General features: G+C 73.3%; 46 protein-coding genes. 23 read left to right on the top strand and 23 right to left on the bottom strand.

Features of this window, described 5'->3' with window-relative positions; translation table 11 throughout:
• Positions 1 to 401 precede the first annotated feature (401 nt).
• Positions 402 to 1,325, top strand: a complete 924-nt coding sequence (locus tag ACZ4WZ_RS25475; protein ID WP_467893719.1) for an ion transporter — start codon at positions 402 to 404, stop codon at positions 1,323 to 1,325.
• A gap of 27 nt (positions 1,326 to 1,352) precedes the next feature.
• Here ACZ4WZ_RS25475 and ACZ4WZ_RS25470 read toward each other — a convergent pair whose 3' ends face one another.
• From ACZ4WZ_RS25470 to ACZ4WZ_RS25445, 6 genes are all read right to left on the bottom strand, one after another.
• Entirely contained in the window at positions 1,353 to 2,924 is a 1,572-nt protein-coding gene (locus ACZ4WZ_RS25470) for a hypothetical protein (protein ID WP_467893717.1), read from the bottom strand.
• 140 nt (positions 2,925 to 3,064) lie between these two features.
• On the bottom strand, positions 3,065 to 3,724 hold the full coding sequence (locus tag ACZ4WZ_RS25465) for an ABC transporter ATP-binding protein (protein WP_467893716.1): 660 nt from the start codon (positions 3,722 to 3,724) through the stop codon (positions 3,065 to 3,067).
• Positions 3,717 to 4,601 (bottom strand): ABC transporter ATP-binding protein, encoded by an 885-nt coding sequence (locus ACZ4WZ_RS25460; RefSeq protein ID WP_467893739.1) that lies wholly within the window; start codon positions 4,599 to 4,601, stop codon positions 3,717 to 3,719. Before ACZ4WZ_RS25460 ends, ACZ4WZ_RS25465 begins: the two co-directional genes overlap by 8 nt.
• Positions 4,602 to 4,696: 95 nt before the next feature.
• Complete coding sequence (locus ACZ4WZ_RS25455; RefSeq protein ID WP_467893714.1) at positions 4,697 to 5,563, bottom strand: ABC transporter permease; 867 nt, start codon at positions 5,561 to 5,563, stop codon at positions 4,697 to 4,699.
• The gene (locus ACZ4WZ_RS25450; RefSeq protein WP_467893712.1) at positions 5,556 to 6,521 is read right to left on the bottom strand and encodes an ABC transporter permease; all 966 of its coding nucleotides are present in this window, start codon (positions 6,519 to 6,521) and stop codon (positions 5,556 to 5,558) included. The genes ACZ4WZ_RS25455 and ACZ4WZ_RS25450 overlap by 8 nt, the downstream gene beginning before the upstream one ends.
• Positions 6,522 to 6,553: 32 nt before the next feature.
• Complete coding sequence (locus ACZ4WZ_RS25445) at positions 6,554 to 8,143, bottom strand: ABC transporter substrate-binding protein (protein ID WP_467893710.1); 1,590 nt, start codon at positions 8,141 to 8,143, stop codon at positions 6,554 to 6,556.
• 183 nt (positions 8,144 to 8,326) lie between these two features.
• On the opposite strand from ACZ4WZ_RS25445, the gene ACZ4WZ_RS25440 reads away from it, so the two are divergent.
• A complete protein-coding gene (locus ACZ4WZ_RS25440) occupies positions 8,327 to 9,292 on the top strand; it encodes a fibronectin type III domain-containing protein (protein ID WP_467893709.1) in 966 nt (321 codons plus the stop codon).
• A gap of 75 nt (positions 9,293 to 9,367) precedes the next feature.
• A complete protein-coding gene (locus tag ACZ4WZ_RS25435; RefSeq protein WP_467893707.1) occupies positions 9,368 to 11,509 on the top strand; it encodes an ATP-binding protein in 2,142 nt (713 codons plus the stop codon).
• Between the two features lie 160 nt (positions 11,510 to 11,669).
• On the opposite strand, the gene ACZ4WZ_RS25430 is transcribed toward ACZ4WZ_RS25435, so the two are convergent.
• Positions 11,670 to 11,855 (bottom strand): DUF5999 family protein, encoded by a 186-nt coding sequence (locus ACZ4WZ_RS25430; RefSeq protein ID WP_388937077.1) that lies wholly within the window; start codon positions 11,853 to 11,855, stop codon positions 11,670 to 11,672.
• A gap of 155 nt (positions 11,856 to 12,010) precedes the next feature.
• On the opposite strand from ACZ4WZ_RS25430, the gene ACZ4WZ_RS25425 reads away from it, so the two are divergent.
• Both ACZ4WZ_RS25425 and ACZ4WZ_RS25420 read left to right on the top strand, forming a co-directional pair.
• Positions 12,011 to 12,433 (top strand): SRPBCC family protein, encoded by a 423-nt coding sequence (locus ACZ4WZ_RS25425; RefSeq protein ID WP_467893705.1) that lies wholly within the window; start codon positions 12,011 to 12,013, stop codon positions 12,431 to 12,433.
• A gap of 79 nt (positions 12,434 to 12,512) precedes the next feature.
• On the top strand, positions 12,513 to 13,256 hold the full coding sequence (locus ACZ4WZ_RS25420; protein ID WP_467893703.1) for an LppU/SCO3897 family protein: 744 nt from the start codon (positions 12,513 to 12,515) through the stop codon (positions 13,254 to 13,256).
• 272 nt (positions 13,257 to 13,528) lie between these two features.
• Here the strand turns inward: ACZ4WZ_RS25420 and ACZ4WZ_RS25415 are convergent, their stop codons facing one another.
• Positions 13,529 to 14,758: an acyl-CoA dehydrogenase family protein gene (locus ACZ4WZ_RS25415; protein WP_467893701.1), complete on the bottom strand. Its 1,230-nt coding sequence runs from the start codon at positions 14,756 to 14,758 to the stop codon at positions 13,529 to 13,531.
• Between the two features lie 176 nt (positions 14,759 to 14,934).
• On the opposite strand from ACZ4WZ_RS25415, the gene ACZ4WZ_RS25410 reads away from it, so the two are divergent.
• The gene (locus ACZ4WZ_RS25410) at positions 14,935 to 15,579 is read left to right on the top strand and encodes a TetR/AcrR family transcriptional regulator (protein ID WP_467893699.1); all 645 of its coding nucleotides are present in this window, start codon (positions 14,935 to 14,937) and stop codon (positions 15,577 to 15,579) included.
• 15 nt (positions 15,580 to 15,594) lie between these two features.
• Here the strand turns inward: ACZ4WZ_RS25410 and def are convergent, their stop codons facing one another.
• Positions 15,595 to 16,143 (bottom strand): peptide deformylase, encoded by a 549-nt coding sequence (gene def / locus ACZ4WZ_RS25405; RefSeq protein ID WP_467893697.1) that lies wholly within the window; start codon positions 16,141 to 16,143, stop codon positions 15,595 to 15,597.
• 121 nt (positions 16,144 to 16,264) lie between these two features.
• On the opposite strand from def, the gene ACZ4WZ_RS25400 reads away from it, so the two are divergent.
• The 6 genes from ACZ4WZ_RS25400 to ACZ4WZ_RS25375 all read left to right on the top strand — a co-directional run bounded on the left by ACZ4WZ_RS25400 (position 16,265) and on the right by ACZ4WZ_RS25375 (position 21,510).
• On the top strand, positions 16,265 to 17,503 hold the full coding sequence (locus ACZ4WZ_RS25400; protein ID WP_467893695.1) for a MurT ligase domain-containing protein: 1,239 nt from the start codon (positions 16,265 to 16,267) through the stop codon (positions 17,501 to 17,503).
• Positions 17,504 to 17,529: 26 nt separating this feature from the next.
• On the top strand, positions 17,530 to 18,258 hold the full coding sequence (locus tag ACZ4WZ_RS25395) for a type 1 glutamine amidotransferase (RefSeq protein ID WP_467893692.1): 729 nt from the start codon (positions 17,530 to 17,532) through the stop codon (positions 18,256 to 18,258).
• A 208-nt stretch (positions 18,259 to 18,466) separates the two neighbouring features.
• A complete protein-coding gene (locus ACZ4WZ_RS25390; RefSeq protein ID WP_467893690.1) occupies positions 18,467 to 19,492 on the top strand; it encodes a 6-phosphofructokinase in 1,026 nt (341 codons plus the stop codon).
• 91 nt (positions 19,493 to 19,583) lie between these two features.
• The gene (locus ACZ4WZ_RS25385; protein ID WP_467893688.1) at positions 19,584 to 20,540 is read left to right on the top strand and encodes a cytochrome c oxidase assembly protein; all 957 of its coding nucleotides are present in this window, start codon (positions 19,584 to 19,586) and stop codon (positions 20,538 to 20,540) included.
• Between the two features lie 32 nt (positions 20,541 to 20,572).
• Positions 20,573 to 20,731 (top strand): hypothetical protein, encoded by a 159-nt coding sequence (locus tag ACZ4WZ_RS25380; RefSeq protein ID WP_467893686.1) that lies wholly within the window; start codon positions 20,573 to 20,575, stop codon positions 20,729 to 20,731.
• Between the two features lie 68 nt (positions 20,732 to 20,799).
• Complete coding sequence (locus ACZ4WZ_RS25375) at positions 20,800 to 21,510, top strand: lysophospholipid acyltransferase family protein (RefSeq protein ID WP_467893684.1); 711 nt, start codon at positions 20,800 to 20,802, stop codon at positions 21,508 to 21,510.
• 54 nt (positions 21,511 to 21,564) lie between these two features.
• Here the strand turns inward: ACZ4WZ_RS25375 and ACZ4WZ_RS25370 are convergent, their stop codons facing one another.
• The 8 genes from ACZ4WZ_RS25370 to ACZ4WZ_RS25335 all read right to left on the bottom strand — a co-directional run bounded on the left by ACZ4WZ_RS25370 (position 21,565) and on the right by ACZ4WZ_RS25335 (position 28,734).
• The gene (locus ACZ4WZ_RS25370) at positions 21,565 to 23,229 is read right to left on the bottom strand and encodes an alpha/beta hydrolase (protein WP_467893682.1); all 1,665 of its coding nucleotides are present in this window, start codon (positions 23,227 to 23,229) and stop codon (positions 21,565 to 21,567) included.
• 184 nt (positions 23,230 to 23,413) lie between these two features.
• Complete coding sequence (locus tag ACZ4WZ_RS25365) at positions 23,414 to 24,199, bottom strand: urease accessory protein UreD (RefSeq protein ID WP_467893681.1); 786 nt, start codon at positions 24,197 to 24,199, stop codon at positions 23,414 to 23,416.
• Positions 24,196 to 24,891, bottom strand: a complete 696-nt coding sequence (gene ureG, locus ACZ4WZ_RS25360; RefSeq protein ID WP_467893679.1) for an urease accessory protein UreG — start codon at positions 24,889 to 24,891, stop codon at positions 24,196 to 24,198. Before ureG ends, ACZ4WZ_RS25365 begins: the two co-directional genes overlap by 4 nt.
• 33 nt (positions 24,892 to 24,924) lie before the next feature.
• On the bottom strand, positions 24,925 to 25,599 hold the full coding sequence (locus ACZ4WZ_RS25355; protein ID WP_467893678.1) for an urease accessory protein UreF: 675 nt from the start codon (positions 25,597 to 25,599) through the stop codon (positions 24,925 to 24,927).
• Positions 25,600 to 25,630: 31 nt separating this feature from the next.
• Positions 25,631 to 27,352: an urease subunit alpha gene (locus ACZ4WZ_RS25350; RefSeq protein ID WP_467893676.1), complete on the bottom strand. Its 1,722-nt coding sequence runs from the start codon at positions 27,350 to 27,352 to the stop codon at positions 25,631 to 25,633.
• Positions 27,345 to 27,656, bottom strand: coding sequence for an urease subunit beta (locus tag ACZ4WZ_RS25345; protein ID WP_467893674.1), 312 nt, complete (start codon positions 27,654 to 27,656; stop codon positions 27,345 to 27,347). Before ACZ4WZ_RS25345 ends, ACZ4WZ_RS25350 begins: the two co-directional genes overlap by 8 nt.
• 14 nt (positions 27,657 to 27,670) lie before the next feature.
• Positions 27,671 to 27,973, bottom strand: a complete 303-nt coding sequence (locus tag ACZ4WZ_RS25340; protein ID WP_467893672.1) for an urease subunit gamma — start codon at positions 27,971 to 27,973, stop codon at positions 27,671 to 27,673.
• A 311-nt stretch (positions 27,974 to 28,284) separates the two neighbouring features.
• On the bottom strand, positions 28,285 to 28,734 hold the full coding sequence (locus ACZ4WZ_RS25335; RefSeq protein WP_467893670.1) for an ATP-binding protein: 450 nt from the start codon (positions 28,732 to 28,734) through the stop codon (positions 28,285 to 28,287).
• Positions 28,735 to 28,931: 197 nt separating this feature from the next.
• Here ACZ4WZ_RS25335 and ACZ4WZ_RS25330 point away from each other — a divergent pair, with 197 nt between their 5' ends.
• Both ACZ4WZ_RS25330 and ACZ4WZ_RS25325 read left to right on the top strand, forming a co-directional pair.
• On the top strand, positions 28,932 to 29,816 hold the full coding sequence (locus tag ACZ4WZ_RS25330) for a helix-turn-helix domain-containing protein (RefSeq protein ID WP_467893669.1): 885 nt from the start codon (positions 28,932 to 28,934) through the stop codon (positions 29,814 to 29,816).
• 12 nt (positions 29,817 to 29,828) lie between these two features.
• A complete protein-coding gene (locus ACZ4WZ_RS25325; protein ID WP_467893667.1) occupies positions 29,829 to 30,050 on the top strand; it encodes a DUF397 domain-containing protein in 222 nt (73 codons plus the stop codon).
• A 9-nt stretch (positions 30,051 to 30,059) separates the two neighbouring features.
• On the opposite strand, the gene ACZ4WZ_RS25320 is transcribed toward ACZ4WZ_RS25325, so the two are convergent.
• On the bottom strand, positions 30,060 to 31,232 hold the full coding sequence (locus ACZ4WZ_RS25320; RefSeq protein WP_467893665.1) for an 8-amino-7-oxononanoate synthase: 1,173 nt from the start codon (positions 31,230 to 31,232) through the stop codon (positions 30,060 to 30,062).
• Between the two features lie 179 nt (positions 31,233 to 31,411).
• On the opposite strand from ACZ4WZ_RS25320, the gene bioB reads away from it, so the two are divergent.
• Genes bioB through bioD form a run of 3 tightly spaced genes read left to right on the top strand, consistent with a single transcriptional unit; the run spans position 31,412 to position 34,695 of the window.
• A complete protein-coding gene (gene bioB, locus ACZ4WZ_RS25315; RefSeq protein WP_467893664.1) occupies positions 31,412 to 32,650 on the top strand; it encodes a biotin synthase BioB in 1,239 nt (412 codons plus the stop codon).
• Positions 32,643 to 33,977 (top strand): adenosylmethionine--8-amino-7-oxononanoate transaminase, encoded by a 1,335-nt coding sequence (locus ACZ4WZ_RS25310; RefSeq protein ID WP_467893662.1) that lies wholly within the window; start codon positions 32,643 to 32,645, stop codon positions 33,975 to 33,977. The genes bioB and ACZ4WZ_RS25310 overlap by 8 nt, the downstream gene beginning before the upstream one ends.
• Position 33,978: 1 nt before the next feature.
• Positions 33,979 to 34,695: a dethiobiotin synthase gene (gene bioD, locus ACZ4WZ_RS25305; protein ID WP_467893660.1), complete on the top strand. Its 717-nt coding sequence runs from the start codon at positions 33,979 to 33,981 to the stop codon at positions 34,693 to 34,695.
• Between the two features lie 21 nt (positions 34,696 to 34,716).
• Here the strand turns inward: bioD and ACZ4WZ_RS25300 are convergent, their stop codons facing one another.
• On the bottom strand, positions 34,717 to 35,295 hold the full coding sequence (locus ACZ4WZ_RS25300; protein ID WP_467893658.1) for a hypothetical protein: 579 nt from the start codon (positions 35,293 to 35,295) through the stop codon (positions 34,717 to 34,719).
• A gap of 172 nt (positions 35,296 to 35,467) precedes the next feature.
• Here ACZ4WZ_RS25300 and ACZ4WZ_RS25295 point away from each other — a divergent pair, with 172 nt between their 5' ends.
• The gene (locus tag ACZ4WZ_RS25295; RefSeq protein WP_388937149.1) at positions 35,468 to 36,127 is read left to right on the top strand and encodes a class I SAM-dependent methyltransferase; all 660 of its coding nucleotides are present in this window, start codon (positions 35,468 to 35,470) and stop codon (positions 36,125 to 36,127) included.
• 25 nt (positions 36,128 to 36,152) lie between these two features.
• Here ACZ4WZ_RS25295 and ACZ4WZ_RS25290 read toward each other — a convergent pair whose 3' ends face one another.
• Positions 36,153 to 36,578, bottom strand: a complete 426-nt coding sequence (locus ACZ4WZ_RS25290; protein WP_467893657.1) for a GNAT family N-acetyltransferase — start codon at positions 36,576 to 36,578, stop codon at positions 36,153 to 36,155.
• A gap of 211 nt (positions 36,579 to 36,789) precedes the next feature.
• Here ACZ4WZ_RS25290 and ACZ4WZ_RS25285 point away from each other — a divergent pair, with 211 nt between their 5' ends.
• The 5 genes from ACZ4WZ_RS25285 (at position 36,790) to mug (ending at position 42,015) form a co-directional block, all read left to right on the top strand.
• Entirely contained in the window at positions 36,790 to 38,130 is a 1,341-nt protein-coding gene (locus ACZ4WZ_RS25285) for a hemolysin family protein (RefSeq protein WP_467893655.1), read from the top strand.
• Positions 38,127 to 39,146, top strand: a complete 1,020-nt coding sequence (locus ACZ4WZ_RS25280; protein ID WP_467893653.1) for a hemolysin family protein — start codon at positions 38,127 to 38,129, stop codon at positions 39,144 to 39,146. The genes ACZ4WZ_RS25285 and ACZ4WZ_RS25280 overlap by 4 nt, the downstream gene beginning before the upstream one ends.
• A 36-nt stretch (positions 39,147 to 39,182) precedes the next feature.
• Positions 39,183 to 39,965 (top strand): SGNH/GDSL hydrolase family protein, encoded by a 783-nt coding sequence (locus ACZ4WZ_RS25275; protein ID WP_467893651.1) that lies wholly within the window; start codon positions 39,183 to 39,185, stop codon positions 39,963 to 39,965.
• Positions 39,966 to 40,036: 71 nt separating this feature from the next.
• Positions 40,037 to 41,470 carry an adenylosuccinate lyase gene (gene purB, locus ACZ4WZ_RS25270; RefSeq protein WP_467893649.1) on the top strand — a complete coding sequence of 478 codons (1,434 nt, stop codon included), beginning with the start codon at positions 40,037 to 40,039 and terminating at the stop codon, positions 41,468 to 41,470.
• Complete coding sequence (gene mug, locus ACZ4WZ_RS25265; protein WP_467893737.1) at positions 41,467 to 42,015, top strand: G/U mismatch-specific DNA glycosylase; 549 nt, start codon at positions 41,467 to 41,469, stop codon at positions 42,013 to 42,015. Before purB ends, mug begins: the two co-directional genes overlap by 4 nt.
• A gap of 13 nt (positions 42,016 to 42,028) precedes the next feature.
• On the opposite strand, the gene ACZ4WZ_RS25260 is transcribed toward mug, so the two are convergent.
• The 3 genes from ACZ4WZ_RS25260 to ACZ4WZ_RS25250 are packed head-to-tail and all read right to left on the bottom strand — an operon-like array spanning position 42,029 to position 44,191.
• The gene (locus ACZ4WZ_RS25260; RefSeq protein ID WP_467893647.1) at positions 42,029 to 42,466 is read right to left on the bottom strand and encodes a hypothetical protein; all 438 of its coding nucleotides are present in this window, start codon (positions 42,464 to 42,466) and stop codon (positions 42,029 to 42,031) included.
• 40 nt (positions 42,467 to 42,506) lie between these two features.
• Complete coding sequence (locus ACZ4WZ_RS25255) at positions 42,507 to 43,271, bottom strand: ABC transporter permease (RefSeq protein ID WP_467893645.1); 765 nt, start codon at positions 43,269 to 43,271, stop codon at positions 42,507 to 42,509.
• A gap of 5 nt (positions 43,272 to 43,276) precedes the next feature.
• Positions 43,277 to 44,191 carry an ATP-binding cassette domain-containing protein gene (locus tag ACZ4WZ_RS25250; protein ID WP_467893644.1) on the bottom strand — a complete coding sequence of 305 codons (915 nt, stop codon included), beginning with the start codon at positions 44,189 to 44,191 and terminating at the stop codon, positions 43,277 to 43,279.
• Positions 44,192 to 44,359: the final 168 nt, after the last annotated feature.

Raw genomic sequence — 44,359 nt, 5'->3', positions numbered from 1 at the left:
CCCCCCCCTCCCCCCCCCCCCCCCCCCCCCCCCCCCCCCCCCCCCCCCCCCCCCCCCCCCCCCCCCCCCCCCCCCCCCCCCCCCCCCCCCCCCCCGGTCCCGGGCTCGGCCCCGGTCGGGCTCGGCCCCGCTCGCCTGGCCCCGCCGCCACGCGTCGCTTCGTACATGCGTCCGGCGCCGCCTCCGGCACCCTTCCCGCCTCGTCCCGTCCGTGCCGCGGCGGTGGCCGGCCCGTTCAGACGGGGCACCGGCCCTGCGGCCCGGGTGCACCGCTCCGCACGACCGCCTGAAACCCGATCGCCCGTACGGCGTTAGAAGGACGTACGGACCGGCGCGTGCGCCCCGGCCCGCGCCGGTCCGCGCGACCGCCGACCACGAGCGACACGAGTACGAGGAGCGAGATGACGGACCCCAGGCCGGCCGGTTTCGGCCGAAGGAGACTGGCCGCCCGCTGCCGCAGCATCACGGAGGCGCCGTCGTTCGGGATGGGCGTCTTCGCCGTGATCATGCTCAACGCGGCGCTGATGGGCGTGGAGACGTACAGCGGGCTGGCCGCCGCGAACCGTCACGTGCTCCAGATCGCGGAGGAGTCCTGCCTCACCCTCTTCACGTTGGAGATGCTGCTGCGGGTGGGCGCCCACGCCGACCGGCCGAAAGCATTCTTCCGGGACCCCTGGAACCTCTTCGACCTGCTGATCCTGATCTCCGCCTTCCTGCCGTTCCTGCGCGACAACACCACCGTGCTGCGGCTGCTGCGCCTCGCCCGCGTGCTGCGCACCGCCCGTTTCCTGCCCCACCTGCGGATCCTGCTGCTCGCGGTCGGGCGCAGCCTGCCGGGCACGGCCAGCTTCCTGTTCATCGGCGCGCTGGTCGTGTACGTGTACGCCATGGTCGGCTGGGTCTGCTTCGCCTCCTCCGACCCGCAGCACTACGGCTCGATCGGGCGGGCCGCGCTCACCCTGTTCCTGCTGACCACCCTGGACGGGCTGACGGACGCGGTCCGGGCCGGGCTGGAGATCTCCCGGTTCAGCATCCTCTACTACGCCTCGTACGCGCTCCTCGCCTCCTTCGTCCTGGTCAACGTCCTGATCGGGGTCGTGCTCAATTCGCTGGACGAGGCCCGGGAGATGGAGGAGGCCGACGCGCGGGCCCGGGAGCGCGCGGCGAACGCCATGGACCCCGTCGACGAGGTCCGGGACCGGATCGCCGCCGCCCGCCTCGCACTGGACGACCTGGAGGCGAGCCTCGAACTGGCCAAGCCCGTGCCGCCCTCCGCGCTGGAACGGGAGCGCCCGGCGGACCGGCAGCTGGAGACCGCCGTGTAGCGGACCGCGCCGCGGTCCGCTCGGGGGTCAGCCTCCGTCGCGGACCGCGACGATGCCGTTGAACACGCCGACGTACGCGGTGCCGTCGGGGCCGAGGGTGATCGGCGCCCAGTTGTTGTCGTACAGGGGGCCGGTGCCCGTCAGCCGCCGCCAGCGGCGTTCGCCGGTGCGGAAGTCGACGGCGGTGAGGTACCAGGCGTCGATGCCCCAGGAGTTGGGCTCCTTCTCGTAGAAGTACAGCAGCCCGTTCCCGGTGGAGAGCTTCGGGACCACGGAGGGAGCGCGGATCGCGCTCTCCCACACCGTGTCGCAGCCGCTCCCGTCGGCGCGGACGTCGATGCGGCTGACACCGCCGACGACCGACTTGCCCAGGAGCAGCGAGGCCGGGTTCTCGTAGCCGTGGTTGTTCTCGACGACGATGCTGTTGCCCCAGGTGATCAGCGAGTTGTCGGTGGTCGAGGCGCCTGATCCGAAGACGGGCACCTTGCACACCAGCCGCCGGGCGTCGGGGACGTCCGCGCCGCGTCGGTAGACCAGGACGTTCATCCGGTCGTCGGCGTTGTCGGTGATGGCGACGTAGCCGTCGCCGAAGAGGTCCGGGGTGGTGCCCGACCCCTGGTTCACCGAGCCGGGCTTGGTCCCGGTGCCTCGGTCGTACGTCTGGCGCCATTGCACCTCGGGGGTACCGTCCGCGCGGGTGCGGAAGCCGTAGAGGGCGTGGTCGGTGACGATGGAGACGCCGTCCTCGGCGACCGAGAAGGAGTTCTGGATCTCCTCGCCCGCCAGTCGGATGGAACGGATCCGCGAGGTGGCCGGGTCGACGGTGCCGACGCGGCCCTGGCGGGTGACCCACCAGATGAGGCCGTTCCAGTCGGGCATGACCGAGGTGACGGGGTCGCAGGTGCCGCGGGGCCGCGGGTTGGTCCAGCCGGCGCAGTCGTGGGGTACCGGGCCGGTGAGGTCCCAGTCGTCTTCGACGGTGAACTTCCAGCTCCCGTCGGGGTTCATGGAGTGGGCGAGACGCAGGATGTGCTGGCGGGAGTCGGCGAGCACCGCGCGGTCCTGGTCGTCCAGGTAGAAGTAGGCGCCGCCCGAGGTGTCCTTGAAGATCTTCGTGAAGTCGAGGGAGGTGATCGCCTCGACCGTGGAGGAGCGCTGCGGGAGCCGGTACTCCGCGAGCGTGGCGAGCGTACGGGGCTCCAGGAGCTTGACCTGGAAGCCGGAGAAGGTGCCGCAGACGGTGACGAGGCGGCCGCCCGCGTCGAAGGTGGCGGTGGCGCATTCGCCGCCGAGGGCGGCGATCCTCTCGCTGGTGACCCGCGGGTTCTTCCCCAGCGGGCCGGACCACGGCGAGGTGGCGCTGCCGGCCGCGTCCGCGTGCATGCCGCTGCGGCCGTTGGGCGCGAGGAAGGGGTGCTGGGGCGGGGCCGCGCCCGGCAGCGGGGCGGGGGTGGCGGGTGCGCCTTCGTACTGGCTGACCAGGCGGTGGCCGGGGGTCTTGGGGATCTCGTCGGCCCCCGCGGCGGGGGCGGTCCCGCCGAGGGCCGTCAGCACGGCGAGGGCTGGGACCACGGCGCAGTTCAGCGCTCTTCGGAACATCCGGTCGCCCTCCTTGCTCCACGGTGCTGGCGGCGTCGCGCCGGCATCGGGTCGGCATCGCGCCGCCGCGGAGACGCTAGATCGCACCGTCCGAGGAGTCCATGGACGGGCCGGATGATTCACGAAGGCGCAACAGCCGGTCAACCGCCGGTGATGTCGCTCCAGTGCGCGGTGCGGTCGCACCAGCGGCCGAGCAGCACCGGATCGTGTCCGACGGCCAGCAGGCCGGCTCCGGTCTGCCTCCGGTACGCCTCGACCACCCCGACGAGGGCCGCCGTGGTCGAGGCGTCGAGCATCGCGGTCATCTCGTCGCAGACCAGCCAGCGGGGCCGCAGGACCAGGGCGCGGGCCACGCAGGCGCGTTGCAGCTGGCCGTCGCTGACCTCGTGGGGGCGCCGGGCGAGGAGGTCGGCGCCGAGGCCGACCAGGTCGGCCAGCTCCCCCACGGCGGATTCCGCTTCCTTACGCCGGCCCGTGGCCCGGAGCGGTTCCGCGACCAGGTCGTACAGACTGAGGCGGGGGTCCGCGGAGAGGCGGGGCTGCTGGAAGACCACGCCGACTTCGATGCGCAGGGAGCGCGGGGCCCGGTGCCTGAAGCCCGTCACCGCGCGGCCGTCGAGGGCCACCGTCCCCCGGTCGGGCCGGTGCAGCAGGGCGGCGACCCGGGCCAGGGTGGACTTGCCGCAGCCGCTGGGGCCGAGCAGCCCGACGGCCTCGCCGAGGGGGATGGCGAGGTGCGCGTCCCGCACGACCGGGCTGCGGGGGTCGTAACCGGCGGTGATGCCCTTGAGCTCAAGCATGGTGGCAGGCCACCCCTTCGGTCAGCGGGGGCCGCCCGGACCGGCAGGCGCTGTCGGCGAGGGCGCAGCGGGCGGCGAAGGCGCAGCCGGGCGGCAGGTCGCCCAGCTCGGGAGGGGCGCCGGGGATGGGGGTGAAGGCGCGCTCGGGCAGGGCGTCGAGCAGGCCGCGGGCGTAGGGGTGGCGGGGTCCCGGTTGGCCGAAGAAGGCTTCGGCGGGGGCGAGTTCCACGATCCGGCCCGCGTACATGACGGCGACGGTGTCGGCGATGCGCCGGGCCGCCGCCAGGTCGTGGGTGATCATCAGCAGGGCGCGGCCGGCGTCCCGGGTGTGGTCGCGCAGTTCGTCGGCGGTGCGGTCGACGAGCTCCCGGTCGAGGCCGGTGGTGGGCTCGTCGGCGATGAGCAGGGGCGCGTCCCCGATGAGGGCGAGGGCGGTGGCGGCGCGCTGGGCGAGGCCGCCGGAGAGCTGGTGGGGGTAGCGGTCGAGGTGGCTCGCGGGGAAGGCGGCCCGTGCGGCCGCGGCTTCGGCGGCCGCGCGCGGGCCACCGGGGCCGGTGAGCTCGCGGACGGTCTCCTCCAGGTGGGAGCGGACGGTGCGGACGGGGGTGAGGTGCGCGGCCGGGCTCTGCGGGACCAGGCCGACGCGGCGTCCGCGTACGGTGCGGGCCAGGGTCCGCTCGTCGGCGGCGAGCAGGTCCAGGCCGTCGGCGAGGCGGGCGGATCCGGCGGTCTCGGCGTTGGCGGGGAGCAGGCCGAGCAGGGCGGAGGCGAGGACGGATTTGCCGCAGCCACTCTCGCCGACGAGGGCGAGGCACTCGCCGGGCCCGAGGCGGAACGCGGCGTCGGAGACGGCCTCGACGTACCGTCCGCCACGCATCCGGAAGCGGACGGACAGCCCCTCGACGCGCAGGACCTCCCCGGCGGGCGGGGCGACGGAAGAGGCGGCGGCGGACGGGTGCGCGGGGTGCGGGCTCACAGGGTCAGCTCCGAGCGGCGGCGGGGGTTGAGGCGCTCGCGCCAGGCACCCGCGAGGCCGGCGATGGCCAGCGTGGGGGCGATCAGGAGCAGGCCGGGGAAGAGGGTGGGCCACCAGTCCCCCGCGAGCAGCGAGCCGCGGCCGGCCTGGACGAGGGTGCCGAGGCTGGCCTGGTGCGCGGGCAGGCCCAGGCCGAGGAAGGACAGGGCGGACTCGTGCCACATGGCGTGCGGGACCATCAGCACCGCCGCCAGCCCGGCCTGCGGCAGCACCCCGGGCAGCAGGTGCCGGACGAGGACCCGCCGGCGGGAGGCGCCGCCGGAGACGGCCGCGTCCACGTACGGCCGGCCGCGCAGCGACAGCACCTCGGCGCGCACGATGCGGGCGGTGGACAGCCAGTGGGTCAGCGCCACCGACACCACCACGGGCCAGACGCCGGGGCGGAACAGGGCCACGACGAAGATCCCGAGCAGCAGGTGCGGGATGGCGGACAGGGTGTCGACGGCCCGCATCACGAGGCGGTCGGTGCGGCCGCCGAGCGCACCGGCGGCCGCGCCCACGGCGGTGCCGAGCACGGTGGCGGCGAGCGCCGCGACCACGCCGACGAGCAGGGAGACGCGCAGCCCGTAGACGCAGCGCAGCAGCAGGTCGCGGCCCACGTCGTCGGTGCCGAAGGGGTGTTCCCAGGCGGGTGGCAGCAGCTTCGCGGAGAGGTCGACGGCCTGCTGGTCCAGCTGGACGAGCGGGGGCACCAGCAGGACGGCGAGGGTGAGGAGGGCGGTGACGGCGGCCGAGGCGCGCACGCGCAGGGCGCGGGTGGAGCGCCGGTCCCGGCCGTGGCGGCGCCAGGCGGTGTCAGCCATCGAAGCCCACCCTCGGGTCGGCCAGCCCGTACATCAGGTCGGAGAGCAGGTTGCCGGCCAGCACGGCGGCGGTGGCCAGGACGGTCAGCGCGGCCAGCAGCGGGAAGTCCACCGAGGTGGCGGCGGTGACGGTGGCGGCGGCGAGGCCGGGCCAGCTGAAGACGGTTTCGACCAGCAGGGCGCCGGTGATCAGCTCCGGCACCCGGGAGCCGATGAGGGTGAGCATCGGCAGCATCCCGGAGCGCAGCCCGTGCCCGAGCAGGACCCGCCGCTCGGACAGGCCCCGCGCGCGGGCCCCTCGTACGGGGTCCTCGCCGAGCGCGTCGGCCACTCCTTGGCGTGCGTAGAGGAAGAACCAGGGCAGTTGCGAGATGCCGAGGACCAGTGCGGGCAGCACCAGGTGGGAGGCGACCCCGCCGAAGGTGACGGTGTCGTCGGCGGCGTCGGTGAGCCCGCCGGAGGGCAGTACGCCCAGCCGTACGGAGAAGAACCAGACGGCGAGCAGCCCGAGCCAGAAGGCGGGGGCCGCCTCCAGGGTGTACGCGAGGCCGGACGCGGTCCGGTCCAGTGCCCCGCCCGGGCGGCGGGCGGCGAGCACCCCGAGCGCCGTGCCCAGCAGCACGGCGACGGCGAAGGCGCAGCCGGCGAGCAGCGCGGACCAGCCGACGCGCCCGGCGATGACGTCGGCGACGGGCTGGCGCAGCACGGCGGAGTCGCCGAGGTCGCCGGTGAGCGCGGAGGTCAGCCAGTCCCACCACCGGGCGGGGAAGGGCCGGTCCACGCCGAGGTTGGCGCGCAGCTGGTCGAGTTCAGCCTGGGAGGCGGTGAGCCCGGCGGTGCCGGCGTACGCCTTGACGGGGTCGAAGGGGGACAGCGCGGCGACGGCGAAGACCCCGAAGGTGACGACGAGCAGGACGGGGGCGGCGGAGAGGGTCCGCCGTCCCGCCATGCGCGCCATCGGTCCCCAGGGCGGGCCCGGACGGCGGGACGTCACTTCCGCTTCGGCTTCCAGCTCTCGATGTTCCACCAGGGGCCGGTGCCGAGGCCGTGGTCGTGCGGTTCGACCTGGGTGGAGGGGCCGTCCCACTTGTCGTTCACCACGTAGAGGTGGTCGATGTGGGTGAGGAAGACGTAGCCCGGGTTCTGGACGAGTTCGCGCTGCACGGTGTCGTACGCGGCCTTGCGGGCGGCCGGGTCGCCGCTGGTGCGGCCGTCGGCGACCGCCCGGTCGACGACGGGGTTGGCGTACTGGGCCATGTTGTTGAAGCCGTCGCCCGCGAGGGAGGAGGTCAGCAGCTGGTACTGGTCGAAGTCGGGGTCGGCGGGGGAGCCGCCGCCCGCGAGCACGGCGTCGGTCTTCATCCGGGGTTCGATGACCTCCCAGGTCCCGGCCTCGGTCCTGACCTCGATGCCGGCCTTCTTCGCGTCGGAGGCGAAGGCCAGCGCGTGGTCCTGGCGGATCTTGTCGCCGGAGGTGTACCAGAGGGGGAAGGAGGCGCGGACCCCGTCCTTGACGCGGATGCCGTCCCCGCCGGCCTTCCATCCGGCTTCGTCGAGGATCTGCTTGGCCCGTTCGAGGTCGTACGGGCGCTCGGTGCCCGCGGTGAACCAGCGGCTGTCGGTCGGGACGGGACCGTAGGCGGCCTTGCCCGCGTCCTCCAGGAGCTTGTCGACCATGGCCTGGCGGTCCACGGCGATGTCGAGCGCGCGGCGGACCGCCACGTCACCGGTGACGGGGTGGTGCGTCGGCAGGGTCACGTTGCGGTAGTCGAAGGTCTTGGCGGCGAAGGTCCTGCGCGCCTTGTCCTTCGCGAATCCCCGGGCGAGGTTCGGGGGCAGGACGGCCGCGTCGAGCTCCCCGGCGCGCAGCCGGGTGGCGCGGACGTCGTCGTCCTTGACGACGGCCATGGTGAACTTCTTCACGGCGGGCTCGCCGCCCCAGTAGCCGGGGTTGGCCCTGAAGCTGAGCTTCTCGCCCTTGGACCAGCCGGTCAGCAGGTACGGCCCGGTGCCGACGGGCTTGGTGGCGAAGTCTCCGCTGTTGACGTCCTGCCGGCCCGCGATGTGCTCGGGGGCGATGGGCAGTACGGTCCGCTCGGCGAACGGGGCGTAGGGGTACTTGAGGGTGAAGACGACCCGGTCGGAGCCGTGGGCGGTGACGCTCTCGATGGCGTCCAGCTCGGTCCTGGAGGGGTTGTTCGTCCTCGGGTCGAGGATGGTCCGGTAGGTGAACTCCACGTCCTTGGCGGAGAAGGGCGCTCCGTCGCTGAACTTCACGCCCTGGCGCAGCTTGTACGTGTACGTGCGGCCGTCCGCGGAGACCTCCGGCAGGGCCTCGGCCAGCGCGGGCTTGAGCTTCATGTCCGCGTCGTGGGTGAGCAGGCCGTCGAAGATCTTGGAGTTGCCGTCCTTGCCGTAGCCGAGCAGCGGGCTGAGGCTCTCGGGCTCGGTCGCGATGCCGACCACCGCGGAGTCCGCCGGCGATGCGGTCGCCGAGGGGTTCGAGCAGGCCGCCAGGCCCGTGATGAGTGCGGTGGCGAGCATCGCGCCGACCGCTCCCCGTGCTGTCCGGGCCGTCATGTCGTGCACATCCCTGTTCAAAATCATCCGTTATTGCAAACGGATCGCAATATTGCCAGACGAGAGCAGACGAAGACGAATCAGCCCAGACCGGCGGCCCTTCGGGCGCGGGCGGGACCCGGGGTCTTGTGGGTCCGGCCCCTCCGTGCCATATATGTCTAGACCAAAGAGGAGGGCGGCCCGTTGCGAGGCACCACTTCCCCGCGCCGCGCACCGGCGGTGCTCGCCCTCGGCCTCGCCGCCGCCCTGACCGCGTGCGGCGGGGACGGCGACGCCCGGCCCCCGCACGCCCCCGCCGGCCTCACCGCGCAGGCCGGCAGCGCCACCTCGGTCCACGTGATGTGGCGGGCCGCGGACACGGCCGACGGGGTCAGCGGCTACCAGGTGTTCCAGGGCGGACGGCTGGTGCGGGAACTCCCCGCCGACAAGACCATGACCGACATCACCGGCCTCGCCCCGCGGACCGCCTACACCTTCTCCGTCCGCGCCAAGGACGCCGCCGGGAACCGCTCGCCGCTCAGCGCCCCGGCCGAGGTGACCACCCCGGACGCCCGGGCCGAGGACCGCCTGGCCCCCACGGCACCGGCCGCCGCGGACGGGCGCGCCGAGGGGCCGCACGCGGTCCGGCTGAGCTGGGACGCGGCCGCCGACGACACGGGCGTGACCGCGTACGACGTCTACCAGGCCGGGGTCCGCGTCCACACCGCCCCCGGCACGGACCGGGCCACCACCGTCACCGGGCTCCAGCCCGGCACCGCCTACGTGTTCACCGTCCGCGCCCGCGACGGCTCCGACAACTCCTCACCGGACGGCCCGCCGGTGGCGGTCACCACCCCCGCCGACCCCGGCCGGGCCCCGCACACCGCCCCCGGTTCGTTCACCGCCACCGCCTCGCCCGGCACGGTGGAACTGACCTGGACCGCCCCGGACACCGGCCGCGCGACGGGCGAGTACCAGCTCTACGTCAACGACCTGCCCGTCACCGTCATCCAGTTCGGCGCCGGAGCCGTACCGCGCGGCCGGGCCTCCTACCTGCTCACCACGGCCGAACCGGCGGGGACGGCCTGGACCCTGAAACTGCGCGCCCGGCTGCCCGACGGCAACTGGGGGGCCTTCTCGGAGGAACGGCGGATCCTGCTGCCCGGCTGACCCCGGGCGCCCGCCCGGCGGCGGAACCGAAGCGAACGGCAGGTCCCGCGAAAGAAGATCGCGCACAATACATCCGTGTTCGGTGAGTACTCGGTCAACCACAATCAGGCAGACTCCGCGTGCGGAGACCCTGCGCCAGGCACCGGCGCCGAGCCGGCCGACCTGCCGGGGAACCTGCCTCCGGAAACCGCCGGCTTCGTCGGCCGCGAGGAGGAACTCGACCGTCTCGACACCCTGTTGCGCGGACGGAGACTGGTCACCCTGACCGGAGTGGGCGGCGTCGGCAAGTCCCGGCTCGCCCTGCGCGCCGCCACCCGCCGCAGCCGCAGCGCCCGTCCCGGCGGACCGTGGCCGGGCTCCCTCTGGCCCGACGGGATCTGGTGGGTGGACCTCTCGGCCCTGCGCGACCCCGCGCTCCTCACCACGACCGTCGCGCACGCCATCGGACCCGCCGGCCACTCCGTGCACCCCCTCGACGAGGAACTGTGCGCGTGGATGGCCGACAAGGCCCTCCTCCTCGTCCTCGACACCTGCGAGCACCTGGTCGCCCAAGTCCGCCACCTCACGGGCGAACTGCTCCAGTCCGCACCCGGCCTGACGGTCCTGACCACCTCCCGGGAACGGCTCGACTCCCCCGGCGAGACGGTGCTCGAAGTCCGCCCGCTCCCCTGCGAGGGCCCCGACAGCGAGGCGCTGGCCCTCTTCCGCGCCCGCGCGCTCGCCGCGAGCCCGCGGGCCTCCGCCGACTTCGCCGACCCCGACCGGTCCCGCACCGCCGCCGAGGTGTGCCGCCGGCTGGACGGCATCCCGCTCGCCCTGGAGCTGGCCGGCGCCCGGATGCGGCTGTGGAGCCTGGAGGAGATGGCGCAGCGCCTCGGCGCGCGCCTCGAGGTGCTCTCGGGCACCCCCGCCGCGCTCCCTCCCCGGCACCAGACCATGCGGACCACGATCGGCTGGAGCCACGAGCTGTGCGAGCCGGTGGAACGGCTGCTGTGGGCCCGGCTGTCGGTGTTCAGCGGGGAGTTCGACGTCGCCGCCGCCCGGGCGGTGTGCGCCGGCGGGCCGCTGCCGGCCGCCCGGGTGGAGCGGGTGCTGGAGGGTCTGGTCGCGAAGTCCGTCGTACGGCGCTCCCACGAGCGCGGAGCCGGGACCCGCTACCGGATGCTCGACACGATCCGGGAGTTCGGCCACGACTGGCTCACCGAACTGGGCGAGGTACGCACCGTCGCGGACCGGCACGCCCACTGGTACGCCGCGCTCTGCGCCGCCGGCGACCACGGCTGGCTGGGGCCGGGCCAGCTGGACTGGTACCGCAGGATGACCGCCGAGCACCCGCAGCTGCGCACCGCCCTGGAGCACCTGCTCGGCACCGATCCAGCGGCGGCCCTGGAGATGGCCGGGGCCCTGTGGTTCTTCTGGTTCTCGTGCGGGCACGTCCACGAGGGCCGGGCCTTCCTGGAGCGGGCCCTGCGCGCGGCCCCGCGGCCGGGGGCCGCCCGGATCCAGGCGCAATGGGCGCTCGGGCTGACGCTCCTGCTCCAGGGCGACATGGACGCGGCCCGGGCCATGGGTGTCGAGTGCACCCGGGCGGCGGCCCTGGTCGCCGACCCGGAGCTGCGGCTGCGCGCCGCCCACCTGCACGCCGTGTCGGTCCTGATGCGGGGCGACCCGGCGGAGGCGCTCGTACTGGCCGGGCCCCGGGCGCGGGCGGCCCACGGGGGGCGGGGCGACGGGGCGGGCCGGCTGCTGTGCCAGCTGGCCACGGCGTACGCCCTGTGCGACCTCGGGCGCTTCGAGGAGGCCGCCGAGGAGGCGCACGGGCTGCGCGAGGCGTGCGCGGAGCTGGGTGAGCGCTGGCTGCGGGCGTACGCGGACTACGTCCTGGCCGTCGCGGCACTGGGCCTCGGCCAGCACGGCGAGGCCGCACGGCACGTACGGGCCATGCTGTCCGGCAAACGGCTGCTGGGCGACCGCTTCGGCATCGCGCTGGGCCTGGACCTGCTGGCGGCGGCGGTGGCGGCGCTGGGCGACGGGGAACTGGCCGCGCGGCTGCTCGGCACCGGGCACGCCTGGTGGCGGACGGTGGGGCGGCCCCAGATGGGCTCGCCCTCGCTGACGGCCCTGCGGGACCAGGGCGAGCGGCAGGCCAGGGCGGCGATCGGCGACGCGGCGTACGAGACCGCGTTCCGGGGCGGTGCGGCGGCGTCCACCGGCTGACCGCGCCTCATGAGCGAAGGGCAGCCGGTGGGCCGCTGGATGCCTGGACTCCCGTCAGTACGGGAGGGGTCTGCCCGACGGCGTGCGCAGGTCCAGGTCTCGGGGGGCGGGCTTGGGAACGGGCTTGCGGATCAGCTGCTGACGCATGCTGCCTCCTCGCTCAGACCAGGGCCGGCCGACGGGGTTCCACCGTCCGGCCTTCGGGGAGCAGTTCACCGGTGTCGTCGAAGACGACCACCCCGTTGCAGAGCAGGCTCCAGCCCTGCTCGGGATGGGAGGCCACGACGCGTGCGGCCTCGTGGTCGGCGCTGTCGGCGGACGGGCAGGGGGGCTGGTGGGAGCACATGGCGCACCTCCTCGCAGTGTGGGGCGGGAGGGCCGGTGGTCACCCGGTCGAATCCGCGATCCACGGTGGCGGTGAGTATTACTGATCGCCGCCCCCCGACGGAAGCCATATCCGAGGTCCGGTTCAGGGTGTGTATGCCCGCTTACCATGCGCTCATGCCCGTTGTCCGGATCATTCGCCGCACGCCCCTCCCGCCCGCCGAGGCCTGGAGGCGGCTGACGGACTGGGAACGCCACGGCGCGCAGGTGCCGCTGACCCGGACGGTCGTCGAGACGGAGCCCCCGACGCACGCCGGGACGCGCTTCACGGCGCGCACGGGAGTGGGGAGGATCACGGTGGACGACATCATGGAGGTCGTCGTCTGGGAGCCCCCTCGGCTGGTCCGGCTGGAGAAGCGCGGCCGGACGGTGACGGGCTGGGCGGAGATCGAGCTGCGCCCGGTCCCCGCGGGCGGCACGGAGGTCCACTGGCGCGAGGACCTGCGCGTGCGCCCCCTCCCCCGCGTCCTGGACCCCCTGGTGGCCCGCGCGGGCCACTGCCTCTTCGGCCGGGCCCTGACCCGCCTCCTGCGCCCCTGACGGGCCGGGCTAGGGTGCCGTGATCACCGCCCGGCCCGGCTCACGGCCGGGTGATCGCCGAGCCTTCGAGGAGGTCCCCTTGGCCACACCGCCACCGCAGTACGGCGCCGGCGGCCCCTACGAGTTCCCCGCCCGCCGGGCGGACGCCGCAGACCCCTACCTCCCGCCGTACGCCCCCGCGCCGCAGCAGCGGGCGGAGCGCTCCGACGGGTACGCCTGCCGCGTGTGCGGCTGCTGGCCGGCGGCTGCGGCCACGGTGCGCGGTCACCAGGGCCTGCTGGTTCTGATGCGGTTCCTGAGCATGCCGGGGCCGTTCTGCCGCGACTGCGGCACGGCCACGTACCGCCGGATGTCCTCGGACACCCTGTGGCAGGGCTGGTGGGGTCCGCTGTCGCTGTTCGTCACCCCGGTCGTCCTGCTGCTGAACCTCGGCCCCCGGGCGGCCTTCCGCCGCCTCGCGGTGCCGTCGGGGGGGTTCCGGCCCCCGCTGGATCCGGGCAGGCCGCTGTGGCGGCGCCCGCCCGCGATGCTCTTCCTCGTACCGGCGCTGCTCCTGGCCCTCGGCGTCCCCGCCCTCGTCCTGGCCGGCCTCACGGCCGGCGACGACGAGCCGCCGGTCCTGGCGGTGGGACAGTGCGTGCGCAACGTGGGCGACTGGAGCGACCAGGAACTGCTGGTCACGGGCTGCGGTTCGCCGAAGGCGCAGTACCGCGTCAGCAAGCGGCTCACCGCCGGGGAGTCCTGCGCCCCGGGCGACTTCCTCTCCGCCCCGGAGTACGGCGGGGACGAGTGGACCCTGCACTGCCTGACCCCGCTGCGCTGACCCGCACCCGCCGTCCCGCGGCGCGGGTCGGCGGGGCGGCGGCGAGGAGCGCGGCTAGGCCGTCTCTTCCGGATCTCGCTCCCCCAGCTACCGCTGGGAGGTGCCCCCACACCCGCGCCGCCCGGTACCGCACCTCGCCGCGTTGTCGCGGCACCCGAGGACGTCCAGTAATCGGGAGCCGCTCCGCCTTGCGATGCACGGCACCTGGGGGCACCTCCCAGCGGTAGCTGGGGGAAACGCGGGCTTAACCGGCAAGATCCGAAAGAGACGGCCTAGCGGATCGGCATGCCGGAGAGCGTGCGCGCGATCACCAGGCGCTGGATCTCGCTGGTCCCCTCGAAGATCGTGTAGATCGCGCTGTCCCGGTGCATCCGCTCCACGGGGTACTCCCGGGTGTAGCCGTTGCCGCCGAGGATCTGGACCGCCTGGGCGGTGACCTTCTTCGCCACCTCGCTCGCGTACAGCTTCGACATGGAGCCCTCCGCCGAGGTGAAGGGCTTGCCCGCGACGGCCATCCAGGACGCCCGCCACACCAGTAGCCGGGCCGCGTCGATCTGGGTGCGCATGTCCGCGAGCTGGAAGGCCACCCCCTGGTTGTCGATGATCGGGCGCCCGAACTGGGTTCGGGTCTTCGCGTAGTCCAGGGCGACTTCGTACGCCGCGCGGGCCGTGCCGACGGCCATGGCGCCGACGGCCGGCCGCGAGGCCTCGAAGGTGGCCATCGCGGCGTTCTTCACGCGCTCGCCGCCGCCCGCCGCGGCCCGCTCACGGGCCCGCGCGAGCCGCTCGTCCAGCTTGTCCTTGCCGCCGAGCAGGCAGGACCCGGGGACGCGTACGTCCTCGAGCACCACCTCGGCCGTGTGGGAGGCGCGGATGCCGTGCTTCTTGAACTTCTGGCCCTGGGACAGGCCCGGGGTGCCGGGCGGCACGATGAAGGAGGCGTGGCCCTTGGTGCCGAGCTCGGGGTCGACGACGGCGACGACGATGTGGACGTTGGCGATGCCGCCGTTGGTGGCCCAGGTCTTGGTGCCGTTGAGGACCCACTCGTCCTTGGCCCGGTCGTAGACGGCCCGGGTGCGCATGGCGCCGACGTCGGACCCGGCGTCCGGCTCGGAGGAGCAGAAGGCGGCGACCTTGACGTCGTCCGGGGTCCCGTACATCTGCGGGATCCAGGTGCCGATCTGCTCCTCGGTCCCGTTGGCGACGACGCCGATGGCCGCGAGGCCGGTGCCGACGATGGACAGGGCGATGCCCGCGTCGCCCCAGAAGAGCTCCTCCATCGCCATGGGGATGCCGAGGCCGGTCGGGTCGAAGAACTGCTGGGCGTAGAAGTCGAGTGAGTAGATGCCGACCTTGGCCGCTTCCTGGATGACGGGCCACGGAGTCTCTTCCCGCTCGTCCCATTCGGCGGCGGCGGGCCTGATCACATCGGCGGCGAAGCCGTGGATCCAGTCCCGGACCTGCTTCTGGTCGTCGTTGAGCTCCATGGTGAACTCCGCCATGTCCCCTCCAGCTGTCTCACAGGGTCACCGTTACTGCGGGTAACCCCCATCGTGGCCACAGTCTGTTACCGGCCGGTAAGCACTGTCAAGCGCGGCCGGTTCGGTGACGGGGGTACGCGGGGTGTTACGTTGCGTGGGCGTCAGGCACATCGCAAGGGCGGGGAGAGAAACACGTCATGGAGACCAGTCAGCAGGCGGGCGAGCCGGGAGCGGGAGAACGCCGTCGGCGCGAGCTGCTCGAGGCGGCGGACCGCGTCGTACTCAGGGACGGTCCGAAGGCCTCCATGAACGCCATCGCGGCGGAGGCGGGCATCACCAAGCCCATCCTCTACCGGCACTTCGGCGACAAGGCGGGCCTCTACCAGGCGCTCGCCGTCCGGCACACCGACGCCCTGCTCGACTCGCTGCGGGCCGCGCTCGACGCCCCGGCCGAACGCCGTCGGCGGGTGGAGGCCACCCTCGACACCTACCTCGCCGCCATCGAGGCCCGCCCGCAGGTCTACCGGTTCCTGATGCACCCCGCCGAGGACTCGCAGAGCAGTGAGCGCGGCTTCGACGTCGGCCGACACTCCGCCCCGCTGCTGCGCCGGCTCGGCGAGGAGCTGGCGGAGGTGGTCGGGGAACGCGTGGACCTCGGTCCCGACGGCCGGCAGCTCGCGCGGATCTGGGGTCACGGCATCGTCGGCATGATGCACGCGGCCGGCGACTGGTGGCTCGGCGAACGGCCCTGCGACCGGGCCGCTCTGGTCGCGGGCCTCACCGACCTGCTCTGGGGCCGCCTCGCCACCGCGGGCAACCGCGCGGACGGCCCCGGCTTCTGACCCGCCCGCGCCGGCCTACCCCCGGGCACCGCCCCACGGGGCCTTGGCGATGGCCCGGCGCAGCCTGCGGGCGCGCAGCCCGGTCACCCGGTCCGCGTAGACCGTGCCGTCGAGGTGGTCGCACTCGTGCTGGAGGCAGCGGGCGAAGAATCCGGTGCCCTCGATCCGCACCGGGGTCCCGTCGGAGGTGACCCCCTCGACGACCGCCCGGTCGAAGCGGACGGTGCCCGCCTCCAGGCCGGGCAGCGACAGACAGCCCTCGGGGCCGCGGAACTCGTCCCCGTCGGCCTCGACCAGCCGGGGATTGACGACGTGTCCCACGTGGCGGACGTCCTCGTCGTCGGGGCAGTCGTAGACGAAGACCCGCTGCCCGGTCCCGATCTGGTTCGCGGCGAGGCCGACGCCCTGGGCCGCGTACATCGTGGCGAACATGTCCTCGATGAGCCGCCCGAGTTGGGGGCCGAAGTCGGTGACCTCGGCGCAGGGCGAATGGAGCACCGGGTCACCCAGCAGGCTCATGGGGCGGGCGGAACCGGTGGTACCGGGGAGGGGACGCTGTCGCATGGCCGTAAGGGTACGACGGGCGAATATATGAGGAGATCCGCGGCGACCTGGGGCGCCGCGGTCAAGGCCACGGCCGGTACTGGATAGGCTGGGGCGACCGACGCTAGGAGGACAAGGGACGATGGCAGGCAACACGGAGCCGCTTTCGCCGCGGGCCAAGCTGGCCGTGACGGCGGGCAAGGCCGCGGCGGCGGTGTCGCGGGCCGCGGGACGCGGAAGCGGATCGGTGATCGGAGGCAAGGTCGCACTCAGGCTGGACCCCGATCTTCTCGGCGCGCTGGCGCAGCATCTCGACGTCGTCCTCGTCTCCGCGACGAACGGCAAGACCACCACGACCCGCCTGATCGCGGAGGCCCTGCGGGCCAGCGGTCCGGTCGTGTCCAACGCGCTGGGCGCGAACATGCCGGCCGGCATCACCTCCGCCCTGGCCGGCGGCTCGGACGCCAGGTACGGCGTCATCGAGGTGGACGAGAAGTACCTGGCCGGGGTGGCCCGGGACGTCACCCCCAAGGTGATCGCCCTGCTGAACCTCTCCCGCGACCAGCTGGACCGCGCGGCCGAGACCCGCATGCTCGCCGAGAAGTGGCGCGAGGGGCTCCAGGGCTCCAAGGCGGTCGTGGTCGCGAACTGCGACGACCCGCTGATCGTGTGGTCGGCCTCCTCCTCGCAGAACGTGGTGTGGGTCGCCGCCGGCCAGGAGTGGAAGGACGACGCCTGGTCGTGCCCCTCCTGCGGTGGCGTCATGCAGCGCCCGGGCGACGACTGGTTCTGCGGCGAGTGCGGTTTCCGCCGCCCGGCCCCGAGCTGGGTGCTCTCCGGCGACCACGTGCTGGACCCGCACGGCAGCGCCTGGCCGATCCACCTCCAGCTGCCCGGCCGCGCGAACAAGGCCAACGCCGCCACCTCGGCCGCCGTGGCCGCCGTGTTCGGCGTGCCGCCGCAGGTCGCGCTGGAGCGCATGTACCAGGTGCAGGCCGTGGCCGGCCGCTACGACGTGGTCACCTTCATGGGCCGTGAGCTGCGGCTGCTGCTCGCGAAGAACCCGGCGGGCTGGCTCGAGACGTTCTCGCTGATCGACGGCCCTCCGGCGCCGGTGATCCTCTCGGTGAACGCCCGCGGCGCGGACGGCACCGACACCTCCTGGCTGTGGGACGTGGACTACCCGCGCCTCGCCGGGCACCCGATCTTCGTGATCGGCGACCGCAAGCTGGACCTCGCGGTCCGCCTCGAGGTCGCGGGCCTGGACTTCCGGGTCTGCGAGACGATCGACGAGGCCGTCCAGCTGGCGCCGCCCGGGCAGATCGAGCTGATCGCCAACTACACGGCCTTCCAGGACGTGCGCCGCCGCGTCGGCAACTAGTACCCAGACCTTCGAAGGACAAGAGCATGAGCGACAACAGCCTGCGTCTGGTGTGGGTCTACCCCGACCTGCTCAGCACGTACGGAGACCAGGGCAACGCCCTCGTGGTGGAGCGCCGGGCCCGCCAGCGCGGCCTGGACGTGCAGCGCGTGGACGTGCGCAGCGACCAGCCCATCCCGACCTCGGGCGACATCTACCTGATCGGCGGCGGCGAGGACCGGCCGCAGCGGCTGGCCGCCGAGCGGCTGCTGCGCGACGGCGGTCTGGAGCGCGCCGTCTCGAACGGGGCGATCGTCTTCTCCGTCTGCGCCGGGTACCAGATCCTGGGCCAGGAGTTCGTCAACGACCAGGGGCAGCGTCAGGAGGGCCTCGGCCTGCTGGACGTGGTGACCGTGCGCGGTGAGGCCGAGCGGTGCGTCGGCGACGTCCTCGCCGACATCGACCCGCGCCTGGGCCTGCCCCAGCTGACGGGCTTCGAGAACCACCAGGGCGTCACCCACCTCGGCCCGACGGCGCGGCCGTTCGCCCGGGTGACCATGGGCCGCGGCAACGGCACCGGCGACGGCACCGAGGGCGCGTACAACGACACCGTCTTCGGTACGTACATGCACGGTCCCGTGATGGCCCGCAACCCGCTCATCGCGGACCACCTGCTGAAGCTGGCGCTCGACGTGAACGCGCTGCCGGCCATAGACGACCGCTGGTACGACGCGCTGCGCGCTGAGCGCATCGCGGCGGCGACGCAGCCGGCGTAGGCGGGCTGCCGCCCTTACCGCCCGGCCGCCGGCCCGGATTCCCCCTCGGGAGTCCGGGCCGGTGTGCGTTCGTACGATCTTCTGTTTGTTCTGACCATCCTGTGGAGGATGGTTCAGTCCACCGGGAATCCGCTTGTAGGGTGACGGGTAGTTCCAACCGGACGACGTGGTCCGGTCGTCGGCCCACGTTGCAAAGGTTCTTCCTGCCATGCGCATTGGTGTGCTCACTTCCGGCGGCGACTGCCCCGGCCTCAATGCCGTCATCCGCTCCGTCGTGCACCGCGCCGTCGTCGACCACGGCGACGAGGTCATCGGCTTCCACGACGGCTGGCGCGGCCTCCTGGAGTGCGACTACCGCAAGCTCGACCTGGACTCCGTGGCCGGCATCCTGGCCCGCGGCGGCACCATCCTCGGCTCTTCCCGGGTCCAGCCGGCGCACCTGCGCGACGGTGTGGAGCGGGCCCGCGGGCACGTCGCGGACCTCGGTCTGGACGCCATCATCCCCATCGGCGGCGAGGGCACCCTGAAGGCCGCCAACCTGCTCGCGCAGGGCGGTCTGCCGATCGTCGGCGTGCCGAAGACCATCGACAACGACATCGCCTCCACCGACGTCACCTTCGGCTTCGACACGGCCGTGGGCGTCGCGACCGAGGCCCTGGACCGGCTGAAGACCACCGCCGAGTCGCACCAGCGCGTGATGGTCGTCGAGGTCATGGGCCGGCACACCGGCTGGATCGCCCTGCACTCGGGCATGGCGGCCGGCGCGCACGCCATCGTCGTCCCGGAGCGCCCGTTCGACATCGAGGAGCTCACGGCGATCGTCGGCGAGCGCTTCTCCGCGGGCAAGCGGTTCGCGATCGTCGTGGTCGCCGAGGGTGCGAAGCCCCGTCCCGGCACGATGGAGTACCAGGCGGGCGGCAAGGACCAGTACGGCCACGAGCGCTTCGCGGGCATCGGCAACATCCTCGCCGTCGAGCTGGAGCGGCGCCTGGGCAAGGAGGCCCGGCCGGTCATCCTGGGCCACGTCCAGCGCGGCGGCACGCCCACCGCGTACGACCGGGTGCTGGCCACCCGCTTCGGCTGGCACGCGGTGGAGGCGGCGCACCGGGGCGAGTTCGGGATGCTCACGGCCCTGCGCGGCACGGACATCGTGATGGTGCCGCTCGCGGAGGCCACCTCCACCCTGAAGACGGTCCCGCCGGCCCGCTACGACGAGGCCCAGACCGTTCTGTGAGGTTTCCCCCCTTCTGATGCCGCCCCCGGACGCGATCGCGTCCGGGGGCGGCACTACTGTGGTGGGGCGCCACAGTCAAGGGAGTGAAGGTATGGATCACAACGGTCACGGCATGGACATGAACATGGACCTGCCACCGTTCACTCTCGGGCGCGGGCTGGAGTTCTCCTTCGACGCCTTCTTCCTGTTCGGCTCGCTGCTGGGGCTGGCCCTCTACGGGTGGGGCGTACTGCGCCTGCGCGCCCGCGGGGACTCCTGGCCGCCGGGCCGCACGATCGCCTTCGTCACCGGTGTGCTGACGGTGGTCCTGGTGATGTGCACCAAACTGAACGACTACGGCATGGTCATGTTCAGCGTGCACATGGTCCAGCACATGGTGATCAGCATGGTCACCCCGATCCTGCTGCTGCTCGGGGCACCGGTGACGCTGGCCCTGCGGGCGCTGCCGCCCGCGGCGCGCGGCCACAAGGGCCCGCGCGAGCTGCTCCTGATGCTGCTGCACAGCCGGTACATGCGGATCGTCACCCACCCGGCCTTCACCATCCCGATGTTCATCGCGAGCCTCTACGCGCTGTACTTCACCCCGCTCTTCGACTTCCTGATGGAGAGCAGGCCCGGCCACATCGGCATGATGGTCCACTTCCTCGCCGTCGGCCTGATCTTCTTCTGGCCGATCATGGGCGTGGACCCGGGCCCGCACCGTCCCGGCTACGTGATGCGCATGCTGGAGCTGTTCGCGGGGATGCCCTTCCACGCCTTCTTCGGCATCGCGCTGATGATGGCGAGCGAGCCGATGATCAAGACGTACGCCAACCCGCCGGCCTCCCTGGACATCGACCCGCTGCTCGACCAGCAGTGGGGCGGCGGCATCGCCTGGGCGTTCAGCGAGATCCCCTCGGTGCTGGTGCTGATCGCGCTGATCTACCAGTGGTACCACTCGGAGCAGCGGATCGCGCGGCGCTCGGACCGGGCCGCCGACCGGGACGGCGACAAGGAGCTGGCCGCCTACAACGCGTATCTCGCCTCGCTCCAGCAGCGCGGCCAGTAGCGCGGGACCCGCCTCAGGCGCCACCATGGGGCATGACCGGATCCGTTAAGGCGATGGCCGTGACGACCTTCGCCGCCCTGGTGGCCGTCTCCACGTACTCGGTGGCGCTCGGCAGCAACGGCTGGCTGTGGTTCGGCTGGGTGGTGCTGGGGCTGCTGACCGTGGGGCTGGCCGCTTCGCGCAGCGCATGACCCTCCCGGCCGCGCGTTGACCGTCCGTAGGATGGCCGTGACATAGCGGCATCGACGGGAGCGGCCTGGTGTTCTACCACTTGCTCAAGCACGTACTGCTCGGTCCGCTGCTGCGGCTGCTGTTCCGGCCGCGGATCGAGGGGCTGGAGCACATCCCCGAGGAGGGGCCCGCGATCGTCGCGGGCAACCACCTGTCCTTCTCGGACCACTTCCTGATGCCCGCGGTCCTCACGCGCCGGATCACCTTCCTCGCCAAGGCCGAGTACTTCACCGGGCCCGGCCTCAAGGGCCGGCTGACCGCCGCCTTCTTCCGCAGCGCCGGGCAGATCCCGGTGGACCGCTCCGGCAAGGACGCCGGGCGGGGGGCCCTGCGCGAGGGGCTGGGGGTGCTGTCCAGGGGCGAGCTGCTCGGCATCTACCCGGAGGGCACCCGCTCCCACGACGGGCGGCTCTACAAGGGCAAGGTCGGGGTGGCGGCGATGGCGCTGGGCGCGGGGGTACCGGTGGTGCCCTGCGCGATGGTCGGCACCTTCGAGATCCAGCCGCCCGGGCAGAAGCTCCCGAAGATCCGCCGGGTCACGATCCGCTTCGGGGAGCCGCTGGACTTCTCCCGGTACGCGGGCCTGGAGGGCGAGCGGGCCGTGCTGCGGGCCGTCACGGACGAGATCATGTACGCGGTCCTCGGCCTCTCCGGCCAGGAGTACGTCGACCGGTACGCGGCCGATGTGAAGGCCGAGGAGGAGGAGAAGCGGAAGAAGGCCCGGCGCCTGACGCGCTGAGCCTTCTCCCGCCCGGGTCACCGGGGTGCTGTCACCGCTCCCGCTTCCGGCGTCCTAGCGGACTGCCGGGAGCTCCTCGTGCTGCGGGAGCACGGCGGCCGGGGCCTCCGCGAGGGACTTCGCCGCGGCCGGGGCCGGGGGCACCGGGGTGGCGTGCGGGGCGCAGGTGACGTCCTGGGCGTCGACCTTGCCGGTGAGCAGGTAGCCGTCCACGCGCGTGTTGACGCAGGAGTTCAGCAGGCTGGTGACGCCGTGCGAGCCGGCGTTCTGCTCGGTGATCAGGCGCGAGCCCGCCAGGCGGCGGTGCAGCTCGACGGCGCCCTCGTAGGGGGTGGCCGCGTCACGCTCGGACTGGACGATCAGGACCGGCGCGATGCCGCGCTTGGCGCCGACCTCGATCGGGGTGCTCTGCTTGGACTTCCAGGTCGCGCAGGGCAGGTTCATCCACGCGTTCGACCAGGTCAGGAACGGGTACTTCTTGTGCAGCTCGGTGTTGTCCCGGTCCCACCTGGTCCAGCTGGTGGGCCACTTGGCGTCGGCGCACTCCACCGCGGTGTACACGGCGTTGCCGTTCTCGGAAGCGGCGTTGCCCTTGGTGTCGGACATGTCCGGGGCGATGGCCTCGATCAGCGGCTTCTCGTCACCGGCGGCCCAGGCGCTGAACGCCTGCGCGACCGGGACCCAGGAGGAGTCGTAGTACGGGGCACCCTGGAAGAAGCCGATCAGCTCGGCCGGGCCGACGACCCCGCCGAGCGGGTTGGCCTTGGCCTGGGCGCGCAGCTCCTGGTACTTGGCCTCGACCTTGGCGCGGCTGTCGCCGAGGTGGAAGACGGCGTCGTTCTTGGCGACCCAGTCCTGCCAGTCGTTCCAGCGCATCTGGAAGGCGACGTCCTGGTCCAGGTTGGCCTGGTACCAGATCTTCTCCTGCGACGGGTTGACGACGCTGTCGAGGATCATGCGGCGCACGTGGGTCGGGAAGAGGGTCGCGTAGACGCCGCCCAGGTAGGTGCCGTAGGAGACGCCGAGGAAGTTCAGCTTCTTCTCGCCGAGGGCGGCCCGGATGACGTCCAGGTCGCGCGCGGTGTTCGGCGTGGTCATGTGCGGCAGCATCTCGCCGCTGCGCTCCTTGCAGCCGTCCGCGTACTCGGCGGCGAGCTTGCGCTGGGCGCGCTTGTCGGCCTCGCTGGAGGGGACCGGGTCGGCCTTGGGGGCCTTCACGAACTCCTGCGGGTCGATGCAGGAGATCGGCGCGGAGTGGCCGACGCCGCGGGGGTCGAAGCCCACGAAGTCGTACGCCTTGGAGGTGTTGACCCACAGCGGGCTCTTGGTGGTGACCCGGCGCGGGAAGCGCATGCCGGAACCGCCCGGGCCGCCCGGGTTGTAGATGAGGGCGCCCTGGCGCTCCTCCTTGGTGCCGGTGCTGACGGCGCGGTCGACCGCGAGCTCGATCGTCTTGCCGAAGGGCTTGGCGTAGTCGAGCGGGACCTTGACCCAGCCGCACTGGATCGGCTTCTCGAAGCCCCAGTCGGCAGGACAGTCCTTCCAGTCGATGCCTGCGCGCGCGGCGCGGGCGGCGGCGATCTGGACGCCCATCGCCTCGGCGCCGCCGTTGTCCCGGCCGGCCGGAGCCGCCGAGGCCGGCGGCGCGAGCAGCAGGCCTGCCGCCAGCGCGCCGGTGATGAGGGTGGCGGCGCTCCCCAGCGTCGCGTTGCGTATCACGTGGTTGATCCCCCTGGTCATGTGCCGCCCGGAGCGGCGGGTTTGGGACAGGGGGATCCTTTCGTCTGACCGGTACCCGGCAACAGAGCACGGTGGAGTTCTTTGCCAACCCGATAACCGGAAAGGTGTGTACCGCTGAGCGGTGTCCCATTGTCCCGGTTCTGTCCCCCCGTCAGCGGCCGGGTCACCAGCCGTACGTGCGCTGGGCCTCGTCCAGCAGCTCACGCAGCCGCAGCGCGTCCGGGGCCAGGGCCGTCACGAGTACGGCCGGCCCGGCCAGCGGGGTGGCGGCCGCGAACTCGCCCAGTACGGCGGCGCGCGGCGGGTCCGCCTCGAAGCGCGGGTCGACGACGAGGAGCTGGCCGAGGGCGCGGTGCCCCGCGGTTCCGGCCGGGCCGTCCCAGCCGCCCGGTGCGCCGGGGCCGCACGACAGCTCCTGGTCCAGCAGGGGCCGGCCGTCCCGGGTGGCCGTGAGGCGGCTCCGCAGCAGGCCGGGGGCCTCGCCGCTGCGCCCCAGCACCTGTTCCTCGCGCAGCAGGAGGCGGGCGGTGGGGGCCAGTTCGGCGCGGGTGGTGGCGCGCAGGTCGCTGCCGCGCACGGAGACCAGCGGCTCCGGCAGCCAGCGCACCGCCGACCCTCCGGCCAGCGTCAGCCGTACGTCGTACCGCGCGGGCTCGCCGCCGCGGCCGGGCAGGGCCAGGGTGGCCGCCGCCGAGCGCACGGCGAGGCGGGTGCCGGGTCCCGCTTCGGCCTCCACCGTGAGGTGGTCGCCGCCGAGGGGGGCGCTCATCGCGCCGACCAGCATCACTCCCGCCTCGGCTCCCTCGCCCCGGGTGCGGCGCAGGGCGAGCGGCCCCTCCCCGGCCAGCAGGGGCAGGGCGGTGCCGCCGCGCCCGTCGGCGGCGGCGCGGACGCGGGCGGTGGCGCGCAGGGAGGCCGGGTGGAGGGCGGCGGGGGGCGCGCTGGTCACCGTACGGCCCAGGCGGCGATCCGCTCCCGCACCCAGTCGGCCACCGGGGCCACGCCCTGGGCGCCGCGCAGGGACTGGAAGGCGACGGGCAGGTCCCCGCGCTGTGCGGCGGCGTCGCGGGCCATTCGTTCCAGGTCGGAGCCCACGTGGGGGGCGAGGTCGGTCTTGTTGACGACGAGGAGGTCGGAGGTGGTGACGCCGGGGCCGCCCTTGCGGGGGATGTCGTCGCCGCCCGCCACGTCGATGACGAAGATCTGGGCGTCGACCAGACCGCGGGAGAAGGTGGCGGTCAGGTTGTCCCCGCCGGATTCGACGAGGATCAGGTCGAGGGGGGCATGGGTGAGGAAGGCCTCTTCCAGTTCCTCGACTGCCTCCAGGTTGGCGGAGATGTCGTCGCGGATCGCTGTGTGGGGGCAGGCACCGGTCTCCACGGCGCTGATCCGCTCGGGGGGCAGGACGGCTTCGCGCAGCAGGAACTCGGCGTCCTCGCGGGTGTAGATGTCGTTGGTGACGACGGCCATGGACAGTTCGGAGCGCAGGGTCCGGCAGAGGGCGGCGACGGTGGCGGTCTTGCCGGAGCCGACGGGGCCGCCGAGGCCCACGCGCAGGGCGCGGCGGGTGCCGTCGGCGCGCAGCGGGGCGGCGCCGTGGGTGTGGCGGTGGGGGTAGGTCACGTCGTGGTCGAGGTGCACGGCAGGTCTCCTTCGGGAAGCGGGTCGGGGTGCTCAGGAGGCGAAGAGGCGTACCGCCCAGTCGGCATGCGCCTCGGCCGCGATCTCCAGCAGCGGTGAGGAGGCCGCGGGCAGGGCGTCCGCTCCCTCGGTACGGGCGAGCAGGGCGGCCTCGGCCGCCCTGGCGGCGACGGCGTCGAGTTCCGGGGCGAGCCGGGCCAGTACGGCGCTCGCCTCGAAGGGGTCGAGGCCCAGCAGCCGTACCGTCGCCGTGGCCGGCCCGCTGACGCTCTCGTACGCCGCCACGTGCGCGGCGTCCAGGGCCCCGAGCCCGGCCGCCCGGGCGGTGAGGCCGAGGACCACGGGCTGGTGGGCGCCGCGCGGGAAAGCGGCGGCCAGGGCGTCCAGTTCGGCGGCGGGCCAGGTGGCCCGGGCGGCCCGCAGCAGCTGCCGGCCGAGCCGCCGTGCGGCGGCGCGCAGCGCGGGCGAGGGGGTGCGGGCGTCGGCCGCGGCGTCGAGTTCCGCCGGGTCGAGGCCGAGGGCGGCGGCAGCGGCGAGACCGGCGGCGGTGAGCCCGGCGGTGTGCAGCCGGCCCCGGCAGAACTGCGCCAGGGTGGCGGCGTCGTGGATGCGGCCGGCCTTGCAGGCGGCCTCGGCCCCGCCGGAGTGGGCGTGCCCTCCGGCGGGGAAGCGGCCGTCCGCGAGCACGAGCAGCGCGGCGAGGCTCATCGGAGGGGGCCCTTCGGCAGGCTGGACCCCATCAGAAGAGGAAGTATCTCTGTGCCATGGGCAGTTCGGCCGCGGGAGCCGGCTCCACCGCTTCGCCGTCGATGGTGACGGTGAAGGTGTCGGGGTCGACCTCCACCCTCGGCCGGGCGTCGTTGTTGCGCATGTCCGCCTTGCCCAGCTTGCGGGTGTTCTCGATGGCCGTGAACCTCTTGCCGAGGCCGAGGCGCTCGGGCAGGCCGTCGTCGAGGGCGGCCTGCGCGGTGAAGTTGAGCGAGTTGAGGGCCGGGGCCCGGCCGATGCCGCCGTACATGGGCCGGGGCAGGACCGGCTGCGGGGTGGGGATGGAGGCGTTGGCGTCGCCCATCTGCGCGTACGCGATCTGGCCGCCCTTGACGACCAGTTCGGGCTTGACTCCGAAGAAGGCGGGGTTCCACAGCACCAGGTCGGCGAGCTTGCCGGTCTCGACGGAGCCGATCTCCTTGGCGAGGCCCTGGGCGACGGCGGGGTTGATCGTGTACTTGGCGACGTAGCGGCGGGCGCGGTGGTTGTCGGCGGGGCCGTCGCCGGGCAGGAACCCGCGCCGTTCCTTCATCACGTGGGCGGTCTGCCAGGTGCGCAGCACGACCTCGCCGACCCGGCCCATGGCCTGGGAGTCGGAGGAGATGATGGAGATGGCTCCGAGGTCGTGGAGCACGTCCTCGGCGGCGATGGTGGAGGGCCGGATCCGGGACTCGGCGAAGGCGAGGTCCTCGGGGACGGCCGGGTTGAGGTGGTGGCAGACCATCAGCATGTCGAGGTGTTCCTCGACGGTGTTGAGGGTGTGCGGCCGGGTGGGGTTGGTGGAGCTGGGCAAGACGTTGGGCTCGGAGACCACGGTGATGATGTCGGGTGCGTGGCCGCCGCCCGCGCCCTCGGTGTGGTACGAGTGGATGGTCCGCCCGGCGATGGCCTTGAGGGTGTCGGCGACGAAGCCGGCCTCGTTGAGCGTGTCGGTGTGGATGGCGACCTGGGCGCCGGTCTCGTCGGCGACGCTCAGGCAGGCGTCGATGGCGGCGGGGGTCGCTCCCCAGTCCTCGTGGATCTTGAATCCGAGGGCTCCGCCGCGCAGCTGGGAGAGCATGCCCTCGCGGGACGTGGTGTTGCCCTTGCCCAGGAGGCCGATGTTGACGGGGTAGGCCTCCAGCGCCGCGAACATCCGGGCCAGGTGCCAGGGGCCGGGGGTGACGGTGGTGGCCTTGGACCCCTCGGCGGGGCCGGTGCCGCCGCCGACGAGGGTGGTGATGCCGGAGGCGAGGGCCTCGTCGACGACGGTCGGGGAGATGAAGTGCACGTGGGCGTCGATGGCGCCGGCGGTGACGATCTTGCCGTTGCCCGCGATGATCTCGGTCTCGGGACCGATGACGAGGGCGGGGTCCACCCCGTCCATGGTGTCGGGGTTGCCGGCCTTGCCGATGCCGCAGATGCGGCCGTCGCGGATGCCGACGTCGGCCTTGACGATGCCCCAGTGGTCGAGGATCACCACGCCGGTGATCACCGTGTCGGGGGCGCCTTCGGCGCGGGTGGTGCGGGCCTGGCCCATGGACTCGCGGATGACCTTGCCGCCGCCGAAGACGGCCTCGTCGCCGGAGTTGCCCGGTCCGCCGCTGAGGTCCCGCTCGATCTCGACGAAGAGGGCGGTGTCGGCGAGCCGGATCCGGTCTCCGGTGGTCGGCCCGAAGAGGTCGGTGTAGGCCCGGCGGGAGAGTTCAGCCATCGAGCGGCCCCCCGGTCTCGCCGCGCAGTCCGGGCACGGTGCGCAGTCCGCCGAGCGGTACGAGTTCCACGGCGACCGGGATGCCCGGCTCGAAGCGGACGGCGGTGCCGGCGGCGATGTTCAGGCGCAGGCCGCGCGCGGCCCGCCGGTCGAAGTCGAGGCCGGGGTTGGCCTCGGCGAAGTGGTAGTGGGAGCCGACCTGGACGGGCCGGTCGGCGGCGTTGAGGACGGTGAGGCGGGTGACGGGGCGGTCTTGGTTGAGACGCACCGGACCCTCCCCGTGGACGATCTCGCCGGGGATCATGCTGCCGCTCCCCCTCAGACGATCGGGTCGTGGACGGTGACGAGCTTGGTGCCGTCGGGGAAGGTCGCCTCGACCTGGACGTCGTGGACCATCTCGGGGATGCCCTCCATGACCTCGGCGCGGGTGAGCACGGTGCGGCCGGAGGCCATCAGCTCGGCGACGGTCCGCCCGTCGCGGGCGCCTTCGAGGAGGTGCGCGGTGATCAGGGCGACGGCCTCGGGGTGGTTGAGGAGCACCCCGCGCGCCCTGCGCTTCGCGGCCACGTCGGCGGCCACGTGGATCAGGAGTCTCTCTTGTTCGTGCGGTGTCAATTGCACCTGTATCACCAAGCTTCCGGGACATGTCTTCATCGCGCCGGGGCGACCGTACCGGTCGTCAACGCCTTGTTGACCTGCGCTTATCCGTGTCAAGCGCGTCTTGCCCAACACAGGACGAGGCTTTCCGTCCCGATCACCGCCGCTTTGCCGGAGCATGGGTGGTCATTGGCCGAAGACCGAGGGCCATACCGTAGGGCCCGTATTTTTCCGCCGGGTTAACCCACGTTTCGGGAAGGCGCGCGGTTCGGACTCCGCCCCGGTCCCGGCGGGGAGAGTCGTATACGGCGGGCGCGGGGCGCACCCGCGCCGGGTCAACAGCCCCTGAGGGTGCGCGCGGAGGCGTCGGCGGGCCAGGGCAGGGTGATCCACACGGTCTTGCCGCCGTCCTCCGTGGGGCTGACCGAGAGCCGGCCGCCCGCCTCCGCCGTCAGCCAGCGGATGATGACCATCCCGCGGCCGTTGTCCTGCTGGACGGCGGCGGGGAGCCGCCTGGGCCAGCGCGGGTGGCTGTCCGTCACTCCGACGCGCAGCCACTCCTCGCGTTCGAGGCGGACGTCGACGGTGAAGGTGGGCGACTGGCCGAAGGTGTGCTGCACCGAGTTGGTCGCGAGTTCCGAGACGATCAGCCGGACGGTGTCGGCGGTGCCGGCGTCCTCCGGCATTCCCCAGTCGGCCAGTACCTGTGCCACGTAGCGGCGGGCGGCGGCGACCGATACCGGATCGCTCGGCAGAGTGACGGATGCTTCCAGCTGATCTGCCATGGCGACGTCCCTTTCCCACCGGGACGAAGCCGCCCCGGATCTACGCTGAGCGCCAGAGTGCCACCCATCGTGCCGCCGTTTCCGCCGTTCCCCCAAGATATGCATATATCTGTCGCTCATTGCGGTGAACTCTGCTACGGAAGAGCGTATTTGGACGGCAGACTGGCGCGAGGTGTGCCGGTGGAAGGAGAGCGGGTATGCAGCACGGTCCCGCGGTACGTCGGCGCAAACTCGGCGAGGAGCTGCGCGCGCTGCGCGACCGCTCCGGACTCACCAGCGGCGAGGTGGCCCGTATCGTCGGCTGGCACCAGTCGAAGGTCAGCCGCATCGAGACGGGTCGCAGCGGCGTGAAGACCGACGACATCCGGCTGCTGCTGGACGCCTACGGGGGCGTGGTGAGCGCCCAGCAGCGGGCGCTGCTGGAGGCCCTCGGGGCGTCGGCGGCCGGCCCGGCGTCGAGCGGGGACGCCGCGCGCGGGCGGCAGTGGTGGCACGACTACCGCGGCCTGCTCCCGCAGGAGTACCGGGACTTCATCAGCCTGGAGGCCGGGGCCCGGGCCGCGCGCACCGTGGAGCTGTCCGTGGTGCCGGGGCTGCTGCAGACACCGGAGTACGCGCGGGCGGTGACCCGGGCCGCGCTGGGCGGGCTGCCGGAGCCGAAGGTGGACGCGCTGGTCGACGTACGGCTGGCGCGGCAGGCGGTGCTGCGGGCGGATCCGCCCCTGGAGCTCAGCGCCGTGCTGGACGAGGCGGTGCTGCGCCGCCAGATCGGCGGGCCGGGGGTGATGGCGGAGCAGCTGAGGCATCTGGTGGAGGTGGCGCGGCTCCCCCAAGTCCGGCTCCAGGTGCTGCCGTTCACCGTGGGGGGTCATCTCGGCCTGACCGGACCCTTCGTCATTTTCTCATTTCCGAACATCGCCGATCTGGATGTGGTGGTGCTCGACCATTTGACGAGTAGCCTCTATCTGGAGCGGAAGGAAGACCTTGAGGCGTACAGCGCCGCGTTCCGTACCATCCAGGCGCACGCCCTACCGCCCCGTGACTCGTCGGATCTCATCAGCTCAATCGCTGACGACGCGTAAGGAGGCACCCCCGTGTCCGCAACCCCCTTATCCACCAGCGGACTTCTGAACAGCGCGCGGTGGCGGCGGAGCAGCCGCAGCACCGGAATGAACAACTGCGTGGAAGCGGCCGCCCTGACCGGCGGTCTGCTGGCCGTCCGCGACTCCAAGCGGACGGACGGCCCGGCCGTGCTCTTCACCGGGCCGGCCTGGGACGGCTTCCTCGCCTCCGTACGGGCGGACGTGCACGCGTGACGTGACGCCCTAGCGGTCCGTGGCTCCGGCCGGAGCGGTCGCGAGGACCGTGCCGACGGCCCGGCTGATCTCTTCCCCCGTGAGATCCGCCCGAGCCGTCAGCCGCAGCCGGGAGATGCCGTCCGGAACCGACGGCGGACGGAAGCACCCCACGGACAGACCTGCCTCGCGGCAGTCGGCGGCCCAGCGCAGTGCCGCCGAAGCCGACGGGGCCCGAACCGACACCACGGCCGCGTCCGGCCGGGCCGCGGTCAGGCCGGACGCGGTGAGCCGCCCGTACAGCTCGGCGGCCACCTCCCGGACCCGAACCGCGCGCTCCGGCTCCCGGCGCAGCAGCCGCAGGCCCGCCAGCGCCGCGCCGGCGGCGGCCGGGGCCAGCCCGGTGTCGAAGATGAAGGCGCGGGCCGTGTTGACCAGGTGCCGGATGACCTTGGCCGGCCCCAGGACCGCGCCGCCCTGGCTGCCGAGCGACTTCGAGAGGGTCATCGTGGCGACCACCCCCGGCGCTCCCGCGAGCCCGGCGGCGTGCAGCGCACCGCGGCCGCCTTCGCCCAGCACGCCCAGTCCGTGCGCGTCGTCCACGACCAGGGCCGCGCCCTCCGCCCGGCAGGCCGCGTAGTAGGCGGCGAGCGGGGCGGCGTCCCCGTCGACGGAGAACACCGAGTCGCTCACCAGCAGGGCGCGGCCCTCGTGGCCGGTCAGGGTCTTGCGGGCGGTCTCGGCGTCGCCGTGCGGGGTGACCGCCACCTCGGCCCGCGAGAGCCGGCAGCCGTCGACGATCGAGGCGTGGTTGCCGGCGTCGGAGACGACGAGCGTGCCCCGGCCGCTGAGCGCGGTCACCGCGGCCAGATTCGCAGCGTATCCGGACGAAAGCACCAGGGCGGATTCGAAGCCCGCGAACGCGGCGAGTTCCCGCTCCAGTTCGGCGTGCAGCTCGGTCGTGCCGGTGACCAGGCGCGAGCCGGTCGCACCGGCCCCCCAGCGCTCGGCCGCCTCGCAGGCCCCGCGTACGGTCTCGGGGTGCCGGGACAGGCCCAGGTAGTCGTTGCTCGCCAGGTCCAGCAGGGGCGAGGAGGCGGGCCTCGGCCGCAGGGTCCGCACCAGCCCCGCCTGCTCGCGGACGCGCTCCGCGCCGTCGATCCAGGCGAAGACGTCCTCGGGTTGCGGGGTGTGCTGGGTCATCGGCGGTCCTCGCGTCGCGTCTCGCGATGTGTCTCGCGTTTTGTCGGCAGTCGACAGATCGGCTCGACCCTATCCGCCGTGGCCGGAGGGGCTGGTGTGGCGATCCACACACTCCCTTCCGGCCATGTTGTCCGATCTCTCCTTGGCCGGGAGTGGTCGCGTGGGACAGGATCGGGCGCATGGACCTGCTGAACACCCTGGTGGAAAAGGGACTGCGGCGCGAGCTGCCGACCCGCGAAGAGGCGCTGGCCGTTCTGGCGACCTCCGACGACGAACTGCTCGACGTGGTGGCCGCTGCCGGCAAGGTGCGCCGCCAGTGGTTCGGGCGCCGCGTCAAGCTGAACTACCTGGTCAACCTGAAGTCGGGGCTCTGCCCCGAGGACTGCTCGTACTGCTCCCAGCGCCTGGGGTCGAAGGCCGAGATCCTCAAGTACACCTGGCTGAAGCCCGACGAGGCCTCCCAGGCGGCCGCGGCGGGCGTCGCCGGCGGCGCCAAGCGGGTCTGCCTCGTGGCCAGCGGACGCGGTCCGACCGACCGCGACGTGGCCCGCGTCGGCGAGACGATCGCCGCCATCAAGGAGCAGAACGAGGGCGTCGAGGTCTGCGCCTGTCTGGGGCTGCTCTCCGACGGCCAGGCCGAGAAGCTCCGCGACGCGGGTGCGGATGCCTACAACCACAACCTCAACACGTCCGAGGCCACGTACGGCGGCATCACCAAGACCCACACCTACGCCGACCGGGTCGACACGGTGCAGAAGGCGCACGCGGCGGGCCTGTCCGCGTGCTCGGGTCTGATCGCGGGCATGGGCGAGAGCGACGAGGACCTGGTCGACGTGGTCTACGCGCTGCGCGAGCTGGACTCCGACTCGGTGCCGGTCAACTTCCTGATCCCCTTCGAGGGCACCCCGCTCGCCAAGGAGTGGAACCTCACCCCGCAGCGCTGCCTGCGGATCCTCGCGATGGTCCGCTTCGTCTGCCCCGACGTGGAGGTCCGCATCGCGGGCGGCCGCGAGGTGCACCTGCGCTCGATGCAGCCGCTCGCGCTGCACGTGGCGAACTCGATCTTCCTCGGCGACTACCTGACCAGTGAGGGCCAGGCGGGGCAGGCCGACCTCGACATGATCGCGGACGCCGGCTTCGAGGTGGAGGGCGCCGGTACGACCACCCTTCCCGCGCACCGCGCCGACGCGGCGGCGGCCGCCGCCCGGGCGGGCGGCGCGTGCGGATCGGCGGCGGGCTCCGGCGGCTGCGGGCCGGCCGACGCCGAGGCCCCCGGCTGCGGTTCCGCCTGCGGCGGCTGCTCCGGACACGCCGAGGAGACGCCGGTGCCCGTCCAGGCGGAGGCGGGAGAGGTCCGTTCGGACCTGGTGGCGGTACGCCGCCGGGGCGCGGGGACGGACATCGCCCCCAATGCGTGACCGGTTCCCGCTGCACGACCCGCTCGACCCCGCCTCGGCCACGGCGGACCTGCTCGCCCTGGACCGGCAGCACGTCTGGCACCCGTACGGACCGATGCCCGGGCGGCAGGAGACCCTGGTGGTCTCCTCCGCCTCGGGGGTCCGGCTGCGGCTCGCCTCCCCCGCCCAGGGGCAGGAGGAGCTGGTCGACGGCATGTCCTCCTGGTGGTCGGCGATCCACGGCTACAACCACCCGGTGTTGAACGAGGCGGCGACCGCCCAGCTGGGCCGGATGTCGCACGTGATGTTCGGCGGGCTCACCCACGAGCCCGCCGTCCGGCTGGCCGCGCGGCTGGTGGAGATCACCCCCGCCGGTCTGGAGCACGTCTTCCTCTGCGACTCCGGCTCGGTGTCCGTCGAGGTGGCCGTCAAGATGTGCCTGCAGTACTGGCGTTCGCTGGGCCGCACCGGCAAGACCCGGCTGCTGACCTGGCGCGGCGGCTACCACGGCGACACCTGGCAGCCGATGGCCGTGTGCGACCCCGACGGCGGCATGCACGAACTGTGGCAGGGCCACCTGCCCCGGCAGGTGTTCGCCGACGCCCCGCCCGGCGGCTTCGACACCCCCGTGGACCCGGCGTACACCGCCCACCTGCGCTCCCTGATCGCCGCGCACGCCGACGAGCTGGCCGCGGTGATCGTGGAGCCGGTGGTCCAGGGCGCGGGCGGCATGCGCTTCCACCACCCGGGATACCTGCGGGTGCTGCGCGAGCTGTGCGACGAGTACGGGGTGCTGCTGATCCTGGACGAGATCGCGACGGGCTTCGGACGCACCGGCGCGCTCTTCGCCGCCGACCACGCGGGCATCACCCCGGACGTGATGTGCCTCGGCAAGTCCCTGACCGGCGGCTACCTCACGCTGGCGGCCACCCTGTGCACCGGGCGGATCGCCGACGGGATATCTCAGGGCGAGGTCCCGGTCCTGGCGCACGGGCCGACCTTCATGGGCAACCCGCTCGCCACGGCGGTGGCGCTCGCCTCCGTCGACCTGCTGCTCGGGCAGGACTGGGCGGGCGAGGTCAAGCGGATCGAGGCGGGCCTGCGCGAGGGCCTCGCGGCGGCCTCCGCGCTGCCCGGGGTCCGGGACGTGCGGGTGCTCGGCGCGATCGGCGTGATCCAGCTCGACCACCCGGTCGACGTGTGGGCCGCCACCCGGGCCTCGGTCCGGGAGGGCGTCTGGCTGCGCCCGTTCCGCGACCTGATCTACACCATGCCCCCGTTCGTCACCGGCGACGCCGATGTGGCCCGGATCTGCCGCGCGGCCGTCGCAGCGGCGCAGGAAGGCTGAGATGTCCGTAGTCGTCGTGTCCGGTACCGGCACGGAGATCGGCAAGACGGTGGTCACCGCGGCGATCGCGGCCGCCGCCCTGGCCGCCGGCCGCTCGGTGGCCGTGCTCAAGCCCGCCCAGACCGGGGTCGGCCCGGACGAGCCGGGGGACGCGGCCGAGGTCGTACGCCTCGCCGGCCCGGCCGTGACCGCGCTGGAACTGGCCCGCTACCCCGAGCCCCTGGCCCCGGACACCGCCGCGCGGCGCTCCGGCCTGCCCACCCTGACCCCGGCGGAGATCGCGGAGGCGGCCGCACGGCTGGCCGCCGAGCACGACCTGGTGCTGGTGGAGGGCGCCGGCGGGCTGCTCGTGCGCTTCGACGAGTACGGCCACACCCTGGCGGACGCGGCGCGGCTGATGGCGGCCCCGGTGCTGGTCGTGGCCGCCGCGGGGCTCGGCACGCTGAACACCACCGACCTGACGGCGCAGGCGCTGGCGGCCCGGGCGATCAGCCCGCTCGGGGTGGTCGTCGGCAGCTGGCCCTCCGCGCCCGACCTGGCCTCGCGGTGCAACCTCGCCGACTTGCCCAAGTCCGGGCTCCCGCTGCTGGGGGCCGTACCGGAGGGCGCCGGGGGGCTGGCGCCCTCCGCCTTCCGCGCGGCCGCGCCGGGGTGGCTGGCGGCGCCGCTGGACGGCACCTGGACGGCGGGGTCCTTCCTCGCCGAGTGGCCCGCCTGACGCGGCGCTGACGGCGGGGGGTCAGTGGCCCCCCGCCGGTTCCCGGCAGCCGCCCTCCAGGTACACGCCGTGGACCTCGACGCGGGCGGGGGCGGCGGCCCGCCCCGATACGCAGGGGCCGGTGCCGGGCACCAGCAGCGCGAAGCCGGGGCCTTCGGCGGTGCTGCCCTCGTACACGTCACCGCCGGCGACGGGGTAGCCCAGACCGCGCAGCAGCGCGGTCAGTTCGGCGGGGTTCGCCGCGGGTGCGGCGGCCAGCTCCGCCCTGATCCGGGCCGCGTGGGCCTCCCCACGGCAGCGGGCGGCGGGGGTCAGCCGCGTCTGCTGCCGGTACGCGTGGTTCTCGGCGTACTTGCGCGACTCCGGATCCGGCGGGGCGGCCTCGCTCGCGGCCGCCGTGGGGGTGGGCGAGGCCGTGGCCGTGGCGCAGCGCGCGGCCACTTCCGCGAGGAAGGCGGCCCGGGGGTCGGCCGCGGACGCCTCGGCCCGGGGAGTGGGGGCGGGGGTGGGGGCGGAGCCGCAGCCGGCCGGCAGGAACACCGCGGCGGCGGTGAGCAGGGCGGCGGCCGTGCCCCGGGCGGGGGACGTACGGGATGTCAAGGTCCGCTCTCCTCATGTGGGTGCCGCTTCACGTACGGGTCCGGAGTGCCGATTATGGCCCGCACCGCACGGACGGCACCGGTTTCGGGACGGTCCCCGGCGGGGAACAGCCCGGGAGGGCACGCGCAGCCGTGTCGTCCGTCCGCCGCCGATCCGCGCCCGGAGGCCCGCCATGCCCACCGCCGCCCCCGATCCGGTCCACCACCCGTTCTTCGCCCGGTTCTACGCCCGCGCCAGCACCGCCGCCGAGACCCGCGCCGGAATCGGTGCCCTGCGCCGCGAGCTCCTGGAGGGGGTGTCCGGCCGGGTCATCGAGATCGGCGCCGGCAACGGCCTGAACTTCGCGCACTACCCCTCCGCCGTCTCCGAGGTCGTCGCCATCGAACCGGAGCGCACCCTGCGCCGGCTCGCCGCGGCGGCCGCGCTGCGCGCCGAGGTCCCCGTGGACCTCGTACCGGGTGTCGCCGAGGCGCTCCCGGTCAAGAGCGAGGCCTTCGACGCCGCGGTCGCCTCCCTGGTGCTGTGCACCGTACGCAACCTGCCGCGCGCCCTCGCCGAACTGCACCGGGTGCTCCGCCCTGGCGCCGAGCTGCGGTTCCTGGAACACGGGCTGGCTCCCGGGCCGGGCATGGCCGCCGTCCAGCGGGCGCTCGACCGGACGGTGTGGCCCCGCCTGTTCGGCGGCTGCCACACGGCCCGCGACCCGCTCGCCGCGGTGGAGGCCGCCGGCTTCCGGATCGTCTCGCACCGCTCCTTCCGCCTGCCCGAACGCGGTCCGGCCCTGCCCACCTCGTACTGCGTCATCGGCTCGGCCCGCCGGCTGGACGACTGACCGGGAGCGCCGGGCAGAACGCGGGTCAGGCGGTGAGCGGCTTGACCCAGCGGGTCCAGATGTCCTCGGGCCCGTAGCCGGCCGCCCGCCAGGCCCCGTGCGCCTGCCCGTTCCCGTCGAGCACCATCGCGTCGGCGCGCCTGCCGCCCAGAGCCGCGAACCGCTCCTCGGCGGCGGCCAGCAGCGCGGAGGCGATCCCCTGCCGGCGGTGGCCGGGGTGCACGGCGAGCCTGTACAGGTGGCAGCGCCAGCCGTCGAAGCCGGCGATCACGGTGCCGACGAGCTCGCCGCCGCGCCGGGCGAGCAGCAGCGCCCCGGGGTCCCGTTCGTACAGCCGCTCGACTCCGGCCAGGTCGTCGCTGATGCTCGCGCCCTTGGCCGCGCCCTTCCAGAAGTCCAGCACGGCGGGCAGGTCCCCGGCCGCCGCGGGGGCGATGTGAAGATCGTTCATCCCGGGATCCCATCACCCGCGCCCGCTCGCCCCGGAGGACGAGCCGTTACCTTTGCCCTTCCTTTACCATGTGACGGACGGTTTCCCCGATCGAAGACGAAAGGTGTGAGCCTCCGCCCATGGGCGAGCCTCCCAGTCCCCGACATCGCGGTGCGCGACATCGCGCGGCGCCTCCCCTCCTGACCGATCATGGGACGGAGGTGAACGACCGATGACCGAGGTACTCCTGCTCGTCGTGGCCCTTCTGCTCTGTCTCGCCTGTGGAGCCTTCGTCGCGGCCGAGTTCTCGCTGACGACCATCGAGCGCAGCGAGCTGGAACGGGCCGTCGAGCGGGGCGAGCGCGGGGCCGACAGCGCCCTGGCCGCGGTCCGCACCCTCACCTTCCAGCTCTCCGGCGCCCAGCTCGGCATCACCGTGACCGGCCTGGTCATCGGCATGATCTCCAAGCCCTCGATCGCCGCCCTGCTCACGGGACCGTTCGAGGACATGGGCCTGTCGGCCGCCGCCGCGTCCTCCACCGCACTGGTCCTGGCCACCGGCCTGTCGACGGTCGTCCTGATGGTCGTCGGCGAACTGGTCCCGAAGAACTGGGCGATCTCCTCGCCGCTCGCGATCGCCAAGCGCGTGGCGACCATGCAGCGCGTCTTCTCCCGGGCGTTCAAGCCGCTGATCAGCCACTTGAACACCACCGCCAACCACATGGTCCGGCGGCTCGGCATGGAGCCCGCCGAGGAGCTGGCCTCCGCCCGGAGTCCGCAGGAGCTGGTGGCCCTGGCGCGGCACTCCGCCAAGGCGGGCGCGCTGGAGAAGGACACCGCCGAGCTGTTCGTGCGGACCCTGAACCTCGCCGACCTGACCGCGGAGAACGTGATGACCCCGCGCGTCCAGGTCACGGCCCTCGACGTGCGCACCACCGCGGAGGACGTGGCCAACGCGACCATGGCCACCGGACTGTCGCGCTTCCCCGTCTACCGGGGCAGCCTCGACACCGTGGTCGGCGTCGTCCACATCAAGGACGTACTGGCCCTGCCCGCCGCGGAGCGGCACCGCCATCCGGTGTCGGAGCTGCTGCGCGAGCCGCTCCTCGTACCGGAGTCACTGACCGTGGACCGGCTGCTGGACCGGCTGTCCGGCAAGCAGACGATGGCCGTGGTGATCGACGAGTACGGGGGCACGGCCGGAGTGGCCACGCTCGAGGACATCGTCGAGGAGGTCGTCGGCGAGGTGCGCGACGAGCACGACCCCCACGAGACCCCCGACCTGGCCCCGGCCGGCACGGACGGGACGGGACGCACCCTGTACTCGGCCGACGGCGCCGCGCGCACCGATCAGCTCCAGCGGATCGGGCTGCGGGTGCCCGAGGGGCCGTACGAGACCCTGGCCGGGCTGATAGCGACCGAACTGGGCCGGATCCCGGCCGTCGGCGACACCCTGGAGCTGGACGGCTGGCGGCTGGACGTGGTCGACGCCGGCGGTCGCCGGGCCGCGCGCGTGCTGCTGCACGCGCCGGCCGGCCCCGTCGGCGACGAGAGCCCGGAGGAGACCCGATGACCGCGGTCCAGCTGCTGATCGGCCTGGCGACACTGGTCGTCAACGCCTTCTTCGTCGGCGCGGAGTTCGCGCTGATCTCGGTCCGGCGCAGCCAGATCGAACCGTACGCCGAGCAGGGCGACCGGCGGGCCCGCGCGGTGCTGTGGGGGCTGGAGCACGTCTCGGCCCTGATGGCGGCGGCCCAGCTCGGCATCACCCTGTGCACCCTGGTGCTGGGCGTGGTGGCCGAGCCGGCCATCGCGCACCTGCTTAGCCCGCTGCTCGACGCCGTCGGCGTGCCGTCCGGGGTGACGCACGCGATCTCCTTCGTGGTGGCGCTGGCGCTGGCCACCTATCTGCACATGCTCTTCGGAGAGATGGTGCCGAAGAACGTGGCGCTGGCCGAGCCGGTGCGCACCGCGCTGGCGCTGGGGCCGCCGCTGGTGGCCCTGACCCGGGCGCTGAAGCCGGTGATCTTCGCGGTGAACGCCTTCGCCAACGCCCTGCTGCGGCTGCTGCGCGTGGAGGTGAAGGACGAGGTCACGGCGACGTTCTCGGACGACGAGCTGGCCCGGATGGTCAAGGACTCCAGTGACGCGGGGCTCATCGACGACCGGGCGAGCGAGCGGCTGCACGACGCCCTCGAACTGGGCCGCCGCCCCGTCGCCGATGTGGTGCTGCCCGCGCACCGCGTCGTCACGGCCCGGCAGGGCATCTCCGCGGCCGCTCTGGAAGCCCTGTCCGCCGAGTCGGGGTACTCCCGCTTCCCGGTGGTCGACGCCCGGCAGCGCATCCTCGGATACCTGCACGTCAAGGACGCGCTGGACGTGCTGGAACGGGACGATCCGTTCCCGCTGTCCGCGCTGCGCCCCATCGCGCAGGTGCGGGCGGAGACCCCGCTGGACGACGTACTGACCGCCATGCGGCGCAGCCGTACGCACCTCGCGGCGGTCCTCGGGACGGACGGTGCCCTGGCGGGGCTGGTGACGATGGAGGACGTGCTGCGGGAGCTCTTCGGGCGGCCCGCCTCCGCCTAGGCGGGGCCCCCTACCGCGCGGTAGCATCGCTCCGCCATGGAGATCAATGCGTCATACACCAGTTTCGTCGCTGTCGGCGACTCCTTCACCGAGGGGATGTCCGACCTGCTTCCGGACGGCTCCTACCGGGGGTGGGCCGACCTGCTGGCCGCCCGGCTCGCCGCCCGCGAGCCGGGCTTCCGCTACGCGAACCTGGCGGTGCGCGGAAAGCTGATCGGCCAGATCACCGAGGAGCAGGCGCCGGCCGCCGCCGCGATGGGCGCGGACGTGGTGGCCCTGGTGGGCGGGCTCAACGACACGCTGCGCCCCAAGGTGGACATGGGGCGGGTACGGGCTCATCTGGAGAGCGCCGTGGAACTCCTGGCGCCGTCCTGCGGGCAGCTGGTGCTGATGCGCTCGCCCGGCCGCAACGGCCCAGTGATGGAACGCTTCCGGCCGCGCATGGAAGAGCTCTTCGGCATCCTCGAAGAGCTCGCCGCACGGCACGGGGCACTGCTGGTGGACCTGTACGGGGCCCCCGTGCTCGGGGACCCGCGCCTGTGGGACGTCGACCGGCTGCACCTGACGCCGGAGGGCCACCGCAGGGTGGCGGAGGCCGTCTGGCAGACTCTGGGGCTGCCCGCCGAGGAGGACTGGCGGGCGCCACTGGCTCCAGCGGCTCCCCCGGGCTGGCCGGTGCGCCGGGCCGAGGACCTGCGTTTCGCCCGGCAGCACCTGTTCCCCTGGATCGGCCGCCGGCTGACGGGCCGCTCCTCGGGGGACGGCCGCCCCGCCAAGCGCCCGGAGCTGCTGCCGTACGGGACCCCGCCTCCCTCGTAGCAAGCCACAATCGCCGGGCCTGTCCCTACCTGCGCAAACGCACAGCCACGGCCCAAGTAGAATCCCTACACGTGACTGCCAAGCCCCGCATCCCCAATGTCCTGGCCGGCCGCTACGCCTCCGCGGAGCTCGCCGTCCTGTGGTCCCCCGAGTACAAGGTCACGCTGGAGCGGCGGCTGTGGCTCGCCGTGCTGCGCGCCCAGAAGGACCTCGGCATCGAGGTCCCCGACGCCGCCCTCGCCGACTACGAGCGTGTCCTGGAGACGGTCGACCTCGCCTCCATCGCCGAGCGCGAGAAGGTCACCCGGCACGACGTGAAGGCCCGGATCGAGGAGTTCAACGCCCTCGCCGGTCACGAGCACGTGCACAAGGGCATGACCTCCCGCGACCTCACCGAGAACGTCGAGCAGCTGCAGATCCGGCTCTCGCTCGAGCTGGTCCGCGACCGCACGGTCGCCGTCCTGGCGCGCCTCGGCAAGCTCGCCGGCGAACACGCCGAGCTGGTCATGGCCGGCCGCTCCCACAACGTGGCCGCGCAGGCGACCACCCTGGGCAAGCGCTTCGCGACCGCCGCCGACGAGCTGCTCGTCGCCTACGACCGCCTGGAGGACCTCCTCCGGCGCTACCCGCTGCGCGGGATCAAGGGCCCGGTCGGCACCGCGCAGGACATGCTCGACCTGCTCGGCGGCGACGCCGCCAAGCTGGCCGACCTGGAGCAGCGCATCGCCGCCCACCTCGGCTTCGCCCAGGCCTTCACCTCCGTCGGCCAGGTCTACCCGCGCTCGCTCGACTACGACGTGGTCTCCGCCCTGGTGCAGCTGGCCGCCGCCCCCTCGTCGATCGCGAAGACGATCCGCCTGATGGCCGGCCACGAGCTGGTCACCGAGGGCTTCAAGCCCGGCCAGGTCGGCTCCTCCGCGATGCCGCACAAGATGAACACCCGCTCCTGCGAGCGTGTGAACGGCCTGATGGTCATCCTGCGCGGCTACGCCTCGATGACGGCCGAGCTGGCAGGCGACCAGTGGAACGAGGGCGACGTCTCCTGCTCCGTCGTACGCCGGGTCGCCCTGCCCGACGCGTTCTTCGCCTTCGACGGCCTGCTGGAGACCTTCCTGACGGTCCTCGACGAGTTCGGTGCCTTCCCGGCCGTCGTGGCCCGGGAGCTGGACCGCTACCTGCCCTTCCTCGCCACCACCAAGGTGCTGATGGGCGCGGTGCGGGCCGGTGTGGGCCGGGAGGCCGCGCACGAGGTCATCAAGGAGCACGCCGTCGCCTCCGCCCTGGCCATGCGCGAGCAGGGCGCCGAGCGCAACGAGCTGCTGGCCAAGCTGGCGGCCGACGAGCGGATGCCGCTGGACCGTGCGCAGCTCGACGCCCTCATGGCGGACAAGCTGTCCTTCACGGGCGCCGCGGGTGACCAGGTGGCCGCCGTGGTCTCCCGTATCGAGGCCATCGCCAAGGAGCACCCGGAGGCTGCCGGTTACGCTCCGGGGTCGATCCTCTGACCCCCGACGAGCTCGAAGCCGCCCGCGGCCGCGTCCTCCCGGACGTGGTCGCGGGCGGTCTGCGCGTACTCTTCTGCGGAATCAATCCGGGTCTCCTCTCCGCCGCGACGGGCCACCACTTCGCCCGCCCGGGCAATCGCTTCTGGCCGGTCCTGCACCTGTCGGGCTTCACCCCCCGAAGGCTCGCCCCCGAGGAGCAGGAGGAGCTGCTGTCCTACCGCCTGGGCATCACCAACGTCGTCGCCCGGGCCACCGCCCGCGCCGACGAGCTGACGGCGGAGGAGTTCCGCGAGGGCGGCAGGATCCTGACCGCGAAGGTGGAGCGGCTGCGCCCCCAGTGGCTGGCCGTCGTCGGCGTCACCGCCTACCGCACCGCATTCGGTGAGCGGAAGGCCCGGATAGGTCCCCAGGACCGCACCATCGGCGCCACCCGGATCTGGGCCCTGCCCAACCCCAGCGGCCTGAACGCCCACTGGACCGCGGAGTCCATGGCCGAGGAGTACGCCCGCCTGCGCATGGCCGCCCAGGCACCGGACGGCTCCTGAGCCGCCCCCTGCGCTACGGCGGGTCGACCACGGTCACCCCGGCCATCAGCAGGAACGGGAACTCCTTGTCCCACTGGGCCACGCACACCACGAGCCACCGGTCCTCGACCCGCCACAAGTGCACGTGGTCGGTGATGTTGCACAGCTCCAGCCACGGGTCCGGTATCTCCTCCCCGTCGAGCACCCGGTCGAGCGTCGACGCCAGGGCGAAGACCTGTGGCTGTCCCCACCGGTCGTTCACGGCTTGGGCGAGCGCCCCGTACTCGGCGCTGATCTGTTCCTCGGCCTCCTCCCAGCCGGATCCGTCGTCGTCCCAGAAATCCCGCGTGCGACTGAGCTGGACCAGGTGGTAACCGGGGCCGCTGCTCCGTTCGCCTCGCACGGCCGGCTCGGACGGGAATTCCCGCGCCCGGAGCCGGTCGATCGTGTCGAGATGGTCTGCCGTGGTCATGCCGTCAGTATCCGGCGCACCACTGACAACTGGCCCGGCGTCACGCGTCGCGACGCCGTACGGCCACCCAGCCCGCCGCCAGGGCCGCGAGCGCCCACAACGCGGCCACCGCGAGGCCGCTCCAGGGCCCGAGCGCGCCCTCGGCGTGCGTGCGCATCACCGCCTGGCCCGCCCGGTCCGGCATGAACTGCATGGCCCCGCCCACGACCTGACCCACCACGAAGGGCACGATGAGCAGGAAGGGTATGAGCAGGCTCATCACCAGGGTGCCGCTTCGTACCAGGGCGGTGAGACCTGCCGCCAGCAGGGCGATCAGGGTGAGGTAGACCCCGCTGCCGAAGACGGCGCGCACCGTCCCGGGGTCGCCCAGGGACAGGGCGTACTCCCCCATGAGGGCCTGCCCGGCCACGAAGGTGACGAGGCCGGTGACCTGTCCGACCAGGAAGGCGAGTCCGGCCACGGCGGCGGCCTTGGACAGGTACAGCCTGGTCCTGTTGGGCACCGCGGTGAGCGAGACCCGCAGGGCGCCGTTGCGGAACTCCCCGGCGAAGGCGGTCGCACCGAAGGCTATGGCCGCTATCTGACCGAAGTTGATCCCGAAGAAGGCCCCGAGCAGCCGGTCCTCCCCCAACGCTCCGGGCTCGGACTTCCCGATCGCGGCGGCGGTGAGCACCGTGATGCCGGCGGTGGCCGCGAAGACGGCCATCAGCGATCCGAGGACCGCGCGGGCGGAACGTATCTTGATCCATTCCGAGTGCAGGACGGGGACGGTGGGCAGGGCGGCGGTCATGGCAGTGGCTCCCATCGGGTTCAGGCGGCGGTGGCGGAGAAGGGGGTGCGGCTGGCGGTCAGTTCGAGGTAGGCCTGCTCCAGCGAGGCGCGCTCGTCGGCGAGTTCCAGTACGGCGATGCCCTCCCGGGCGGCGAGGGCCCCGACCAGCTCGGCCCGTATGCCGTCGACGGTCCAGCGTCCTTCCTCGGCGGCGGCCATGAGCAGGCCCTCGCGGGCCAGGGCGGCGGCCAGCCGGTCCGGCTCCGGGGTCCGCAGCCGCACCCTGGGCGTGCTGCGGGCATCGATGAACTCCTCCAGCGAGCTGTCGGCGAGCAGCCTGCCCTGCCCGAGCACGACGAGGTGGTCGACGAACGCGGCGGACTCGGCCATCAGGTGACTGGAGACGAAGACCGTGCGCCCCTCGGCGGCGAGGCCGCGCATCAGCTCACGGATCCAGATGATCCCCTCCGGGTCGAGGCCGTTGGTCGGCTCGTCCAGCAGCAGGACACCGGGGTCTCCCAGCAGGGCGGCGGCTATGCCCAGGCGCTGGCGCATGCCGAGTGAGAAGGTGCCGATCCGGCGCCGGGCGACCGCCGCGATGCCGGCCTGCTCGAGGACCACGTCCACCCGGGCGGCCGGGATGCCGTTGCTGACGGCGAGGGCGAGGAGGTGGTCACGGGCCCGCCGTCCCGCGTGGGCAGCCTGTGGATCGAGCAGGGCCCCGACCTCCCGCAGCGGGCTCCGCAGATCGGTGAACCGGCTACCGGCGATCGTGGCGGTGCCGGCGGTCGCCCGGTCCAGGCCCAGGATCAGGCGCATGGTGGTGGACTTGCCGGCCCCGTTGGGCCCCAGGAATCCGGTGACCCTGCCCGGCAGGACGTCGAAGGTGAGGTGGTCCACGACCCGGTGGGTGCCGTGGTCCTTGGTCAGTTCGCGGATCTCGATGCGCTTCATGGCTCAAGATTCGCCGTCCGGCCCCGGCGGCTCCCTCCCCCATGCGAGGGTGGCGTCTCCCCCCCGGGGGGGGGGGGGCACCCTTTGCCCTCGCACGGCCCATGGCTCGAACCGGCCCACGCTTCGCTTAATGGCCGTGTACCGAAAGAAGACGATCCCTGGAGAACT

Source organism: Streptomyces sp. NPDC029122, from assembly GCF_055569445.1.
This window is presented reverse-complemented; position numbering and strand designations above follow the sequence as displayed.

Coding starts and splice junctions, on each gene's coding strand:
- ACZ4WZ_RS25475 (WP_467893719.1), top strand. CDS start 402: ATGACGGACCCCAGGCCGGCCGGTTTCGGCCGAAGGAGACTGGCCGCC.
- ACZ4WZ_RS25470 (WP_467893717.1), bottom strand. CDS start 2,924: ATGTTCCGAAGAGCGCTGAACTGCGCCGTGGTCCCAGCCCTCGCCGTG.
- ACZ4WZ_RS25465 (WP_467893716.1), bottom strand. CDS start 3,724: ATGCTTGAGCTCAAGGGCATCACCGCCGGTTACGACCCCCGCAGCCCG.
- ACZ4WZ_RS25460 (WP_467893739.1), bottom strand. CDS start 4,601: ATGCGTGGCGGACGGTACGTCGAGGCCGTCTCCGACGCCGCGTTCCGC.
- ACZ4WZ_RS25455 (WP_467893714.1), bottom strand. CDS start 5,563: ATGGCTGACACCGCCTGGCGCCGCCACGGCCGGGACCGGCGCTCCACC.
- ACZ4WZ_RS25450 (WP_467893712.1), bottom strand. CDS start 6,521: ATGGCGCGCATGGCGGGACGGCGGACCCTCTCCGCCGCCCCCGTCCTG.
- ACZ4WZ_RS25445 (WP_467893710.1), bottom strand. CDS start 8,143: ATGACGGCCCGGACAGCACGGGGAGCGGTCGGCGCGATGCTCGCCACC.
- ACZ4WZ_RS25430 (WP_388937077.1), bottom strand. CDS start 11,855: ATGTGCTCCCACCAGCCCCCCTGCCCGTCCGCCGACAGCGCCGACCAC.
- ACZ4WZ_RS25425 (WP_467893705.1), top strand. CDS start 12,011: ATGCCCGTTGTCCGGATCATTCGCCGCACGCCCCTCCCGCCCGCCGAG.
- ACZ4WZ_RS25415 (WP_467893701.1), bottom strand. CDS start 14,758: ATGGCGGAGTTCACCATGGAGCTCAACGACGACCAGAAGCAGGTCCGG.
- ACZ4WZ_RS25410 (WP_467893699.1), top strand. CDS start 14,935: ATGGAGACCAGTCAGCAGGCGGGCGAGCCGGGAGCGGGAGAACGCCGT.
- def (WP_467893697.1), bottom strand. CDS start 16,143: ATGCGACAGCGTCCCCTCCCCGGTACCACCGGTTCCGCCCGCCCCATG.
- ACZ4WZ_RS25400 (WP_467893695.1), top strand. CDS start 16,265: ATGGCAGGCAACACGGAGCCGCTTTCGCCGCGGGCCAAGCTGGCCGTG.
- ACZ4WZ_RS25395 (WP_467893692.1), top strand. CDS start 17,530: ATGAGCGACAACAGCCTGCGTCTGGTGTGGGTCTACCCCGACCTGCTC.
- ACZ4WZ_RS25390 (WP_467893690.1), top strand. CDS start 18,467: ATGCGCATTGGTGTGCTCACTTCCGGCGGCGACTGCCCCGGCCTCAAT.
- ACZ4WZ_RS25385 (WP_467893688.1), top strand. CDS start 19,584: ATGGATCACAACGGTCACGGCATGGACATGAACATGGACCTGCCACCG.
- ACZ4WZ_RS25380 (WP_467893686.1), top strand. CDS start 20,573: ATGACCGGATCCGTTAAGGCGATGGCCGTGACGACCTTCGCCGCCCTG.
- ACZ4WZ_RS25355 (WP_467893678.1), bottom strand. CDS start 25,599: ATGAGCCTCGCCGCGCTGCTCGTGCTCGCGGACGGCCGCTTCCCCGCC.
- ACZ4WZ_RS25350 (WP_467893676.1), bottom strand. CDS start 27,352: ATGGCTGAACTCTCCCGCCGGGCCTACACCGACCTCTTCGGGCCGACC.
- ACZ4WZ_RS25345 (WP_467893674.1), bottom strand. CDS start 27,656: ATGATCCCCGGCGAGATCGTCCACGGGGAGGGTCCGGTGCGTCTCAAC.
- ACZ4WZ_RS25335 (WP_467893670.1), bottom strand. CDS start 28,734: ATGGCAGATCAGCTGGAAGCATCCGTCACTCTGCCGAGCGATCCGGTA.
- ACZ4WZ_RS25330 (WP_467893669.1), top strand. CDS start 28,932: ATGCAGCACGGTCCCGCGGTACGTCGGCGCAAACTCGGCGAGGAGCTG.
- ACZ4WZ_RS25320 (WP_467893665.1), bottom strand. CDS start 31,232: ATGACCCAGCACACCCCGCAACCCGAGGACGTCTTCGCCTGGATCGAC.
- bioB (WP_467893664.1), top strand. CDS start 31,412: ATGGACCTGCTGAACACCCTGGTGGAAAAGGGACTGCGGCGCGAGCTG.
- ACZ4WZ_RS25310 (WP_467893662.1), top strand. CDS start 32,643: ATGCGTGACCGGTTCCCGCTGCACGACCCGCTCGACCCCGCCTCGGCC.
- bioD (WP_467893660.1), top strand. CDS start 33,979: ATGTCCGTAGTCGTCGTGTCCGGTACCGGCACGGAGATCGGCAAGACG.
- ACZ4WZ_RS25295 (WP_388937149.1), top strand. CDS start 35,468: ATGCCCACCGCCGCCCCCGATCCGGTCCACCACCCGTTCTTCGCCCGG.
- ACZ4WZ_RS25290 (WP_467893657.1), bottom strand. CDS start 36,578: ATGAACGATCTTCACATCGCCCCCGCGGCGGCCGGGGACCTGCCCGCC.
- ACZ4WZ_RS25285 (WP_467893655.1), top strand. CDS start 36,790: ATGACCGAGGTACTCCTGCTCGTCGTGGCCCTTCTGCTCTGTCTCGCC.
- ACZ4WZ_RS25280 (WP_467893653.1), top strand. CDS start 38,127: ATGACCGCGGTCCAGCTGCTGATCGGCCTGGCGACACTGGTCGTCAAC.
- ACZ4WZ_RS25275 (WP_467893651.1), top strand. CDS start 39,183: ATGGAGATCAATGCGTCATACACCAGTTTCGTCGCTGTCGGCGACTCC.
- ACZ4WZ_RS25260 (WP_467893647.1), bottom strand. CDS start 42,466: ATGACCACGGCAGACCATCTCGACACGATCGACCGGCTCCGGGCGCGG.
- ACZ4WZ_RS25255 (WP_467893645.1), bottom strand. CDS start 43,271: ATGGGAGCCACTGCCATGACCGCCGCCCTGCCCACCGTCCCCGTCCTG.
- ACZ4WZ_RS25250 (WP_467893644.1), bottom strand. CDS start 44,191: ATGAAGCGCATCGAGATCCGCGAACTGACCAAGGACCACGGCACCCAC.